65 protein-coding genes (2 of these 65 only partly in view) are annotated in these 53,284 nt (G+C 64.5%); 12 read left to right on the top strand and 53 right to left on the bottom strand.

The genetic code is table 11. The features are described 5' to 3' along the window. The 6 genes from GGD63_RS21135 to GGD63_RS21110 form a co-directional block, all read right to left on the bottom strand. Positions 1-632: the 5' portion of a dihydrodipicolinate synthase family protein gene (locus GGD63_RS21135; protein WP_018647302.1), read on the bottom strand. Its footprint begins 322 nt before the window's first position; 632 of the gene's 954 nt are visible here — the first part of the coding sequence; the start codon lies at positions 630-632; its stop codon lies off the left edge, out of view. A 123-nt stretch (positions 633-755) separates the two neighbouring features. Beyond that, positions 756-1,634 (bottom strand): SDR family oxidoreductase, encoded by an 879-nt coding sequence (locus GGD63_RS21130; protein WP_183245086.1) that lies wholly within the window; start codon positions 1,632-1,634, stop codon positions 756-758. 196 nt (positions 1,635-1,830) lie between these two features. Then, positions 1,831-2,691 carry a MaoC/PaaZ C-terminal domain-containing protein gene (locus GGD63_RS21125; protein WP_183245085.1) on the bottom strand — a complete coding sequence of 287 codons (861 nt, stop codon included), beginning with the start codon at positions 2,689-2,691 and terminating at the stop codon, positions 1,831-1,833. 144 nt (positions 2,692-2,835) lie between these two features. Next, positions 2,836-3,225 carry a Zn-ribbon domain-containing OB-fold protein gene (locus GGD63_RS21120; protein WP_183245084.1) on the bottom strand — a complete coding sequence of 130 codons (390 nt, stop codon included), beginning with the start codon at positions 3,223-3,225 and terminating at the stop codon, positions 2,836-2,838. After that, positions 3,225-4,382 (bottom strand): thiolase domain-containing protein, encoded by a 1,158-nt coding sequence (locus GGD63_RS21115; RefSeq protein ID WP_183245083.1) that lies wholly within the window; start codon positions 4,380-4,382, stop codon positions 3,225-3,227. The genes GGD63_RS21120 and GGD63_RS21115 overlap by 1 nt, the downstream gene beginning before the upstream one ends. A 970-nt stretch (positions 4,383-5,352) precedes the next feature. Further along, positions 5,353-8,844 carry an indolepyruvate ferredoxin oxidoreductase family protein gene (locus GGD63_RS21110; protein ID WP_183245082.1) on the bottom strand — a complete coding sequence of 1,164 codons (3,492 nt, stop codon included), beginning with the start codon at positions 8,842-8,844 and terminating at the stop codon, positions 5,353-5,355. Positions 8,845-9,125: 281 nt separating this feature from the next. Here GGD63_RS21110 and GGD63_RS21105 point away from each other — a divergent pair, with 281 nt between their 5' ends. Continuing rightward, positions 9,126-10,364: a cytochrome c gene (locus tag GGD63_RS21105; protein ID WP_183245081.1), complete on the top strand. Its 1,239-nt coding sequence runs from the start codon at positions 9,126-9,128 to the stop codon at positions 10,362-10,364. Positions 10,365-10,485: 121 nt separating this feature from the next. Here GGD63_RS21105 and GGD63_RS21100 read toward each other — a convergent pair whose 3' ends face one another. Continuing rightward, on the bottom strand, positions 10,486-11,130 hold the full coding sequence (locus GGD63_RS21100) for a trimeric intracellular cation channel family protein (protein WP_183245080.1): 645 nt from the start codon (positions 11,128-11,130) through the stop codon (positions 10,486-10,488). Positions 11,131-11,299: 169 nt separating this feature from the next. Here GGD63_RS21100 and GGD63_RS21095 point away from each other — a divergent pair, with 169 nt between their 5' ends. Next, on the top strand, positions 11,300-11,692 hold the full coding sequence (locus GGD63_RS21095; protein WP_183245079.1) for a hypothetical protein: 393 nt from the start codon (positions 11,300-11,302) through the stop codon (positions 11,690-11,692). A 194-nt stretch (positions 11,693-11,886) separates the two neighbouring features. Here the strand turns inward: GGD63_RS21095 and GGD63_RS21090 are convergent, their stop codons facing one another. From GGD63_RS21090 to GGD63_RS21080, 3 genes are read right to left on the bottom strand one after another with little or no spacing between them, the layout of a single operon-like run. Further along, complete coding sequence (locus GGD63_RS21090) at positions 11,887-12,696, bottom strand: oxaloacetate decarboxylase (protein ID WP_183245078.1); 810 nt, start codon at positions 12,694-12,696, stop codon at positions 11,887-11,889. Positions 12,697-12,747: 51 nt separating this feature from the next. Further along, positions 12,748-13,098 (bottom strand): antibiotic biosynthesis monooxygenase, encoded by a 351-nt coding sequence (locus tag GGD63_RS21085; RefSeq protein ID WP_183245077.1) that lies wholly within the window; start codon positions 13,096-13,098, stop codon positions 12,748-12,750. Between the two features lie 24 nt (positions 13,099-13,122). Beyond that, positions 13,123-13,431, bottom strand: coding sequence for an NIPSNAP family protein (locus tag GGD63_RS21080; RefSeq protein ID WP_018647290.1), 309 nt, complete (start codon positions 13,429-13,431; stop codon positions 13,123-13,125). 146 nt (positions 13,432-13,577) lie between these two features. Between GGD63_RS21080 and GGD63_RS21075 the strand changes: the two genes are divergently transcribed. The 3 genes from GGD63_RS21075 (at position 13,578) to GGD63_RS21065 (ending at position 16,026) form a co-directional block, all read left to right on the top strand. Beyond that, positions 13,578-14,276 (top strand): winged helix-turn-helix domain-containing protein, encoded by a 699-nt coding sequence (locus tag GGD63_RS21075; protein WP_183245076.1) that lies wholly within the window; start codon positions 13,578-13,580, stop codon positions 14,274-14,276. A gap of 196 nt (positions 14,277-14,472) precedes the next feature. Further along, positions 14,473-15,483: an alpha/beta fold hydrolase gene (locus GGD63_RS21070; protein WP_183245075.1), complete on the top strand. Its 1,011-nt coding sequence runs from the start codon at positions 14,473-14,475 to the stop codon at positions 15,481-15,483. Positions 15,484-15,774: 291 nt separating this feature from the next. Beyond that, a complete protein-coding gene (locus tag GGD63_RS21065; RefSeq protein ID WP_183245074.1) occupies positions 15,775-16,026 on the top strand; it encodes a GCG_CRPN prefix-to-repeats domain-containing protein in 252 nt (83 codons plus the stop codon). 160 nt (positions 16,027-16,186) lie between these two features. Here the strand turns inward: GGD63_RS21065 and GGD63_RS21060 are convergent, their stop codons facing one another. Both GGD63_RS21060 and GGD63_RS21055 read right to left on the bottom strand, forming a co-directional pair. Next, entirely contained in the window at positions 16,187-16,462 is a 276-nt protein-coding gene (locus GGD63_RS21060) for a twin-arginine translocation signal domain-containing protein (protein ID WP_183245073.1), read from the bottom strand. A gap of 186 nt (positions 16,463-16,648) precedes the next feature. Next, positions 16,649-16,963 (bottom strand): hypothetical protein, encoded by a 315-nt coding sequence (locus GGD63_RS21055; RefSeq protein ID WP_183245072.1) that lies wholly within the window; start codon positions 16,961-16,963, stop codon positions 16,649-16,651. A gap of 124 nt (positions 16,964-17,087) precedes the next feature. On the opposite strand from GGD63_RS21055, the gene GGD63_RS21050 reads away from it, so the two are divergent. Further along, a complete protein-coding gene (locus GGD63_RS21050) occupies positions 17,088-17,744 on the top strand; it encodes a glutathione S-transferase family protein (RefSeq protein WP_183245071.1) in 657 nt (218 codons plus the stop codon). A gap of 114 nt (positions 17,745-17,858) precedes the next feature. Here GGD63_RS21050 and GGD63_RS21045 read toward each other — a convergent pair whose 3' ends face one another. Both GGD63_RS21045 and GGD63_RS21040 read right to left on the bottom strand, forming a co-directional pair. Then, entirely contained in the window at positions 17,859-18,206 is a 348-nt protein-coding gene (locus tag GGD63_RS21045; RefSeq protein WP_183245070.1) for a hypothetical protein, read from the bottom strand. Positions 18,207-18,663: 457 nt separating this feature from the next. Beyond that, a complete protein-coding gene (locus tag GGD63_RS21040) occupies positions 18,664-20,196 on the bottom strand; it encodes an acyl-CoA carboxylase subunit beta (protein WP_183245069.1) in 1,533 nt (510 codons plus the stop codon). A gap of 148 nt (positions 20,197-20,344) precedes the next feature. Here GGD63_RS21040 and GGD63_RS21035 point away from each other — a divergent pair, with 148 nt between their 5' ends. Next, positions 20,345-20,749, top strand: a complete 405-nt coding sequence (locus tag GGD63_RS21035; RefSeq protein WP_183245068.1) for a DUF4260 domain-containing protein — start codon at positions 20,345-20,347, stop codon at positions 20,747-20,749. 143 nt (positions 20,750-20,892) lie between these two features. After that, positions 20,893-21,489 carry a hypothetical protein gene (locus GGD63_RS21030; protein WP_183245067.1) on the top strand — a complete coding sequence of 199 codons (597 nt, stop codon included), beginning with the start codon at positions 20,893-20,895 and terminating at the stop codon, positions 21,487-21,489. A gap of 314 nt (positions 21,490-21,803) precedes the next feature. On the opposite strand, the gene blaOXA is transcribed toward GGD63_RS21030, so the two are convergent. The 4 genes from blaOXA to GGD63_RS21010 all read right to left on the bottom strand — a co-directional run bounded on the left by blaOXA (position 21,804) and on the right by GGD63_RS21010 (position 25,501). After that, a complete protein-coding gene (gene blaOXA / locus GGD63_RS21025) occupies positions 21,804-22,661 on the bottom strand; it encodes a class D beta-lactamase (protein ID WP_409334083.1) in 858 nt (285 codons plus the stop codon). Between the two features lie 108 nt (positions 22,662-22,769). After that, positions 22,770-23,033, bottom strand: a complete 264-nt coding sequence (locus tag GGD63_RS21020; RefSeq protein ID WP_183245065.1) for an EscU/YscU/HrcU family type III secretion system export apparatus switch protein — start codon at positions 23,031-23,033, stop codon at positions 22,770-22,772. Then, positions 23,030-24,649, bottom strand: a complete 1,620-nt coding sequence (locus GGD63_RS21015; RefSeq protein WP_183245064.1) for a flagellar hook-length control protein FliK — start codon at positions 24,647-24,649, stop codon at positions 23,030-23,032. Before GGD63_RS21015 ends, GGD63_RS21020 begins: the two co-directional genes overlap by 4 nt. A 57-nt stretch (positions 24,650-24,706) precedes the next feature. Further along, positions 24,707-25,501 (bottom strand): ATP12 family chaperone protein, encoded by a 795-nt coding sequence (locus tag GGD63_RS21010; RefSeq protein ID WP_183245063.1) that lies wholly within the window; start codon positions 25,499-25,501, stop codon positions 24,707-24,709. 75 nt (positions 25,502-25,576) lie between these two features. On the opposite strand from GGD63_RS21010, the gene GGD63_RS21005 reads away from it, so the two are divergent. Then, positions 25,577-26,023, top strand: coding sequence for a hypothetical protein (locus tag GGD63_RS21005; protein ID WP_183245062.1), 447 nt, complete (start codon positions 25,577-25,579; stop codon positions 26,021-26,023). A 138-nt stretch (positions 26,024-26,161) separates the two neighbouring features. Here GGD63_RS21005 and GGD63_RS21000 read toward each other — a convergent pair whose 3' ends face one another. From GGD63_RS21000 to GGD63_RS20990, 3 genes are read right to left on the bottom strand one after another with little or no spacing between them, the layout of a single operon-like run. After that, positions 26,162-27,400: an RluA family pseudouridine synthase gene (locus tag GGD63_RS21000; protein WP_183245061.1), complete on the bottom strand. Its 1,239-nt coding sequence runs from the start codon at positions 27,398-27,400 to the stop codon at positions 26,162-26,164. Positions 27,401-27,452: 52 nt separating this feature from the next. After that, complete coding sequence (locus GGD63_RS20995) at positions 27,453-28,790, bottom strand: replication-associated recombination protein A (protein ID WP_183245060.1); 1,338 nt, start codon at positions 28,788-28,790, stop codon at positions 27,453-27,455. Further along, positions 28,787-30,193 (bottom strand): DegQ family serine endoprotease, encoded by a 1,407-nt coding sequence (locus tag GGD63_RS20990; protein ID WP_183245059.1) that lies wholly within the window; start codon positions 30,191-30,193, stop codon positions 28,787-28,789. Before GGD63_RS20990 ends, GGD63_RS20995 begins: the two co-directional genes overlap by 4 nt. A 326-nt stretch (positions 30,194-30,519) precedes the next feature. Between GGD63_RS20990 and GGD63_RS20985 the strand changes: the two genes are divergently transcribed. Further along, positions 30,520-32,133, top strand: a complete 1,614-nt coding sequence (locus tag GGD63_RS20985) for an OprO/OprP family phosphate-selective porin (RefSeq protein ID WP_183245058.1) — start codon at positions 30,520-30,522, stop codon at positions 32,131-32,133. Positions 32,134-32,313: 180 nt separating this feature from the next. Here the strand turns inward: GGD63_RS20985 and GGD63_RS20980 are convergent, their stop codons facing one another. After that, on the bottom strand, positions 32,314-32,688 hold the full coding sequence (locus GGD63_RS20980) for a helix-turn-helix domain-containing protein (RefSeq protein WP_183245057.1): 375 nt from the start codon (positions 32,686-32,688) through the stop codon (positions 32,314-32,316). 133 nt (positions 32,689-32,821) lie between these two features. On the opposite strand from GGD63_RS20980, the gene GGD63_RS20975 reads away from it, so the two are divergent. Continuing rightward, a complete protein-coding gene (locus tag GGD63_RS20975) occupies positions 32,822-33,835 on the top strand; it encodes a zinc-binding alcohol dehydrogenase family protein (protein WP_183245056.1) in 1,014 nt (337 codons plus the stop codon). A 170-nt stretch (positions 33,836-34,005) separates the two neighbouring features. Here GGD63_RS20975 and GGD63_RS20970 read toward each other — a convergent pair whose 3' ends face one another. After that, positions 34,006-34,302, bottom strand: coding sequence for a DUF1330 domain-containing protein (locus tag GGD63_RS20970; protein ID WP_183245055.1), 297 nt, complete (start codon positions 34,300-34,302; stop codon positions 34,006-34,008). Positions 34,303-34,311: 9 nt separating this feature from the next. Then, entirely contained in the window at positions 34,312-35,100 is a 789-nt protein-coding gene (locus tag GGD63_RS20965; protein ID WP_183245054.1) for an SDR family NAD(P)-dependent oxidoreductase, read from the bottom strand. 192 nt (positions 35,101-35,292) lie between these two features. On the opposite strand from GGD63_RS20965, the gene GGD63_RS20960 reads away from it, so the two are divergent. After that, positions 35,293-36,270 (top strand): tripartite tricarboxylate transporter substrate binding protein, encoded by a 978-nt coding sequence (locus GGD63_RS20960; protein ID WP_183245053.1) that lies wholly within the window; start codon positions 35,293-35,295, stop codon positions 36,268-36,270. Positions 36,271-36,350: 80 nt separating this feature from the next. On the opposite strand, the gene rplQ is transcribed toward GGD63_RS20960, so the two are convergent. The 29 genes from rplQ to fusA all read right to left on the bottom strand — a co-directional run. Then, the gene (gene rplQ / locus GGD63_RS20955; protein WP_025036979.1) at positions 36,351-36,767 is read right to left on the bottom strand and encodes a 50S ribosomal protein L17; all 417 of its coding nucleotides are present in this window, start codon (positions 36,765-36,767) and stop codon (positions 36,351-36,353) included. A gap of 194 nt (positions 36,768-36,961) precedes the next feature. Continuing rightward, positions 36,962-37,993 carry a DNA-directed RNA polymerase subunit alpha gene (locus GGD63_RS20950; RefSeq protein ID WP_035685709.1) on the bottom strand — a complete coding sequence of 344 codons (1,032 nt, stop codon included), beginning with the start codon at positions 37,991-37,993 and terminating at the stop codon, positions 36,962-36,964. 112 nt (positions 37,994-38,105) lie between these two features. Beyond that, positions 38,106-38,495: a 30S ribosomal protein S11 gene (gene rpsK / locus GGD63_RS20945; protein WP_007603045.1), complete on the bottom strand. Its 390-nt coding sequence runs from the start codon at positions 38,493-38,495 to the stop codon at positions 38,106-38,108. Positions 38,496-38,617: 122 nt separating this feature from the next. Continuing rightward, positions 38,618-38,986: a 30S ribosomal protein S13 gene (rpsM, locus tag GGD63_RS20940; protein ID WP_018647258.1), complete on the bottom strand. Its 369-nt coding sequence runs from the start codon at positions 38,984-38,986 to the stop codon at positions 38,618-38,620. Positions 38,987-39,172: 186 nt separating this feature from the next. After that, positions 39,173-40,027, bottom strand: a complete 855-nt coding sequence (locus GGD63_RS20935; RefSeq protein WP_183245052.1) for an adenylate kinase — start codon at positions 40,025-40,027, stop codon at positions 39,173-39,175. 276 nt (positions 40,028-40,303) lie between these two features. After that, entirely contained in the window at positions 40,304-41,635 is a 1,332-nt protein-coding gene (secY, locus tag GGD63_RS20930; RefSeq protein ID WP_028152980.1) for a preprotein translocase subunit SecY, read from the bottom strand. 150 nt (positions 41,636-41,785) lie between these two features. Then, the gene (gene rplO, locus GGD63_RS20925) at positions 41,786-42,271 is read right to left on the bottom strand and encodes a 50S ribosomal protein L15 (RefSeq protein ID WP_018322273.1); all 486 of its coding nucleotides are present in this window, start codon (positions 42,269-42,271) and stop codon (positions 41,786-41,788) included. 76 nt (positions 42,272-42,347) lie between these two features. Then, positions 42,348-42,542: a 50S ribosomal protein L30 gene (rpmD, locus tag GGD63_RS20920; RefSeq protein WP_011088137.1), complete on the bottom strand. Its 195-nt coding sequence runs from the start codon at positions 42,540-42,542 to the stop codon at positions 42,348-42,350. Between the two features lie 25 nt (positions 42,543-42,567). After that, a complete protein-coding gene (rpsE, locus tag GGD63_RS20915) occupies positions 42,568-43,164 on the bottom strand; it encodes a 30S ribosomal protein S5 (protein ID WP_157329210.1) in 597 nt (198 codons plus the stop codon). Between the two features lie 47 nt (positions 43,165-43,211). Next, positions 43,212-43,574 carry a 50S ribosomal protein L18 gene (gene rplR / locus GGD63_RS20910; RefSeq protein ID WP_007603036.1) on the bottom strand — a complete coding sequence of 121 codons (363 nt, stop codon included), beginning with the start codon at positions 43,572-43,574 and terminating at the stop codon, positions 43,212-43,214. Positions 43,575-43,585: 11 nt separating this feature from the next. Continuing rightward, entirely contained in the window at positions 43,586-44,119 is a 534-nt protein-coding gene (gene rplF / locus GGD63_RS20905) for a 50S ribosomal protein L6 (RefSeq protein ID WP_183245051.1), read from the bottom strand. A gap of 16 nt (positions 44,120-44,135) precedes the next feature. Next, a complete protein-coding gene (gene rpsH, locus GGD63_RS20900) occupies positions 44,136-44,534 on the bottom strand; it encodes a 30S ribosomal protein S8 (protein ID WP_027554158.1) in 399 nt (132 codons plus the stop codon). 14 nt (positions 44,535-44,548) lie between these two features. Beyond that, positions 44,549-44,854 carry a 30S ribosomal protein S14 gene (gene rpsN, locus GGD63_RS20895; protein ID WP_018647251.1) on the bottom strand — a complete coding sequence of 102 codons (306 nt, stop codon included), beginning with the start codon at positions 44,852-44,854 and terminating at the stop codon, positions 44,549-44,551. A 46-nt stretch (positions 44,855-44,900) separates the two neighbouring features. Further along, positions 44,901-45,458, bottom strand: a complete 558-nt coding sequence (gene rplE, locus GGD63_RS20890; protein WP_018647250.1) for a 50S ribosomal protein L5 — start codon at positions 45,456-45,458, stop codon at positions 44,901-44,903. After that, positions 45,451-45,765 carry a 50S ribosomal protein L24 gene (rplX, locus tag GGD63_RS20885; RefSeq protein WP_011088142.1) on the bottom strand — a complete coding sequence of 105 codons (315 nt, stop codon included), beginning with the start codon at positions 45,763-45,765 and terminating at the stop codon, positions 45,451-45,453. The genes rplE and rplX overlap by 8 nt, the downstream gene beginning before the upstream one ends. Beyond that, a complete protein-coding gene (rplN, locus tag GGD63_RS20880) occupies positions 45,765-46,133 on the bottom strand; it encodes a 50S ribosomal protein L14 (protein ID WP_007603030.1) in 369 nt (122 codons plus the stop codon). Before rplN ends, rplX begins: the two co-directional genes overlap by 1 nt. Before the next feature lie 84 nt (positions 46,134-46,217). Next, entirely contained in the window at positions 46,218-46,466 is a 249-nt protein-coding gene (gene rpsQ, locus GGD63_RS20875) for a 30S ribosomal protein S17 (RefSeq protein WP_183245050.1), read from the bottom strand. Positions 46,467-46,479: 13 nt separating this feature from the next. Beyond that, positions 46,480-46,686: a 50S ribosomal protein L29 gene (rpmC, locus tag GGD63_RS20870; protein WP_011088144.1), complete on the bottom strand. Its 207-nt coding sequence runs from the start codon at positions 46,684-46,686 to the stop codon at positions 46,480-46,482. Between the two features lie 5 nt (positions 46,687-46,691). After that, positions 46,692-47,105 (bottom strand): 50S ribosomal protein L16, encoded by a 414-nt coding sequence (gene rplP / locus GGD63_RS20865; protein WP_008136349.1) that lies wholly within the window; start codon positions 47,103-47,105, stop codon positions 46,692-46,694. Between the two features lie 30 nt (positions 47,106-47,135). Further along, positions 47,136-47,861: a 30S ribosomal protein S3 gene (rpsC, locus tag GGD63_RS20860; protein WP_018647246.1), complete on the bottom strand. Its 726-nt coding sequence runs from the start codon at positions 47,859-47,861 to the stop codon at positions 47,136-47,138. Positions 47,862-47,879: 18 nt separating this feature from the next. Next, a complete protein-coding gene (rplV, locus tag GGD63_RS20855) occupies positions 47,880-48,266 on the bottom strand; it encodes a 50S ribosomal protein L22 (RefSeq protein ID WP_183245049.1) in 387 nt (128 codons plus the stop codon). A 10-nt stretch (positions 48,267-48,276) separates the two neighbouring features. Beyond that, complete coding sequence (gene rpsS, locus GGD63_RS20850; RefSeq protein WP_008136357.1) at positions 48,277-48,555, bottom strand: 30S ribosomal protein S19; 279 nt, start codon at positions 48,553-48,555, stop codon at positions 48,277-48,279. 12 nt (positions 48,556-48,567) lie between these two features. Continuing rightward, positions 48,568-49,401 (bottom strand): 50S ribosomal protein L2, encoded by an 834-nt coding sequence (gene rplB / locus GGD63_RS20845; protein WP_183245048.1) that lies wholly within the window; start codon positions 49,399-49,401, stop codon positions 48,568-48,570. A 12-nt stretch (positions 49,402-49,413) separates the two neighbouring features. Further along, positions 49,414-49,716 carry a 50S ribosomal protein L23 gene (locus tag GGD63_RS20840; protein ID WP_183245047.1) on the bottom strand — a complete coding sequence of 101 codons (303 nt, stop codon included), beginning with the start codon at positions 49,714-49,716 and terminating at the stop codon, positions 49,414-49,416. Further along, positions 49,713-50,333: a 50S ribosomal protein L4 gene (gene rplD / locus GGD63_RS20835; protein WP_018647243.1), complete on the bottom strand. Its 621-nt coding sequence runs from the start codon at positions 50,331-50,333 to the stop codon at positions 49,713-49,715. Before rplD ends, GGD63_RS20840 begins: the two co-directional genes overlap by 4 nt. 1 nt (position 50,334) lies before the next feature. Next, on the bottom strand, positions 50,335-51,048 hold the full coding sequence (rplC, locus tag GGD63_RS20830) for a 50S ribosomal protein L3 (RefSeq protein WP_025036993.1): 714 nt from the start codon (positions 51,046-51,048) through the stop codon (positions 50,335-50,337). A 51-nt stretch (positions 51,049-51,099) separates the two neighbouring features. Then, entirely contained in the window at positions 51,100-51,408 is a 309-nt protein-coding gene (gene rpsJ / locus GGD63_RS20825) for a 30S ribosomal protein S10 (protein WP_002712302.1), read from the bottom strand. 81 nt (positions 51,409-51,489) lie between these two features. Further along, positions 51,490-52,680 (bottom strand): elongation factor Tu, encoded by a 1,191-nt coding sequence (gene tuf / locus GGD63_RS20820; RefSeq protein WP_183245046.1) that lies wholly within the window; start codon positions 52,678-52,680, stop codon positions 51,490-51,492. A 40-nt stretch (positions 52,681-52,720) separates the two neighbouring features. Continuing rightward, positions 52,721-53,284, bottom strand: partial view of an elongation factor G gene (gene fusA, locus GGD63_RS20815; protein WP_183245045.1) — the 3' portion only. The gene runs 1,509 nt beyond the window's last position; the window shows 564 of its 2,073 coding nt (coding positions 1,510-2,073); the start codon falls outside the window, past its right edge — the gene reads right to left on this strand; its stop codon occupies positions 52,721-52,723.

The following is a 53,284-nucleotide window of genomic DNA, read 5'->3' as shown; positions in this document are numbered from 1 at the left end:
GCGCCGCGCTCCATCTCGAAGTCCAGGAAGGTGCCGCCATTGCCGCACAGGATCGAGAGCGGGCGGAGCGAGCCGTCCTTCTGGAAGCCGCGCAGCGTCGAGATCTTCTCCAGGCCCGGCCAGTCCTCGTGCTTGAGCATCACGCAGTTCGGATTGTCCATGACGATCTTGCGGATCACGGCGGGGGTGAACACGACCTGCAAGGTCAGCGGATAATCCTGAAGCACCCAGGGCACATCAGGGCCGATCGCTTCCGCGGCCTGCTTGAAATAGCCGACGATCTGGTCGTCGGTGCGAAGCGACGGCGGCGGCGCAATCATCACGCCGGCCGCGCCCGCATCCATCGAGGCCTTCGCCAGCGAGCGCATGGTGGCAAAGCCCGGCGCAGAGACGCCGACGATCACCTGCATTTTCTTGGCGCGCTTGACGTAGCGCACCGCCACCTGCTCGGCCTCGGCAGCATCGAGCTTCGGCGCCTCGCCGAGGATGCCCAGCACCGTGACGCCGTCGCAGCCGACCTCCTCGTAGAAATCGGTCAGGCGGTCGATCGAGCGCTCGTCGATCCGGCCGTCATCGTGGAACGGTGTCGGCGCGATTGCGAAGGTGCCCTTGGCGTCGGCGGTCAGTTTCATCAGTCCAATATCCCTTTGTTCGTCATTCCGGGGCGATGCGTCAGCATCGAACTCTGGTGCGCAATTGCGCACCTGAGAATCTCTAGGTCCCGGGTTCGCTGCGCGCCCCGGGACGACCATGGCCTAAAACCTCCGCGCCCCCATCTTGATCTGCTCCTCGGAGAAGAAGATCTCCTTGGCGTGATCGACGATGTCCTGGGCGTTCCAGCCCGAGTGCGGCGGTTTCCAGCCTTCCATTTCCATCATCCGCATTTCGCGCACGCCGCGGGGCCCGGACACGCCCAGCACCTTGCCGGTCTGGTCGCCCGACAAGTCGCTGACCATGTATAGCACGGCCGGCGCGATGCCGTCCGGCCCCAGCGCCGCCCCCGGGTTCTCCTTATAGCGGGGCAGGTCTGCGGTCATGCGGGTCAGAGCGCCCGGGGCCAGCGTCCATATCCGAATGTTGTACTTCCGGCCCTCGATCGCGAGCACGTTGGACAGGCCCCAGATGCCGCCCTTAGCCGCGCCGTAATTGGTCTGGCCGAAATTACCGATCAGCCCTGATGTCGAGGAGGTGTTGACGATGACGCCCCCGCCGTTTTCCCGCATCCAGCGAAACACCGGCATGGTGCAACAAAAGGTACCCTTCAAATGGACCTTGATAACCTTGTCCCAGTCGGCCTCGGAGGCCTTGGCGAAGGTCTGGTCGCGCAGGATGCCGGCGTTGTTGACGAGGATGTCAGCGCGGCCGAAGTGCCTGATGGCGTCGTCAAACACCGACTGGCCGCCCTCCATGGTGGAGATGTCGGCGCCGTTGGCGACCGCCTTGCCGCCCTCGGCCTTGATCGCGTCCACCACAAGCTGCGCCATGGATTTGTCGGCGCCGGAGCCATCGCGGGGGCCGCCGAGATCGTTGACGACGACCGAGGCCCCTTCCCGCGCGAACAGCTTTGCGTAGGCCTCACCGAGCCCCCCGCCCGCACCGGTGATCAGCGCAACCTTGCCGTCGAGTAGTCCCATGGTGGCTTCTCCCTGTTTGTTTTTCCTTCTTCGCCTCTCCCCGCGTGCGGGGAGAGGCCTGAAATCAAGCGCAACTTGATTTCAGGGTGAGGGGGAGCCTCCGCAAACTCAACTGTCACCGTCCCCGGGGAGACTCCCCCTCACCCCACCCTCTCCCCGCAAGCGGGGCGAGGGAGCGCACCGCCGGTGCCTGTTGCTAACCCAGCACCGTCTTGCCGTTCTTGATCACGGTGACGCCGCGCGACTTCACCTTGGCTTCGAACGAGATCACGTTGCCGTCCTTCCAGAGGTCCATGGTCACGGTCTCGCCGGGATAGACCGGGGAAGAGAACCGCGCGACGTGCTGGCGGAAGGCGCTTGCATCGTAGTCGGCATAGGTCTGCAGCACGCCGCGACAGGTGATGCCGTAGGTGCACATGCCGTGCAGGATCGGGCGCGGGAAGCCGGCCTTCTTGGCGAACTCGGGATCCGAGTGCAGCGGGTTGCGGTCGCCGCACAGGCGATAGACCAGTGCCTGGTCGGGACGCGTGGTGATGTCGATAGTCTTGTCCGGGCTGCGCGTGGGAATCTTGTGGGGATCAGGCTGGGTCAGGTTCGGCCCGCCGAAACCGCCGTCGCCGCGGGCAAAGCGCGAGGCTACCAGCGTTGCCAGCTTCTCGCCCTTCTCGTTCTTGAGCACGGTCTGGTGGCTGATCACGACGCCCTTGCCCTTGCCCTTGTCGTAGACCTCGAGCACGGAGGAATCGGCGGTGATGTGCGCGGCCACCGGCAGCGGTTGATGAAAGGTGATGTCGCGCTCGCCGTCGACCACCATCACGCGGTTGAGGTTCATCTCGCCCGGACCCGAGCCCCACGCGGCAACGGATGCGAAGGTCGGCACCACCTTGAGCGGCCGCGGCGTCAGCGTGCCCTCGTTGACGAAGGCGAGTTCGTTCTCGTCCATCGGATCGGCGCCGAGGCCGATGCCATAGGCGTAGAGCATGACCTCACGATCAGTGTAGGCGTATTTCTGGCCGGGGTTTTTGAGGGCTTTGAGCTCTTCGTATCTGGCGGACATTTTTCTGGTTTCCTCTGGTTCTCATCCTCATGGTGAGGAGGCGCCCTTGCGCCGTCTCGAACCATGAGGATGCCCGAAACCCTTCTTTGTTGTGGCCATCCTTCGAGACGCTTGCTTCGCAAGCTCCTCAGGATGAGGAACGTCCTAAGCCGGCGTAAAAAACGGCAGCGGGGCGCCGTCGGTCGGCTTGAACACCACCTTCACCTTCTGGCCGATCTTCAGCTTCTCCAGATCGCAATCGACGAAGTTGGTCTGCACCGACGGCCCCTCCTTCAGCGTGACGTAGCCGATGGCGTAAGGACCAGTCGGCGACTTCCGCATCAGGCTCCAGGTGTAGATCGTGCCCTCGCCCGAGGCCTGCTCCCACACCGTCTTGTCGGAGTAGCAGAACGGGCAGATCGAGCGCGGGAAGTAATGCGCTTCGCCGCAGGCGGTGCAGCGCTTGATCATGAACTTGCCCTCTTTCGCCGCATCCCAGAACGCAGCGGTCTCGGGGTTCGTCACCGGGGCCGGATACTTTTTCACTTCGCTCATCACACGCGCTCCAGAATGGCCGTCGAGGCGGCGTGGCGGACGCCGAGAAGGCCGCCGGTGCCGTGGGCGATGGCGAGATCGCAGTTCTTGACCTGCACCTTCGGATGCGCCTCGCCGCGCAGCTGCCTGACGGCCTCGATGATCTTGGTCATGCCGCCGCGGTTGACGGGATGGTTGCTGCAGAGGCCGCCGCCGTCGGTGTTGAACGGCAGCTTGCCGACGCCCGAGATCAGGTTGCCGTCGGTGACGAACTTGCCGCCCTCGCCCTTCTTGCAGAAGCCGAGGTCCTCGAGCTGCATCAACACCGTGATGGTGAAGCTGTCATAGATCGAGGCGTATTTGATGTCCTTCGGCGTGATGCCGGCTTCCTCGAACGCGCGCGGGCCGGACCAGACGCCGGCGGAGTACGTGAGGTCAAGATCCTTGCCGCCGCGCGGGCCCTTCATGGCTTCGCCATGGCCGATCAGGCGCACCAGAGGCTTCTTCAGGCTCTTGGCAATCTCCGGCGTCGTCACGATCAGCGCGCCGCCGCCGTCGGAGACGACGCAGCAATCCATGCGATGCAGGGGATCGGAGATCATCGGCGAATTCAGCACGTCCTCGACGGTGACGACGTCCTTGAGCATCGCATGCGGATTGTATTGCGCATGATGGGAGGCTGCGACCTTGATCCAGGCGAGCTGCTCGCTGGTGGTGCCATAGTCGTGCATGTGGCGCATGGCACACATGCCATAGGCATTGTGCGTGGTTGCGCCGTAAGCGGACTCGAAATCGACCTCAGCGCCGGCCGCGCGCGGTGGCATCGCCCCGGTGCGCGGCTTGCCGGCCAGCGTAACCAGCGCGATCGAGCACTTGCCCGCGGCGATCGCCTCGGCGGCATGGCCGAGATGGATGATGTAGGAACAGCCGCCGGTCTCGGTGGAATCGACGTGGCGGAGTTTTTTGGTGTTCAGGCCGAGATAGTCGACCATCGGCCAGGCGCCGCCGGGCGCGTCGCCCGCGCAGAAATAGCCGTCGACATCGTCCTTGCTGATCCCGGCATCCTCGATCGCGCCCTTGGCGACCTCGGCGTGGAGCTGGGCGGTGGATTTGTCCGGCGCATGCCGGGTCGGGTGTTCGTAGATCCCGGCAATGTAGGCCTTGCCCTTGATGGTCAAAACAGAGGTCTCCGCTCGCGCTTCTTCTTGGCTCTTTTTTCTGAACCGCACCGGCCAGATTGGCAAGCGCGGAAATATTCCGTCGCGCGAGAGGGCAGCGGGTCGGCGCAAGTGGGGCACATCCGAAATCCGGGCCGCGGATAGGAAGCGAACCTGCCTGCCGCGTCGTCATTGCGAGAAGCCCTTGCGACGAAGCAATCCAGAGTCCCTCCGTGGAAAGATTCTGGATTGCTTCGCTACGCTCGCAATGACGGAGTTTGTGGGCACTGATGGCGCTGTTTCAACTCAAAACTCGCTCGCAGACACACCCCCGCATCCTCGCGGCGCATCTCGCCCGAGTTTTGCTCCCGTCTTGCTCCCTCCGGAAAACAGAGGGCGCAGGGAAGACCGGGTGCCGGCTGGCACCCACGGTCCACTGTGCGATAATTGCGCTACGAAGAGCTGCACAGCGGCATACAGGTGAAGCCAAACATCCGGCCTTCCCTGCGCAGTGGCTTTACGGCTTATGTCGCGCTCTCCCCGGGGAGCGATGCACTATTGCCCCCGTCGCCTTGCGAGTGACCCGCGAGACTTGACGCACAGACCCCGGGCGTCAGGACCACACGATTTTGCCGTACGCGAGACCGCGCCCGTCGTGCACGCGGGACAATCCCTCGTGCGACGCAGCCCGCGTCCACCGCCGCTCACCCCGCGTTTCGTGACGATCGCGATACGCCCCTCTGACTGGGATGAGGTGGCGGACGAATACGACAATCCCGAATTTCGGTAAAGCGGAATATTTTTCCGCCGGTGGATTGACCCGTCTCTTGGGTGTTTTGTCCGACGGGCAGCACAACGGATGGTGTCGTAGGGTGGGTTAGCCGAAGGCGTAACCCACCGCTTTGCTCTCAGCGAAGGCAGAAGCGGTGGGTTACGCCTCGCGAACCGCGCTTCGCGCATTCGCAAGGCTAACCCACCCTACGAAACCGCCCTACTCGGCTGCGATCTGCCTCGGCGCCGGCGGCGGGCTCGCCAGATCCGCGGCGAGCTGGGCGTAGCGGGCCTTGGCGTCCTGAACCGCCTTCTCCTTCACCGGGCCGTAGCCGCGGATGCGGTCAGGCAGCGACAGCAATTCCACTGCGGTGTCGATCGTGACCGGCGACAACAGGCCGAGCACGGTGGCGACGTCCTTCTCGTAGCCGGCGATCAGGTCGCGCTCGAGCTTGCGGTCGGCGCTGCGGCCGAAGATGTCGAGCGGGGTGCCGCGCAGGAATTTGAATTTCGCCAGCACGCGGAAGACGTTCAGCATCCACGGGCCGAAGGCGCGCTTCTTGGGGCGGCCAAGCGCATCGACACCGCTCGCCAGGATCGGCGGCGCGAGGTTGAAGCTGAACTTGAAGTCGCCCTCGAACTGGTCGCGGAGCTGCTGCTCGAAGGCGCCGTCAGTGAAGAGGCGCGCGACTTCGTATTCGTCCTTGTAGGCCAGCAGCTTGGCGTAGTTCACGGCGACTGCGCGCGTCAGCGCATCGCCATAGCCGCCCTGCTTGGCGGCATCGCGGACCTGATCGACCAGCTTGCGATAGCGCTTGGCGAGACGGGTGTTCTGGTAGGCGACCAGATGCTTGGCGCGATGCTCGATGACCTCATCGAGCGTCATGGCATCCAGCGTCTTCGGCGCGACCACTTCGTCGGTCCCCTTCAGCATGTCGGCAAGACGCTTGGGATCGGCGGCCGCGAGGCGGCCGAGCCGGAAGGCTTCCTTGTTCATCTTGATCGAGACGCCGTTGACCTCGATGGCCTGCTCGATCGCCTCCGCCGACAGCGGGAACAGCCCCTTCTGATAGGCGTACCCCATCATCATCATGTTGGTGGCGATGCTGTCGCCGAGCAGCTGCTCGGCCGGCCTGGTGAAGTCGAAGAACGCGGAGTCCTTGTGCAGCGCCGTCTCCAGCACCGCATTCAGCTTGCGGGTCTGGAAGTTGAAGTCGCGGTTGAGGATGAAGTCGGCGGTGGGGATGACGTGGCTGTTGATGATGCCGCGGGTGCGGCCGGAATCGCAGAGCGAGATGGTGTCCTTGGCGACCGCGACCACCTCGTCGGCCGCGAGCACGAGATCGGCCGTGCCGGTGACGATGCGCGAGCACGTCACCTCGGCCGGGTGGTCGGACAGGCGGACATGGCTGAGCACCGCTCCGCCCTTTTGCGCCAGGCCCGACATGTCCAGGATCATCGAGGCCTTGCCCTCGATGTGCGCGGCCATGCCGAGCAGCGCGCCGATGGTGAGCACGCCGGTGCCGCCAACGCCGCCGACGGCGATGTTATAGGGCTTGTCGAGCATCGGGCGTGATGCGGGCTCAGGCAGCTCTCCGATCTCAGCGAGCTCGGCCGGCGCGCGGTGGCGCGGCGCACCGCCGTCGATGGTGACGAAGGACGGACAGAACCCCTTAAGGCAGGAATAGTCCTTGTTGCAGGACGACTGGTTGATGGCGCGCTTGCGGCCGAACTCGGTCTCCAGCGGCTCGACCGAGATGCAGTTCGACTGCACCGAACAGTCGCCGCAGCCTTCGCAAACGGCCGGGTTGATCATGACGCGGCGCGCCGGATCCTCCATCAGGCCGCGCTTGCGGCGGCGGCGCTTCTCGGCGGCGCAGGTCTGCACGAACACGATGGCCGAGGTGCCCTTGTATTCGCGGCACATCTTCATGACGTTGTCGAGCTCGTCGCGGTGATACTTCTTCACGCCGGGCGCGATGGTGTCGGCCGGGTAAGCGTCGGGATTTTCCGAGACGAGATAAATCTCGCTGATGCCCTCGGCATGAAGCTGGGCCATGATCTTCTGCGGCGAGAGATCGCCATCGTGGCGCTGGCCGCCGGTCATGGCGACGGCGTCGTTGTAGAGGATCTTGTAGGTGATGTTGGCCTTGGAGGCGACCGCCTGCCGGATGGCGAGGATGCCGGAGTGGAAATAAGTGCCGTCGCCGAGATTGGCGAAGATGTGGTTCTCGTTGGTGAAGGGGGCGATGCCGACCCACGGCACGCCCTCGCCGCCCATATGGGTAAAGGTCTCGGTCGAGCGGTCCATCCACAGCGCCATGAAGTGACAGCCGATGCCGGCGAGCGCGCGGCTGCCTTCGGGGACTTTCGTCGATGTGTTGTGGGGGCAGCCTGAGCAGAAATACGGGGTGCGGGACACGGGTGCGACCGCCTGCATCTGGGTCGCCTGTCGGCCGTTGAACCAGTCGGCCTTGGCGCGGAGCATCGCCGCGATTTCAGGATTGAGATTCAGTCGAAGCAGGCGCTCGGTGAGCGAGGTCGCAAGCGAGGCGACGCTGAGCTCGGCGGCGAAGGTGAGGAAACGCTTGTCGTGCTCGTCCATCTTGCCGACGATGCGGGGGCGGACGTCGTCGCGCCAGTTGAACAGCTCCTGCTTGACCTGGTTCTCGACAATCTCGCGCCGTTCCTCGACGATGAAGATCTCTTCGAGCCCGACCGCGAACTGACGCACGCCTTCCGGCTCCAGCGGCCAGGGCATGCCGATCTTGTAGAGGCGAAGGCCGATCTTGGCGGCAACCTCCTCGGTGATCCCCAGCTCGCGCAGCGCCTGCCGCACGTCCTCGTAGCTCTTGCCCGACGCCATGATGCCGAAGCGGGCGTTCGGGGAATCCATGGTGATGCGGTTGACCCTGTTGGCGCGCGCAAAGGCGATCGCGGCAAAGCCCTTGTAGTCCTGCAGACGACGGTCCTGCTCGAAGCGGTCATCGGGCCAGCGCAGATTGAGGCCACCGGGCGGCAGCTCGAAATCGGTCGGGATGATGAAGGGCTTCATCTCGTCGGTGAGGTCGATCTCGGCGGTGGTCTCCACCGTCTCGGTGATCACCTTCATGCCGACCCAGCAGCCGGAATAGCGCGACATCGCGATGCCGAGCAGGCCCATCTCGATCATCTCGTGGATGCTCGAGGGATAAAGATAGGGCATCAGCGCCGAGATGAAGGCGTGGTCGGACTGATGCGGAACGGTCGAGGATTTTGCGCCATGGTCGTCGCCGGCAAGGCACAGCACGCCGCCGTGCTTGGCCGAGCCCGCGGCATTGCCGTGGCGGAACACATCGCCGCAGCGGTCGACGCCGGGGCCCTTGCCGTACCAGATGCCGACCACGCCGTCATACTTCGCGCCGGGCGAGAGGTTGAGCTGCTGCGAGCCCCAGACCGCGGTCGCGGCGAGGTCCTCGTTCACGCCGGGCTGGAACTTGATGTTGTACTGCTCGAGATGCTTGCGGGCGGCGAACAGCTGCTGGTCGTAGCCGCCGAGCGGCGAGCCGCGATAGCCGGAAATGAAACCCGCGGTGTTGAGGCCGTTGGCGCGGTCGCGCCGGATCTGGGCCATCGGCAGACGGACCAGGGCCTGGATGCCCGTCGTGAAGACGTGTCCGGTACCTTGCGTGTATTTCTGATCGAGACTGATCGGACCCTGGTTGATGCCCATTCTTGTCCTCATCCGCCCTTTTGAGCGTTTGGCTGCCTAAGCCGTTGCCTGCCCGTCGTTTTTAGCTAGGGCGCGCCGACCACCTCTGCCACTCTATGTCGGATATTTAACGCGGCGCATCACAAATCTGGACCAAAGGGAGCGCCGGGTAAAAATCGCAATTTCGTGGCTGCAAAGGCATCGGGCATTTTCAATTTGTGTCACCATACCCCCGCCGTCGCGAAATGAATTGACGCTCCCTTCACGCGGGCGCGGTCGATTGGTCGCAGGAGAGGCTTTCGATGCGGACGATTCTGGCTGGCTTGGCTGTTGCGGGTTTGGCGTTGTGCAGTGCGGTTGCAAGTACGGTCACAAGCACGGCCCGTGCCGCCGAACCGTCGCCGGAGCTGATCGCCTACGGCAAGACGCTGGTCGAGGCCGGCGACTGCGCGGGCTGCCACACCGCCGATCCGGCGAGGCCCTTCGCGGGCGGAAAGCGCATCGACACGCCCTTCGGCGCGATCTATGCGCCGAACCTGACGCCCGACCGCGACACCGGGATCGGCGCCTGGGCAGATGCGGATTTCACCCGGGCCCTGCGCTATGGCATCGCGCCGAACGGATCGAACTATTATCCGGCCTTTCCCTACCCCTACTTCACGCGGATGACGAAGGACGACACGCTGGCGATCCGCGCCTATCTTGGCTCGCTCGCCCCGGTCGTGAGCCGCAACAAGCCGCCGGAGCTGCGCTGGCCGTTCGGCTATCGCGGCCTGATGCGGATCTGGAATGCCATGTATTTCAAGCCCGGCCTGTTCGAGCCGGACCAGAACCAGAGCGCCGCGTGGAATCGCGGGGGCTATCTCGTCACCGGCCTCGGCCATTGCGGCGCCTGCCACACGCCGAAGAACTATTTTGGCGCCGACAAGCAGGCGCAGGCATTCTCGGGCAACGAGGTCGACGGCTGGTACGCGCCTAGGCTCGATGGCGCCGCGCGCACCGGGCTGAAATCCTGGAGCGAGGCGGATATCGCCGAGTATCTGCAAAGCGGACGCAACGCGAGAAGTCATGCCGGCGGTCCGATGGCCGAGGTGATCGTCAAATCCACAGCGAAGATGAGCGATGCCGATGTTCGTAGCATCGCGCTGTATCTGAAGAGCCTGCCGCCGGTACGGCGCGAGACGATCGTGACGCCGCCAGACGATGCCGAGATGAAGGCCGGCCAGGCCGTCTACGCCAAGCTCTGCATCGCCTGCCATGAGGCCGACGGCTCCGGCGCGCCGCGGATCTATCCGCCGCTGCCCGGCAATGCGCTGCTGCAATCGGTCAATCCGTCCTCGACCTTGCGCATCATCCTCGACGGCGCCTACACCGTGACGACACCGCGCGCGCCGAACACCGGCGAGATGCCACCCTATGCCAAGACATTGTCCAACGGCCAGATCGCGGCGGTGACGAACTACATCCGCAATTCCTGGGGCAACGCCGCGCCACTGGTGACGCCATCGCAGGTGGCGAAGGCGCGGAAGGAGATGCCATAGCCCGCCGCCTCCTCGTCATTGCGAGCGCAGCGAAGCAATCCAGAATCCCACCGCGGAGAGACTCTGGATTGCTTCGCTGCGCTCGCAATGACGGCGTGGATGGAGTGAGGCGACGTAACCTCTACCGCTCCTCCTCACCCGTGAACACGAACTTCGGCATCTCCCATTTGTAGCGCACCGCGAGCAGGCGGAAGCTGATGCCGAGCACGAAGGTCAGGATGGTCCAGAGCTCCGCATTGAGCTGCAAACCGAACGCGGTCGCATAGAACAGCCCCGTCACCACCGAGACGCTGGCGTAGAGCTCGGAACGGAACAGCAGCGGCACGTCGTTGCAGAGCACGTCGCGGAGCACGCCGCCGGCACAGCCCGTCACCATGCCGGAGACGATGACGATGGGGAGCGTCGCATCCATCTGCCAGGCAACGTCGCAGCCGGTCATGGTGAAGACGACGAGACCGATGGCATCGAGCACGATGAAGGCGACCTTCAGCCGGTGCACGAGACGCGCGATCAGGATGGTAACGAAGGCGGCGCCGCCGGCGAACGCGAGATAGATGGGATTAGCGACCCAGGCCAGCGGATAATGCCCGAGGAAGAGATCGCGCAGCGTGCCGCCGCCGAGGGCGGTGATGCAGCCGAGGAAGCAGACCCCGAGCCAATCCATGCTGCGGCGCCCGGCAGCGAGTGCGGCCGTCATCCCCTGCGCCGCCAGCGCAACCAGCGACAGGAAGTGCAGCACGCTATCGGTCGGTGGCAGGCTCCACATCGCCCTGTTCCCTCCTCCCCCCGGATGGAACTTAAAGCCCGGGGGCTCCCGACGGAACAGGTTCCCGATTCCCGAGGCGGCGGCAACATGAGACGAAAGCATCAGAGCAGGCGGAACAGAATCTCGCACCTGAGGGTTGTCCCGGCGTCATAACCGAGGAGACCAATCGATGGCTGACGACCGTTTTCCCAACGATCCGTATCGCCCGAACCTCGCCGACGATGAGTATCTTCGCGCGGCGCGCCGGGATACCGACCTTCAGGCCGATCCCGAGCTTGGCGAAGGCCCTGCCTCCAGCGGCAGGATTGCACTGTTTGCCGTGGCCGTCGCCCTTGTGCTCGGCGCCGTGTTCTACGGCCTGAACAACACGAGCACGACGAACCAGGCCAGCAACGCGCCGCCCTCGCAGACCGCTCAGCAGACGGCGCCGGCCAATCCGGCCGCCCCTCCCGGCATGCGTGACGTAACGCCGCGCAGCAACACCGAGCCGGGCACGACCACGGGTGCTGCGCCGACCAAGCCGGCCCCGGATACGCAGAAGCCGTCTGACGGCGCGAAGTAACAACGCGACCGTCATCGCGTAACACACAGCTGTCATCGCCCGCGCAGGCGGGCGATCCAGTACTCCGAGACAGCAGTGATTCACCGATCGGCCGCGGCGTGCTGGATGCCCCGCCTTCGCGGGGCATGACACCCAGAGGATGAGGGAGCGGCGGGACTCACATCCCGCCGCTTTCCGTTTTCGCCGCTCTTCGCTTAGCTGAACATCTTGTTGAGCTCGCCGCCGGGATAGCCGCTGCCAAGCTCTGTGAACGTTCCCTTCTCCGCCATCTCCTTCGCGGCACGCATGAAGCCTCCCCACGCGGCGCGGGCGAGCGAGCCGCCGACGCTGATGCGGCGCACGCCGAGATCTTCGGCTTCTCGCAACGACAGGCCGGAGCCGCCGATCAGCAGGTTGAACGGCTTCGGTGCGACAGCCTTCACCACCGCGGCGATGTCCTCGCGGCTTTTCAGGCCCGGCGCGTAGAGGCAGTCGGCACCGGCGTCCGCGTAGGCGGTGAGCCGGTCGATGACGAGCTTGAGATCAGTCACGCCCCAGAGATAGGCTTCGCAGCGGCCGACCAGCAGCGTTCCGCTGTCGCCGATCGCCTTGTGCGCGGCCTTGATGCGCTCGACCGCCAGCGCGCGGTCGTAGATCGGCTTGTCCTTGTCGCCGGTGGAATCCTCGATCGACAGGCCGGCGACGCCGGTCCGCACACAGCGCTCGACATTGTCGGCGACCTTGTCCGGCTCGACGGCAAAGCCGCCCTCGAAATCGGCGTTCACGGGGATGTCGACCGCCGAGCTCAATGCTGCCAGATGCTGACAGACGTCCTCGACGGTGACGTGGTTGTCGGCCTTGCCGATGGTCCAGGCGAAGCCCGCGCTCGATGACGCGATCGCCTTGAAACCGAGATGCTGCAAGGCTTTCGCGCTGCCGACGTCGACCGGATTGGGCAGGATGAAGCAGCCGCTCTCGTGCATCTTCTTGAACGTCGCGCGCTTGTCAGCGGTCGTCACGTGCATGTTTCTCTCCCTTGTTGGCCGCGCAGACATAGGCACGCATCATCGCGCGCGCTAGTGCGCATCATGTACCGCGCGGCTGTCCTTCGGCGCCTCGTCGCGATCGTTCATGCCGTAGTCGCGGATGACACTGGCAATGCGCAGGCGATAATCGGCGAAGATCTGCGCCCTGCCCCTGGCCTGGGTGCGGCGGTGCTCCATGGTGTTGCGCCAGGCCTGCACGGCCGCCTCATCCCGCCAGAACGATACCGACAGGATCTTGCCCTTCTCGGTCAGGCTCTCGAAACGCTCGACCGAGATGAAGCCGTCGATGGTTTGCAGGAGCGGCTTCAGATCGGCTGCGAGGTCGAAATAGGTCTGGCGGTGTTCCGGCTTGGGCCAGACCTCGAAGATCACGGCGATCATGGGCGTCTCCTCATGGTTGACGGCCTACAATACCACCTTGCGCAGGAAGGTGCGCTCTTCCGCGAGGATGAATTTGTGTTCCTCGGCAAAGTGGAAGTTCGCCATGCCCTCGGCATCCTGGCGCAGCCGCGCGCGATAGGCTTCATAGGCGGCGAGGCTCTCGAAGGTGATCAGCGCGAAGGCGATGTTGTTGGTGCCCTCATGCGGCATGAAATAGCCGATCAGGTCGCCGCCGCATTTCGGAATGATGGTGAGCCAGCGCTTCGAATATTCCTCGAACTGCGCGCGCTTGAAGGGATCGAGCTGGTAGCGGATGAAGACGGTGACGGACATGATGGGCTCCTGATTGGTCGTTGCAGCGAGCAAAGCAACGCCCTCGCCGCTGAAGCTTCCGAATGCTTCGCTTCGCTCGCAATGACGTGTTCGTGGCAACACGCTACGCGCTTGCCCGACCACAATGCTTCGGCTACCATCGAAGCATGAAATCCGGACCCGACATCGCCATGGTCGCCTCGCTGGTCGGCGACCCCGCCCGTGCCAATATGCTCACGGCGCTGATGAACGGCCGCGCGCTCACCGCGAGCGAGCTGGCGCAGGAGGCCGGCATCACGCCGCAGACCGCGAGCTCCCATCTTTCGAAGCTCGAGGCCGGCGGGCTGGTGGAGCCGGAGAAGCAGGGCCGCCACCGCTACTACCGCCTCACCGACGACGACGTCGCCGGCGTGCTCGAAGGCCTTGCGGGCCTTGCGGCGCGCACCGGCCACATGCGCGTGCGCACCGGGCCGAAGGATCCGGCGCTGCGACGCGCGCGGATCTGCTACGACCATCTCGCCGGCGATCTCGGCGTGCAGATGCTCGACTCCTTGCGCGAACGGCATCTGGTCAGGCAGAAGAGGCAGGAGATCGAGCTGACCGCCGAGGGCGAGCGCTTTCTCGCCAAGCACCTGCAGATCTCGCCCGACATGCTCAGCCACCCGCGCCGCCCGGTCTGCAAGGCCTGCCTCGACTGGAGCGAGCGGCGTCACCATCTCGCCGGCACGCTGGGCGCCGCCATGATGCAACGCTTTGCCGAGCTGAAATGGGCCGCGCGCGATCCTACGCCCGGCAGCCGCGTCGTGAATTTCACCCGCACCGGCGAGAAGCAGTTTGCGGCGCTGTTCGGCAATGGGAAGGATTAGTCACGCAGACGTCGTGAAATCACACGTTTGCGTGTGAACTCTTTCCCTTGTCATGGCCGGGCTTGACCCGGCCATCCACGCGTTTATGCGCACTGTCGTTCCGGGATGGTCCGAAGGACCAGACCCGGAACCTCGAGATTCCAGGTTCGGTCCTGCGGACCGCCCCGGAATGACGGCTTCAAACAAGAGACCCCCAATGAACCGCCTCCTCTCCGCCGCGCTCGCGGCCGCCCTGCTCGCTTCCCCACTCACATCCATCCACGCCGCCGAGACGGCACCGCGCGAGCCCTATGGCATCGCGCTGGAAGGCTTTGCCTATCCCTATCCCGTGCACCTGCTCCCCGTCGTCAATGACGGCGAGCAGCTCAGCATGGCCTATATGGACGTTGCTCCCCAGCAGCCGAACGGCCGCACCGTGGTGCTGCTGCACGGGCGCAATTTTCCGTCGAGCTACTGGGCGCCTGTCATCAAGATGCTGAGCGAGGCCGGTTATCGCGTCGTGGTGCCGGACCAGGTCGGCTTCGGCAAATCCTCCAAGCCGGCGGGCGAGCTGCATTTCGACAATCTGGCGCGCAACACCATCGCGCTGCTCGACCACTTAGAGATCAACAAGGCCGAGATCGTCGCGCATTCGCTCGGTGGCATGCTGGGCATGCGCATCGCGCGTACCTATCCGGACCGTGTTGCTCATCTGGTGCTGACCGCGCCGATCGGCCTTGAAGACTACCGCTTCTACGTGCCGCCGACGCCGACAGAGAAGATGATCGAGACCGAGGACAAGCTCACCGCGGACGGTTATCGCAAGCAACTCCAGACCAACTACGCGATCAAGCTGCCACCTGAGGCGATCACGCCGTTCATCGATGCCCGCTTCAACATCAAGGGCAGCCCCGACTATCCGCGCTGGCTGCGCGCCTTCGTCTCTTCCGGCCAGATGATCTATCGCGAGCCGGTCGCGCACGAAATCCCGCTGATTGCGCTGCCGACGCTGTTCATCATGGGCGCCGACGACCACAACGCGCCGGGCCGGCCGCTCGCGCCGGAGGCGCTGCGCGCGAAAATGGGGCAGAACGCAGAGCTTGCGAAGCAGCTCGCCGCGAAGATGCCGAACGCGCGGGCCGAGGTGATCCCCGACACCGGGCATCTCGTCTTCCTGGAGTCGCCGGAGAAGTATCGCGAGCTGGTGCTGGGCTTTCTCGGCCGCTAAAGCGCGATGAGATTTGGATGAATCGTCATCGCGCTTTGGGTTGTTGTTTGCGCATGATCTTTCCGGAAAACCGCTTCGCACTTTTCCGGATCATGCTTTAGCGACAGTCGCGTGTCGCCTGAGGCAGGATGCGGCGAACGTTCATGCCGCATTCAGGTCATGATTGGCAGGTTTGCATCGCGACGTCTCGGCACGTTGCAAGTTTAACGTGTCGAATCGTGTCTTTTGATTCATTGTGCGCCGCAAGCCGCCTGCGCAACAATCTGCCCCAAGGACGAGAAGGAAGATTAAATGAAATATCTCTTCGCCGCCGCGATGCTCGCGAGCGCCGTCGTCGGTTTCAGCGAGGCGGCCAGCGCCGCGCAGGGTTGCGGCCCGGGCTGGTACCGTGGCCCCTATGGCGGCTGCCGCCCGATGCGCGGCGCGGTCGTTGTGCGCCCGGCCCCCGTCGTGGTCGCCCCTGCGCCGGTCGTCGTCGTGCCGCGCGCCCGCGTGTGCCCCTACGGCTTCCGCTGGTACGCCGGCCGCTGCCGTCCGTTCTGACTTCGTCTCCTTGCATTTACAAAGTGGCCGCGCGGCGAAAGCCTGCGCGGCCGTTTCTTGAAGACCTCCAAACAGGCCATCGGCTGTACTTTGCAGGCGCCACGAGTCAGAACGGGGACCGGCATCGCGATCCCCGTCCAGCGCCTGGCTTGCGCGAAGCTTACCAGTGATGGCGATGCCAGCGCCGGTGACGCCAGCCCCAGTGGCGGCGGCGCCAACCCCAATGGCGCCCATGCCAATGCACCTGCTCGGGCTTGAGCTGCGCGGTCTCGTCGCTGGTGGTAACGGCGGGATGAGCGTCGGGATTGCCTTCCGGCATGCGCGACGGACCGCCGACCGGCTGCGGTGACAACGGGGCCGCCTGGGCGGTCGCGGCGAAGGCGGCGGCGCCTGCTGTCGCACCCAGTGCAAGTTTCAAAAAGTTCCGGCGCTCCATGACATGTCCTCTAGGTGATCGAGCAAGTGATGCAGAGGAAGTGTCGCGGTCACGACATGAACCCAAGCTGAATCGCGCATTCAGATTCGTTGTGAAGTGGACAGCTTCGTAGCCCGCATGAGCGGCAGCGACATGCGGGAATGTCTGTCCCGGATATCGCTTCGCTCATCCGGGCTACGATCGCAACTACTTCACAAATTCCTGGGCCAGCACCAGCGTCTCGCGCGAGCGCTTCACGTCGGGCCAATCGCGATTGAAATCGGCGACGAGTTTCTTCAGCGCATCGCCCTTCAGCATGGCAGCTAACTTGGCCTCGTCGTCGAACTGATACATCGCCTGGTGCAGCGAGGGATCGTCGAGGCTCCAGAACCGCCAGGCTTTGCTTACGCCGAACGCCTTCACCGCATCGGGCACGTGCTCGGTCTCGTACCACCTGTCGAAGGCGGCGCGCTTGGCGGCGTCGGTGACGGTGGCGCGGACGACGAAGAAGGCTGCTGGCATTTCGTTCCTCCTATTGTTTGGCCTGAGACTAGCCGAAGTCGCCGGAGACAAAAAAGCTGGCACCGGTGTCGGAACGCGCGTCCTTTGCTCGTCCTTGGTATGAACCAGGACACGGAGACCCCACATGCCCGACCTCACCCTCACCACCTTCGACTGGGTTCCCGAAATGCCGCGCGGTCTCGTGCGCGATCTTCGCGTGCGCTGGGCGCTTGAGGAGGCCACACTGCCCTACCGCGTCGCGAGCACGCCATTCGGCGATCGCGGGCCTACGCATCTCGCGCACCAGCCGTTCGGCCAGGTGCCGTGGCTGACCGATGGCGACCTCTCGATCTTCGAGTCCGGCGCGATCCTGCTCCATCTCGGCGCGCTCAGCGCGAAGTTGATGCCGTCAGATCCGCGCGGCCGCAGCGAGTCGACGAAATGGGTGTTCGCCGCGCTCAATTCCGTCGAGATGGCAAGCCTGCCATGGTCCATGTTCAAATTCACCGGCAGTGACGACGGTTCACCCGCCGCAAAATTCGTCGACGGCTTCCTGAAAATCCGCCTCAAGCACCTCGAGCCGGTGCTGGCCGGCCGCGAATGGTTGGCGGGCTCCTTCTCTGTCGCCGACATCCTGATGGCGGACGTGCTGCGCCCAGTCGATCGTTTCGACGGGCTCGCGGACCATCCGGCCTGCCGCGCCTATCTCGCACGCGCCACGGCCCGGCCGGCCTTCGCCAAGGCCCACGCCGACCAGATGGCGCATTTCGCCGCGGCGGATGCCAAACGTAGGGCGGATTAGCGAAGCGTAATCCGCCAACGCATGTCGCGACAGGGGATGGTGGGTTACGCCGAGCGGACTGCGCTTTGCGCAGCCGCAGGGCTAACCCACCCTACACACCGTGTTAAATCAGCGTCACATGAGTTTCACCGGCGCATCGGCGACGACCCGGAGGTCGATGCTGCCGATCAACGCCAAACGTCGCGCCTCCGCAGCGCTGATGGCCTCGTCCGTCTGCCGCAGCGTGCTGATATTCGAGCCGAGCGAGACGATCCCGCCCAGCACCAGTGCGATCGATCCAAGCGCGGCGGTCTGACCGAAGCCGAACAGGCCGAGGATCGTAACCAACAGCAGTGCGGCACCACTACCGATGGCGATCTTGGACGCCAGGATGTACTTCCGGCATCGCTCGGCGATCTCGGCGAGCCGCTCGATCCGATCTTCGATCTGCGAAATCTCGTCGGTCGGATCGTCTTCGATCATGGGGTCCAGATTGCCGATACTTGGTCTCGAACGAAACTTGATGTCAGCGGTCTAGCTGACAGCAAACCAGGCTGAGTGCATTGCCTCCAGAAAAGACCTGTTGATCTGCACTCCTGAGGCATCCCCAAGCACACTGTCGATTCCACACTCGGGGCACAGGGCGGTGGAATCCTCATCAACCCATTCGACAATCCGATCCGGGGCAAACGTCTGCTTGCAATAGAAGCAGCCGCAAAGCTGGCTGCGTTCGATCTCTGCACGATTATTGATGCACTTCTTGTGTGCAACGCGTAGCGGGTGGCCCTCAGGCAAGTCGAAGACATTGGGCATATGAGGCTGGCCTTCGACTACCTGCTTTCAATGTAGCTTGCGCAGTAGCCCGCATGAGCGCAGCGACATGCGGGACTCCTGAGCAGGAACCCGGATGTCGCTTTCGCTCATCCGGGCTACGCGTTCCTCACAACGGCAAATTGTCGTGCTTCTTCGCCGGCATTTCCGTCCTCTTGTCCTTGAGCATCGCCAGCGCGCGGGCGATGCGCTTGCGGGTCGAGTGCGGCATGATGACGTCGTCGATGTAGCCGCGCTCGGCCGCAATGAAGGGCGACAGGAAGCGATTTTCGTATTCCTTGGTGCGCGCGGCGATCTTGTCGGCGTCGCCGATGTCGCTGCGGAAGATGATTTCCACCGCGCCCTTGGCGCCCATCACCGCGATCTGGGCGGTCGGCCAGGCGTAGTTCATGTCGGCGCCGATTTCTTTCGACGCCATGACGTCGAAGGCGCCGCCATAAGCCTTGCGGGTGATGACGGTGACGAGCGGCACGGTGCACTGCGAATAGGCGAACAGCAATTTCGCGCCGTGCTTGATCAGGCCGCCATATTCTTGCGCGGTTCCGGGCAGGAAGCCCGGCACGTCGACGAAGGTGACGATCGGGATGTTGAAGGCGTCGCAGAAGCGGACGAAGCGCGCCGCCTTGCGCGAGGCGTCAGAGTCGAGCACACCGGCCAGCACCATCGGCTGGTTGGCGACGAAGCCGACGGTGCGGCCGGCGATGCGACCAAAGCCCGTGACGATGTTCTTGGCGAAGGCTTCCGCGATCTCGAAGAAGTCGCCCTCGTCCACGACCTTCAGGATCAGCTCCTTCATGTCGTAGGGCTTGTTCGGATTATCGGGGATCAGCGTGTCGAGGGAATCGTCGAGGCGCTCGATCGAATCGAAGCTCGGCCATTCCGGCACGCCGTCGGTGTTGTTCGAGGGCAGGAAGTCGATCAGGCGCCGCATCTGCAGCAGCGTCTCGACGTCGTTCTCGAAGGCGCCGTCCGCAATCGAGGAGCGCGTCGCGTGCACGGAGGCGCCGCCGAGCTCTTCGGCCGTGACGACCTCGTTGGTGACGGTCTTCACGACGTCGGGGCCGGTGACGAACATGTAGCTGGTGTTCTTCACCATGAAGATGAAGTCGGTCATCGCAGGCGAATAGACGTCGCCGCCGGCGCAGGGGCCCATGATGACGGAGATCTGCGGGATCACGCCGGAGGCCAGCACGTTGCGGCGGAACACGTAGGAATAGCCGGCGAGCGCAGCGACACCTTCCTGGATGCGGGCGCCGCCCGCGTCATAGAGGCCGATGATGGGCGCCCTCGCCTTCATCGCCATGTCCTGCAACTTGGTGATCTTCAGTGCGTGAGTTTCCGAGAGCGAACCGCCGAACACCGTGAAGTCTTTGGCAAAGACAAAAGTCTTGCGGCCGTTGACGGTGCCCCAGCCGGTGACGACGCCGTCGCCGGGCACCTTGGTCTTCTCCATGCCGAACTCGGTGGAGCGGTGCTCGACGAACATGTCGAACTCCTCGAATGATCCCTTGTCGAGCAAGAGCTCGATGCGCTCGCGCGCGGTCAGCTTGCCGCGGGCGTGCTGCGCCTCGATGCGCTTCTCCCCGCCGCCGAGCTTCGCGCCGGCACGACGATCTTCAAGGGCGTCCAGGATATGTTTCATTTGCTCCCGCCAGTTCTTTAGCCTTAAGCGATGCCGGGGGTTCTAACACGGCATTTTGCGGGCCGGGAAGCGGCTTTCAGTCCCGCAGGGCTGCCCTGTCGCAGCGTGAAAGCGCAAGGAATTACAAAGTTTTGCCTGGGAGACGAGCATGACTGAAGGAACGGCCGAGACGGGCGCTGCGACGGGCGGCGTCAACATCCTGCTGCGGCTGGAGGGCCTGACCCTGTTTGTGGGGATGGTGATGCTGTACTGGGCCTGGGATGGGTCGTGGCTGGTCTTCGCCCTGCTCTTCTTCGTCCCCGATCTGAGCTTCCTGGCATACCTGTCCGACGCCAGGTTCGGCGCGATGGTCTACAATACCGCCCACAGCTACATGGCGCCGGTGGGGCTGCTGACGCTGGGCTTCGGCCTCGCCTCGCCCCTCACTCTGTCCATCGCCTTGATCTGGCTCGCCCATATCGGCATCGACCGGGCGCTCGGCTACGGCCTGAAATATTCCGCCGGGTTCGGCTTCACCCATCTGGGGCGGATCGGGCGGCAGAAGGACGCCTGACCCGGCCCGCAAATTGGCGGCCCGGCCGGTTGACCGGGCCGGCCGATTCAGGCTTGCTTCAAGGCTTGCGATCAGGCGCCGAATGTTGCGTGAGCCCAGTCGGTACGGCGGCGGTCCATCACGTCTGGCTGCAAGCATCACCCATGTCCGCGACGGTCGTCCCCCTGCCGCCGAACCCATCGTCCGAAACCATCGACTTCCTGCGGCGCATGGCCAGCATGGTGTCGGGGCGGAACGGCGAGATGCTGCTGCGTGCAGCCCGCATGATCGAGTCGCTGAGCCAGCGCGCAATGTCGGCCGAGCGGTTCTATCATCAGGCGCAGGAAGAGAGCACGCGCAGCACCGAGCTGCGCGAAGCCGCCGAGCTCGCCTCCGATGCCATGGTCGGCCAGATCGAGGCGCTGCGCGCGCAGCTTGCCGAGGTCACCGCGGCAGCCGCAGCCGAGCGCTCCGCATTCGATGCCGAGCGCGGCAAGCTGATCGGCCTGATGCAGCATGCGGAAAGCCATATCGGCAAGCTCACGAGCGAGCTGGAGACACTGCGCGCCTCCGTCGACAGTTTCAACGAGACCGTGGTCTCGGTGCCGATCGAGGCGCTGCGGCTGGCGCGGACGCAGTTCGATTATCTATCCAGCTGCTTTGCGCGGCGCGGCGATCCGATCTCGCAGGCGATGAGCGAGATCGGCGGCTTCGCCATCGATCAGGCGCTGACGGCGAAGAAGACGGCCGACAAGGGCTGAGGCCTCCGCGCGTCAAATTGACGGTGGAGGAGTTTTTGCAGGTCCTGTTCAAGCTGGGCTGAGACCGCCTGCTCCACACGCGCTGCCGTAGGGTGGGCAAAGCGAAAGCGTGCCCACCAACTAGATGATGGTGGGCACGGCGCTACGCGCCTTTGCCCACCCTACGGCTCCTCGGCCATGGGAGACACCGCATACTCCGTCATTGCGAGCGCAGCGCGAAGCAATCCAGAGTCTTTCCGCAGCAGCAGTCTGGATTGCTTCGTCGCAAGAGCTCCTCGCAATGACGGTGGCCGGGCGGCGCCGGCGCGACAGCGCTAGATCGCGCCGATCTCGGCAAGGCAGGCTTGCGTCAGCGGCATGCGCTCGCCGACGAGACGTGGCTCCTTGCAATCCATGTTGAGCGCGAACACGGTGTGCGCCTCGCCCTTCTCGGCCCAGCCAACCATCCAGCCCAGTGACGGCTCGCCGCGCTCGGCGCCCAGGAGGCCGGACTTGGCGCGGATGATGCTGTCGCCGACCTTGGTCACAGGCAGGATGTCGGCGACGAGATCCTGGCTGCGCTTTCCGATCGGCAGCGCGCGGCGGCGCAGACGGTCGATGAAATCGACCTGCTCGACCGGATCGATGCGCAAATTCCCGGTGAGCCAGAACTGGTCGATGCCGCCGCCGATGTCACGATTGCCGTAGTCGACCTCGTCGACATATTTCTGCATCCGCTCCTGCCCGATGCGACGTGCGATCTCCTGATAGACCGGCACCGCACTCACCGCGATGGCGCTGCGCAGCGTGTGGTCCTTGTTCCAGGCCTCGATCGGCCGCTTGACGCCGTCCCAGGGAAACACGTCCTTATCGGGATCAGTGACGACGCCAGTCTCCAGCGCAATCAGCGAGTTCGGAATCTTGAAGGTCGATGCCGGCAGCTTCCCCTCGCCCGAGCGCTCCTTGTCGCTGGCGACGATCAGATAATCCTCGACCTTGTAGCCGACGAAGGTGCCTGATGTACCGAGATCAGCGAAGCGCTTTGCAAGGCTGTCGCGGATCTCGTTGCGCGGCGGCGCGACGTGGGCGAGCGCGCGTGACGGCAGGATCGCGGTTGCGGCGAGAAGGCCAAGGGTGGAACGGCGGGTGAGCAAGACTGATATCCGTTGAACGATGAGGGCACGCGCGACCATGCAGCCGCTACGTGGTGAAACGATGACAGGTTACATCTTGACCATGATCTATTCGGAAAACCGCTGCACACTTTGCGCTAACGCGGCCCTTCGGGTCCGGATCATGCTCTAGCGCCCCCGGCCCGACAGCCGCAGCACGAACACCAGCACTTCGGCGACCGCCTTGTAGAGATCGGGCGGGATTTCCTCGCCAAGCTCGACCTTGGAGAGCGCGCCGGCCAGGATTTCGTTCTCCTCGATCGGGATGTCGTTGGCCCTGGCAATCTCGACGATCTTTTCGCCGATCGTGCCCTTGCCCTTGGCGACGACGACGGGCGCATTGGTACCCTTCTCGTAATGCAGGGCAATTGCAAGCTTGGATGGATCGCTCATGTGGCGCGGTCCAGGAAGTGGCCGGCGCGGGCCGGCGCCGGCTGCGGCGGCGTGCCGTCGCGCACGACGATATCGCCGGGCTTGAGCTCGGCCTTCGTCATCGCCTGCGTGAGCTCACCGATACCGGCGCGGAGCTGCTGCGCGGTCGCCGTCCGCTCCGCCCACATCCGCACGAAGGTCTTGTCGCCGTTCAGCGTGATCAGCGCGTGCACCGGTCCGGCCGGCTCGACATTGAGCGAGAAGCGCGCGCGCCAGGCGCGCTTGGCCGGATCGGCGGATTCGCCACCGCCGTCGCGCGAGATCTCGAACTGCGCCATCGCGGTACCCTGCGGGGTCGCGAACGGGATCTCGAAATTCCACTGTGGTACGGCCGGATCGATGCGGTGACCGCTGGCATCGGTGCGATCGGAGAGTGAAGCGACCTGCAACAACGTCTGCCGCGAGATCGCGGCATCGGTGTCATCGAGCAGGCGATGCACGGTCGCGGCCAGAGGTGTATCGGGCGCGAGCGATGGCGCGGCGACAGCCTGCGGCGCCGGCAGCGCGCCGCGGAACGGCGGTGGTGTGGTTGCGCGCGCGGCAGCCTCGAACACATGACCGTCAGGCACGGCCTTGTTGGAGCCAGGCACGTTACCGAGCATGCGCGGCAGGCTTTGCGTGACGTCTTGCAGCAGGCTCGCGGCAAGACCTGCGGACATGGTTCGCGGCACCAGGGCTTGCGGATTGTCGCCCGCCACCTCCGCCAGCACAGCGGCGGCAAGCGCAGTGCCGCGTAGCAATTGCGTCGGCTGGGCTACTTCGGCATCCGGCGACGGCAACGCCGCCTGTGCCGCCTCGCCCGCCACTTGAAGCGCGGAAGCTGCGGTCTGCGTCGTGGCCACAGCGCTCGTCGGCAGCGCGGCGCCTTGCGCCTGTGGCACGCCGGTCTCGAGCGTTGTCAATGTCTGGCGCAACACCAGCAGCGCGGCCTTCAAGTCCGGCATCGCGCCAGAGGACGGCGTCGTGCCCGCGGCCAATGAAGCCTCGAGAAACAGCCCGGACTTCTGAAAGGCGGATTCGATGTCGCCGCCATCAAGCGCAGTGTTGAGCGGCGTCTGCTGCACCAGCACGTCGAGCACCGCCTGCTTCAGCCCCGCGGGCAGATCGCTGCCGGTGACGACGGCGGCCAGATTGGCAAACAGCGGCGCCTGGCTACCCTGTTTTGTAACCGCCTCGGCCGAAGCCGCGGTGACGGCGACCTGTTCCGATAGCGTCAGCGTGTTGCGTCCCGCGGTCGCGGACGGCGCAAGCGGCGGGCTGTCCACCAGAGAGGCTGCGCGCGACGTCAGCGTGATCTGATCGGCCGCCTCCTCGCCTGCACCCATGACGGCGAGCCGGATGGTGCCGTCGTTCTGCGAGACCGCGAGCTGGAGGTTTTGCCCCGGCGTCAGCGCCACCTCCGACATCACGTCCATCGACAGGTTGGCGATCGCGATCCGCACGAGATTGTCGGCGAGCACGCTGACCACCCTGGCATCGACGACGCTGCCGGCCTGGAGTACGAGATCGGGCGTCGTCGCATCAGCCACAGGGCTGGCGGCACTGACGGGAACGATCGAGCTTATCGGCGTCGGCATCTCAAGGGGGCCCGGGGAATGCTAAACCCACCGTAAGGCCCCCTCGTAAACCTCTCGTTAAGGACCTTGGACCGCGGACGGCTTCACCGCCGCCAGAACCGTCACGGCTGCCTCAAAATCCTTCAGGCGGGCGGCGCGGCGGGCGGCCGCCTCCTCGTCCACGCCCCATTGCTCGGCGTTCCAGTCCTCGTCGACATGGGCGGCGGCCCAGACCTGGTCCGCATCGCGCACGCCATGGGCCAGCGCCAGCGCCAGCAGCGCCGAGCCGGTCAGGGTCGTGACCACATGGAGCGCGGCGACCGACCAGGGATCGCCGGGCAGTGCGGCGCGGGCGGCCATCAGCGCCTCGTCCGGCTGCTTCACGTGCATGACGCCCTCGGACAGGATGAAATGCGCCTGCAGCGTCTGCGCGGCCCAGAACAGCACGGGATCCCAGTGCGCGGCCTCGCGGGCGACCAGCCCCTCGGGGTGGCCGGCGCGATAAAACAGCAGATCGGACTCGAAGTATTTTGCGAGATCGTCGCTGACGAGCTCGACGCGGTCGACGACGCCCTCGACCACGCTGTTGGCGATCCGCGTCAGCGGCATGGTGACAGGGTCGATCGTCTCGCCCTGGGCCACCCATTCGGCGACCACCGCATCGGCCAGCGCGCGCGCGGGGATCACCACCTGGCGGCCGGAAGGCGTGCGGATCGGCTTGCCGTCGAGCGTGATGGCAAAGCCGCCGTCGGTATCGGTTACGCCGGCCGCCTTATAGAAGCGCTTGCGCAGCGGCGTGCGCGCGGACTGGCGCGCCGATTCCCGTGGATCCGGCGGGGGCTGGCTTGCTGCTTCTTCGAACAATTCGCGCATGTGAGTTTTTGGTCCCGGTCGCTGGATGCTAGTCTCTTAAAATAAGACCGGCGGCCGATAAAGCGAGCGGCAGGCATGAGGGAACTTGCGGGCATTGTCGCCCTGTTGGCAGGATTTTGGCTGGCCGCGGCCGAGGCCGGCTTCCGCACCCCTGAATCGCTGGTCCGCAACGTCTATGCCCATTACGGCGAGGGCGCGCCGGAGCTGTCAAAAGGCCTGCCGCGCGATGCCGTGACCGCCCGCCAGTTCTTCGATCTGCCCCTGCGCAAGGCCTGGAGCACGACGAGGATCGAACCCTACGATTTCCTGGTGCAGAGCCCGAGCTGGAAGCTCGGCCCGGTTGCGATCGCGGTCGTCCGCAGGCAATACGACAAGACCTATGTCGCGGCGAATTTCGACAATCACGGTCGCCGGGTGGCGCTGAACTTCGTCCTGGTCAACGGGCCCGAGGGCTGGCTGATTACGGATGTCGAGAGTCCGCATGATAGTCTGCGGATGTTTTTGGAGCAGTTCCGGAATTGAGGGTGGCCAACCACCGCTGTCTCCGCACCGTCATTGCGAGCGAAGCGAAGCAATCCAGAATCTTTCCGCGGAGGCATTCTGGATTGCTTCGTCGCAAGAGCTCCTCGCAATGACGGGGCTGGCAGCGGAGCTCAGCCCCTACTCCTCCGGCGCGTTCTCGATCGGGTCGAACCGGCTTGCATCGAGCCCCAGCAGATTCCACGACTGCTGCATGTGCGGCGGTAGCGGCGCGGTGGCGTCGATCACGCCGCCACGCGGATGCGGAATGACGATGCGGCGCGCGAGCAGATGCAGCCGGTTTTGCAGGCCGCCGGGCAATTCCCAGTTCTCGATGTTGAAATATTTGGGATCGCCGATGATGGGATGGCCGATATGGGCCATGTGGGCGCGCAGCTGATGGGTGCGGCCGGTCACCGGTTTCAGCGACACCCAGGTCAGCTTGTTGCCGGCGGTCTCGACCACGGCGTAATAGGTCACTGCGTGGCTGGCGCCCTCGTCGCCATGCTGGGCGATGCGCATGATGGTGTCGTCCTCGCTCTCTTCCTTGGCGAGGAAGGTCGAGATGCGGCCCTGCTTCGGCTTCGGCAGACCCGGCACCAGCGCCCAATAGACCTTTCGCGCCGATCTCGAACGAAATGCGCCGGTCAGATGCGAGGCGGCAAAGCGCGTCTTGGCGATCAGGAGACAGCCCGAGGTCTCGCGATCAATGCGGTGCACGAGGCGCGGCTTCTGGCCCTTGGCATCGCGCATCACCTCCAGCATCTGGTCGATGTGCCGCGTCATGCCCGAGCCGCCCTGCACGGCAAGGCCCGCCGGCTTGTTCAGCACGAGGACGTCGTCGTCCTCCCAGATCGTCATCTCCTTCAGGGCCTTGAGCGTCTTCTGCGCAGCCTCCGAGAGCTCGCCGACGACCTTCGGTGCATCCAGCTTCAGCGGCGGAATGCGGACGCTCTGCCCTTCCTCTAGCCGGTCCTTGCTGTCGACGCGCTTGCCGTCGACGCGCAGCTCGCCTTTGCGCACGACGCGCTGGATGTGGGAGAACGACAGGCCGGGAAAGCGCGCTTCAAGGAAACGGTCGACGCGCATGTTGTTCTCGTCAGCCGTGACGGTGACGGTCTGCACCTTGGTCGGCAGCAGCGCCTCGACCGGCTTCCCCGGCGCAGGCCTTTCCTGGGCGGGTTTGGGCGGCCGCCGCTCGGCGCGCTCGGGGCCACGCCGCTCGGAACGCTCTCCGGCAAAGCGCGGCGGCTTCGAGCCCGGCTTGCCGCCCGGACGCGGCCCGGCCTTTTTCGCGCTGCGCGCCTGATGCGGACGTGCGTCATCGCGCTCGTCACGCGAACGGGGCTTTGGGTTCATTCTCTTGATGCGGCGGCTCATGGTTGCCTGCGTACCCTAAAAGCGGCCTTCCGTCACGACGAAATGGCCGTTTCTAGCGCGAGCCGCCCCGCTCCTTCCGCAGCTTGGCCCAGTAATCCAAACGCTTCCTGATCTCACGCTCGAAGCCGCGCTCGGGCGGGTCGTAGAAGGTCTGGCGGCCCAGGGCTTCGGGGAAGTAGTCCTGGCCGGAGAAGGCGTCGGGGGCGTCGTGGTCGTATGCGTAACCAGTGCCGTAGCCTTCGGACTTCATCAGCTTGGTCGGGGAATTGAGGATGTGTTTTGGCGGCAGCAGCGAGCCGGCCTGCTTTGCGACCTGCATCGCCGTGCCGAAGGCGGTGTAGACCGCGTTCGATTTCGGCGCGGTGGCGAGATAGACCACGGCTTGCGCGATCGCGAGCTCGCCCTCGGGATGGCCGAGGAAGTCGAAGGCGTCCTTGGCGGCATTGGCGATGACGAGCGCCTGCGGATCGGCAAGCCCGATGTCCTCCACCGCCATGCGCACGACGCGGCGGGCAAGGAACAATGGGTCCTCGCCGGCGTCCAGCATGCGCGCGAGGTAATACAGCGCGGCATCGGGATCGGAGCCGCGCACCGATTTATGCAGCGCCGAGATCAGATTGTAGTGGCCGTCGGCCGACTTGTCGTAGATCGGCGCGCGGCGTTGCAGGATGTCCTGCAATTGCGCGGCGTTGAAAATCTCGTCCGCCCGCGCCGAACGCCAGACCTCTTCGGCGAGCGTCAGTGACGCCCTTCCGTCGCCGTCGGCCATACGCACCAGAACAGCGCGCGCTTCGGCGTCCAGCGGCAACTTCTTGCCCTCGACCGCCTCGGCATGCGCGAACAGCTTTTCGATCGCGGCCGGGTCGAGCGAGCGGAACACCAGCACGCGCGCGCGGGACAAAAGCGCCGCGTTGAGCTCGAAGGACGGGTTTTCGGTGGTGGCGCCGACCATCACCACCGTGCCGTCTTCCATCACGGGCAGAAACGAATCCTGCTGGGCGCGATTGAATCTGTGCACCTCGTCGACGAACAGCAGCGTGCCCTTGCCCATCTCGCGGCGGGCGCGTGCGGCATCGAACGCCTTCTTGAGGTCGGCGACACCGGAGAACACGGCCGAGATCTGCTCGAAATGCAGATCGGTGGCGTCCGCCAGCAGCCGCGCCACCGTGGTCTTGCCGGTGCCCGGCGGGCCCCAGAACACCAGCGAGCCCAGCGTGCGCGTCTCCAGCATGCGCGTCAGCGCGCCGTCGGGGCCGAGGATGTGATCCTGGCCGACGACCTCCGACAGCGTACGCGGACGCAAGCGATCCGGCAGCGGATGCGGAGCCTCGTGGTCGAGCCCCGCCGCGGCAAAGAGCGTTGGCGTCTCCTGTGGTCGCTTCGGACTCATCCGCCCAGCGTAACGTTGATCTGCTGACCGCCGCGCACCAGCGTGATGCGCCAGATCCGCGGGCGCTCGCCCGCAGCCTTTTCGAGGTCGCCGGTCCTGCTGATCTTCTGATTGTTGACGGCCAGGATGATGTCGCCCTTCTGGAAGCCGACACTCGCCGCCGCACTGTCACCGCCGAGATCGGCGATCACGACGCCTTCGGTGTCGGCGTCCAGATGCAGCTCGTCGGCAACCGCCGGCGTGATGGTCGAAACCTTTGCGCCCTGGAACGGCGAACGCGCGGTAATGACCAGCTCGTTGCGCCCGGCGTCGGGCGCGGTCTCCAGCGCCACGGTCAGCTTGACCGGCTTGCCGCCGCGCTGCAGGTCGATCTGCGCGGTGCCGCCCAGCGGACGCGTGGCGAAGCGATAATCGAAGGCGTTGGGATCATCCACGGTCTGGCCGTCGATGCCGGTGATGAGATCGGAGGATTTCAAGCCGGCCTTGGCCGCGGGGCCGTTCGACACCACGCTCGCGACCAGCGCGCCGGTCGGCGAGCGCAGGCCGAGGCTCTCGGCGATCTCGGGCGTCACCGCCTGCAATTTCGCTCCGAGCCAGGGACGCTTCACCGCCTTGCCGCCGCTCTTGGCGGAGGCGACGACGACGCGCACCATGTTGGCGGGAATCGCAAAACCGATTCCCTGCGAGCCGCCGGAGCGCGAGTAGATCGCGGTGTTGATGCCGGCGAGCCGGCCGTTCATGTCGACCAGCGCGCCGCCGGAATTGCCGGGATTGATCGCCGCATCGGTCTGGATGAAGAACTGGTAATCGGTGATGCCCACCTGCGTGCGCGCCAGCGCCGAGATGATGCCGTGGGTCACGGTCTGGCCGACGCCGAAGGGATTGCCGATTGCCAGCACGACGTCACCGACCAGCAGCTCGTCGGAATTTGTGAATTCGAGTGCCGGAAACTTCTCCTTGGAATCCTTCAGACGCAGCACCGCAAGATCGGTGCGGGAATCCTTCAGCACGATCTCGGCCTCGAACTCGCGCTTGTCCGACAGCGACACCTTCACCTGGTCGGCGCCTTCGATGACATGGACGTTGGTGACGACGAGGCCGGACGCATCGACGAGGACGCCGGAGCCGAGTGAGCGCTGCACCTGCTCGGGCTGCTGGCCCGGCACGCCGAAGAAGCGGCGGAAGATCGGGTCGTCCAGCAGGGGGTTGCGGTTCTGCACCACCTTGGCGGCGTAGACGTTGACCACCGCCGGCTGCACCCGTTGCACGATCGGCGCATAGGACAGCCGCAGCTCGGCCGGCGACGACGGGACCCGACGGTCCTGCGCAGCAGTCGGATTGAAGTGGGCCGAAAAGGCTATGCACAATGCCGAGGCGGCGGCAGTCCAGGTCGATCGAAACATTCCTACCTCTTGGAAAAGACGACGGAATATAGGCGTGTTCGCCCCCCAATAGAAGGGCGCCGGGCGGCAATATTCGGCCCCTTCCCCGGTGTGTCCGGCCCGCAAGCACGGCGTGCGAAATGACAATCCGCTCGGGCGATGGATTGGCATGATGCGCGTCATCCCGCATGCTGCCCGGTGGCGGATTCGGTTGCGGCGAATTTGCACCAGTGGGAACCCACGCAACCGAGCGCAGCGTCGCGGGGCAGTCATCGATCACACCTAGGCTCTCCGTTCGCGACTTGGAAAGTGACTTGGGGAAATCAGTCAAACGATGGAGGCGTAACGTGAGCAGAACAAGACTTGCAGCCACGGCGATTGGTTTCGCCGGCGCGCTGGCGGCCTCGCAGGCCCAAGCCCAATCGGCAAGCAGCAGCGAGCAGGAGATCGCGCTCCTGAAGCAGCAGTTGAAGTTGCTCGAGCAGAAGCTCGACAAGCTTCAGAGTCAGACCGCCGCGAACACGGCGGCAACGGCGAAGGCCAGGGCCGAAGCCAAGGCGGAGGCCAAGGCCGAAGCGCGTTCGGAAGCCAAGGCGGTGGTCGCCAACGCCAATGCGGCAATCCCCGTCAAGGGCCCGGCGCCTGCGTCCGGCGTCGTGGTGACGATGCCGAACAACCGGCCGACCATCTGCACGGCCGACCAGGCCAACTGCGTCGCCATCACCAGTCGCGTGCACTACGATATCGGCGGTTATGATTATCGTCCCAACACCGCGGCCACCGTGCCGCAGAAACTGGACAGCGGCGAGAACGTCCGCCGCGCGCGCATCGGCGTCGCCGGCAAATTCCTCAATGACTGGAATTTCGCGCTGATCTACGATTTCGGCGGCTCCTCCGACGGATTTGGCGGCGCGGCACCGGGGTCCCTCCCGGGCGGCGCCGTATCCGGCATCGAGAACGCCTATCTCAGCTATACCGGCCTGAAGCCATTCGGCGGAAAGATGGCGGTCGAGGCCGGCGTCATGGACCTGCCCTACACCATGGACGAGGCCACGAGCTCCAACGACACCCTGTTCATGGAGCGTGCCTCGGCCGGCATCGTCGCCACCAACATCGCTGCGGGCGACTTCCGCTCCGCCGTCGGTACGCGCTGGTACAACGACCAGCTCTGGATCGGCGGTTACGTCACGGGACCTGCAACTGGCGCGATCCACTCGGCATCGAGCGCGGCCCCGGCCGGTACGAGCGAGCAATACGGCGCCGTGGCGCGCATTGCCGGCAACCCGATCAGCGGCAAGGACTACTCGGTGCATATCGGCGCCGACGCAGAGTGGCTGATCCAGCCGCCGCGCAATCTCATCGCCAACACGCAGACGCTGACGCTCAGCGACCGTCCGGAATTGCGCATCGATCCGACCGCCTTGATCTCCACCGGCGCGATCCCCAACGTCTCGGGCGCGCAGGTCTACAGCGTCGAGGCGGCCGCGACCTACGGCCCGTTCATCGTCCAGGGCGAATACTTCTGGTACAACATCGACCGCAACGCCAACACCAGCGTGCCGCTGGTCGGTGCACCGAGCCTGAAATTCCAGGGCGGCTATGCCCAGGCCGGCTACGTGCTGACCGGCGAAGGCCGATCCTACAACGCGGCGAGCGCGGCCTATGGCGGCGTCAAGCCGGCGCATCCATTCTCGCTCGATGGCGGCGGCTGGGGCGCGTGGGAAATCGCGGGACGCTTCTCGACGATTGACCTCAACAACCAGCTCGCGACCGCCAATGGCATCGCCGGCGGCCGTCAGACCGTCTACACGCTCGCGCTCAACTGGTACGTCAACGGCAACGTCCGGTTCATGCTCGACTACCTGCACGGCACAGTGTCGAAGCAGGCCTCGCCGGTCTCGACCGCCGACGTCGGCTCGAAGTACGACGCCATCGCAATGCGCACGCAGTTCGCGTTCTAGACCCTACACCTCTCCCATTGGGAGAGGTCGCGCCGAAGGCGCGGGTGAGGGGTTAGGCTCTATCGAGGATGCCGCGTCCCCTCACCCGAATTGCTCTGGACGATGCTGCGCATCGCCAAGCGCAATTCGACCTCTCCCCGTCGGGGAGAGGTAAGGGCCTGCACCGCCCACCTCGCCTCATCACGCCGCGCGCTTCTTCCTCACGACCACCGGCGGCGGCGCGCAGGACAGCCGCTGCTGATGGCTCTCGCCCCAGGCCTTGAGGATGTCGATGACAGGCTTGAGGCTCTCGCCGAGCTCGGAGAGGCAATACTCCACCCGCGGCGGCACTTCCGCATAGACCTTGCGGATGACGAGCTTGTCCTCCTCCAGCGCGCGCAGCTGTTTCGTGAGCATGCGCTGGGTGATGCCGGGCATGCGGCGGCGCAATTCGCCGAAGCGCTGAGTTCCGCTCTGCAGGTGATAGAGGATCACGCCCTTCCACTTGCCGTCGATCAGGTCCAGCGTCGCCTCGACCGAGCAGCCGGGACGACGGGCAAAATTGCGCCGTTTCATGCGTGTTTTCCCAATAGTATCCAAACAGGGACTATATCCCCGAATTTACAGTACTTGCCAAATGGACGCCAGCGGGACAGTTAGCAGGCCAGGCGCACGTCAACGCTATCGCGCCATCTGATGGAGACACGCCATGAAGGCCGTCGGCTACAAGAAATCGCTTCCGATCGAGGATGCGGAGTCACTGATCGATTTCGAGACCGCAAGGCCCGAGCCCGGGGGACGCGACATCCGCGTCGCCGTGAAGGCGATCTCGGCCAACCCGGTCGACTACAAGGTGCGCAAGCGCGCCGCCCCGCCCGAGGGCGAGACCAAGATTCTCGGCTATGACGCAGCCGGCGTAGTCGATGCCGTCGGGCCCGACGTCACGCTGTTCAAGCCGGGCGACGAGGTGTTCTACGCCGGCTCGATCCTGCGCCAGGGCACCAACGCCGAATTCCATCTGGTCGACGAGCGCATCGTCGGCAACAAGCCGAAGTCGCTCTCGTTCGCGCAGGCAGCCGCCCTTCCCCTCACCTCCATCACCGCGTGGGAATTGCTGTTCGACCGGCTCGGCGCGGTGCCCGGCAAGAGCGTCGATCCGCGCACGCTGCTTATCACGGGCGGCGCCGGCGGCGTCGGCTCGATCCTGATCCAGCTCGCGCGTCGCCTCACCAGGCTCACGGTGCTCGCCACCGCGACGCGGCCGGAATCGCAGAAATGGTGCCTCGATCTCGGTGCGCATGCCGTGATCGACCACGGCAAGCCGATGAAGGAGCAGATCGAGAAATTGAAGCTGCCGCCGGTCGCGCTGGTGGCGAGCCTCACCTTCACCGATCAGCACTACAAGGCGATCGCGGAGTTCATGGCTCCGCAGGGCAGGTTCGGCCTGATCGACGATCCCCCGGAATTCGCCATGAGCACGTTCAAGGGCAAGGCGATCTCGGTGCACTGGGAATCGATGTTCACGCGCTCCTCGTTCCAGACCCCTGACATGATCGCGCAACATCATCTGCTCAACGATGTCGCTGATCTCATTGACAAGGGCGTGTTACGCACGACGCTCGACCAGACCTTTGGCACGATCAGTGCTGCGAATCTCAAGCGCGCGCATGCGCTCCTGGAGAGCGGCAAGTCGCGCGGCAAGATCGTGCTGGAGGGGTGGTAGCAGCCGCGACCTCGGTGCGTAGGGTGGGTTAGCCCTGCGACTGCGCGAAGCGCAGGTCGCACGGCGTAACCCACCTCTTCTGTCTCCGCGGCTTCGAACAGTGGTGGGTTACGCTCTGCAGATGCGCTTCGCGCCTCTGCAGAGCTAACCCACCCTACAGTTTCGGCGCCCTACGCTGGCACCACGCCCTCAACAAATATCAGGCGCCGCTCCAGCGCTGTCCGCCGCAGCTTCAACGCCTCGGCATATTCCGGCGAGGCGTACCATTCCTTCAGCCTCGCCATCGACGGGAATTCAACGATGACGATGGCCTTCGGCGGAAGGTTGCCCTCCGCCAGTTCGGCCTTGCCGCCACGAACGAGATAGCGCCCGCCAAACTGCGCGATCGTCTTCGCGGCGAGTGCACGATAGGCTTCAAATCCCTCGAGGTCGCGCATCTCGACTTCGGAAATCACATAAGCGGTCATAGGCGGCTCTTACGCGATCGTATTGACGATGCCGCCTTCCGCGCGCAGCGCCGCACCGTTGGTGGCGGACGCCTGCTTCGACGCGACGTAAACAACCATGTTCGCGATCTCGTCGACACTGGCGAAACGCTGGATCAGCGAGCTCGGGCGATGCTGCCTGACGAAATTGGCGGCGGCTTCATCCACCGATTGTCCGTTTTGTTTCGCGAGATCCTTCACGAAGGTCTCGACGCCTTCGGACATGGTGGGGCCCGGCAACACGGAATTGACAGTGACGCCGGTGCCGCGGGTGAGCTGCGCCAAACCGCGCGCGACCGAGAGCTGCGCCGTCTTGCTCATGCCGTAGTGGATCATCTCGACGGGAATGTTCAGCCCGGACTCCGAGGAGATGAAGACGATGCGGCCCCAGTTGCGCTTGAGCATGCCCTTCATGTAGGCCCGCGACAGCCGCACGCCGCTCATCACGTTGACCTCGAAGAAGCGGCTCCAGTCTTCGTCGGGGATGTCGAAAAAATCCTTCGGCTCGAAGATGCCGGCATTGTTGATGAGGATGTCGACCTCGGGCAGAGCCGCCACCAGCGCTTTGCAGCCCGCAGCGGTGGAGACGTCGGCGGCGATGCCTCGGACCTTGGCGCCCGTCCCTTCCAGCTTGCGCACGGCCGCATCGACCTTGTCCTGGCTGCGCCCGTTGATCACGACGCTCGCGCCCGAGGCGGCGAGGCCTTTGGCGATGGCATGGCCGATGCCGGCGGTCGAGCCGGTCACGAGGGCAGTCTTTCCGGAAAGATCGATGTTCATGTATTATCTCCATCAGGTCGATGGTGGGGATATCGGACGCGGCGGACCCGGCCGCAATCGGCACTCACCAATCAGTGAGGCGCCCCGCACCTATCCTGCGACAACGTGGGCACGGCCCGCACCGCAGCTGGAACGATTGTTGCTTGGCTGTCCGGGATTCTCTTGCTCTCGTAGAAACGGAAGAACGACGCGATGAAAAGAACGGCTTTGACGGTTGTGCTCGGGGCGGTCGGTTTGATTGCTGGCAATGCGCCCGCACCGGCTCAGGCGGTCTATCCGGAAAAGTCGTTGCAATTGATCGTCCCCTTTCCGCCCGGTGGCGCCTCCGACGTGGTTGCGCGCATCATCGGCAGCGAGTTGGAGACACGGCTTGGCAAGCCCGTGATCATCATGAACCGTCCCGGCGGCGGCACCACGATCGCGGCCAAGGAGGTCGCGCGCTCGGCGCCTGACGGATACACCCTGTTCTTCAGCTCGAACTCGAGCTTCACGCTGCCGGCGGCCGTGAAGGAAAGCGTACCTTACGATGCCGCCAAGGATTTCGAGCCGCTCGGCCAGGTCGGCAAGATCACGCTGGCGCTGGTCACCTACAAGGACAACCCGGTCAAGGACGTGACTGCGCTGGTCGCCGAGGCGAAGGCCAATCCCGACAAGCTGTCGCTCGCGTCCTTTGGCGTCGCAACCGTCTCGCATTTTGCCGGCGAGCTGTTCAAGTCGGCCGCCGGGATCAAGATGGTCCACCTGCCCTACAAGGGCAGCGCGCCGGCGATGAACGACCTGATCGGCAAGCACATCCAGTACCACGTCGACACCGTGATCGCCGTGAAGCCGCAGATCGAGGCCGGCACCGTCAAGGTGCTCGCGGTGTTCTCGGGCAAGCGCACGCCGTTCCTGCCGGACGTGCCGACGCTCGCCGAACTCGGCTATGGCAATATCGACTTCGCGTCATGGGGCGCCGTGGTCACGCCCAAGGGCTTGCCGCCGGCCGTTCACGACAAGCTGTCGGCGACCCTGGAGGAGGCGATCAACAATCCCTCTGTGGCCGAGCGCTTCACCAAGGTCGGCTTCGAGCCGGGCTTCACGCGCTACAGCGATTGGGCGGGAGCGATCGGCAAGGAGACCGCTGAAATGAAGGACATCGCGCAAAAGGCCGGGATCAAGGAAGAATAGCCTCGCGGATCCGCACCATTCCAGAAACAAAAAAACGGCGCCCGAGGGCGCCGTTTTCAATCCATATCCGCAGAAACAGCTTACGCCGCCTCGGCTTCCTTCTCCTGCACCGGGCCGGAGTCCTGGCCCTTGGCGTCGACGTCGCGATCGACGAACTCGATCACGGCCATCGCGGCGTTGTCGCCGTAGCGGAAGCCGGCCTTGATGATGCGGGTGTAACCGCCCTGGCGGTCCTTGTAGCGGGTCGCGAGCGTATCGAAGAGCTTCTTGACCATGTCGACGTCGCGCAGCTCCGAGATCGCCTGGCGGCGCAACGACAGGCCGCCCTTCTTGCCGAGGGTGACGAGCTTCTCGACGATCGGGCGGAGCTCCTTGGCCTTCGGCAGCGTGGTGACGATCTGCTCGTGCTTGATCAGCGCGGCCGCCATGTTGGCGAACATCGCCTTGCGGTGTTCGGCCGTGCGGTTGAGCTTCCGATGAACCTTGCCGTGACGCATGTGTGTAGTCCTTACGTTAAAACTGCCGCGACGGTTCGTCGGACATGTTGCTCAGGTGGGCTGCCTGCGTTCGCCCATGCCGTCATTCCGGGGCGGCTCGCAGAGCCGAACCCGGAATCTCGAGGTTCCGGGTTCGATGCTCCCGGGCCGCGCTTTACGCGGTCCCGTCGCATCGCCCTGGAACGACGAAATGCTTAGTAGTGATCCTCGAAGCGCTTGGCGAGCTCGTCGATGTTCTCCGGCGGCCAGCCCGGCACTTCCATGCCGAGGTGCAGACCCATCTGGGCCAGCACTTCCTTGATCTCGTTCAGCGACTTGCGGCCGAAGTTCGGAGTACGAAGCATTTCGGCTTCCGACTTCTGCACGAGGTCGCCGATGTAGACGATGTTGTCGTTCTTCAAGCAGTTGGCCGAACGCACCGACAGCTCGAGCTCGTCCACCTTCTTGAGGAAGGCCGGGTTGAAGGCGAGGTCCGGGATGATCTCCTGGGCGACTTCCTTGCGCGGCTCCTCGAAGTTGACGAACACGTTGAGCTGGTCCTGCAGGATGCGGGCGGCATAGGCCACCGAGTCATCCGGCGAGATCGCGCCGTTGGTCTCGATCGTCATGGTCAGCTTGTCGTAGTCGAGGATCTGGCCCTCGCGGGTGTTCTCGACCTTGTAGGAGACCTTGCGGACCGGCGAGTACAGGCTGTCGACCGGGATCAGGCCGATCGGCGCGTCCTCGGGACGGTTGCGCTCGGCGGGCACGTAGCCCTTGCCGGTGGAGACCGTGAACTCCATGCGGATCTCGGCGCCCTCGTCGAGCGTGCAGATCTGCAGGTCCGGATTGAGCACGGTGACGTCGCCGACGGTCTGGATGTCGCCGGCGGTAACGACGCCCGGGCCCTGCTTCTTCACGACCATGCGCTTGGGGCCTTCGCCCTGCATCTTGATCGAGATGTCCTTGATGTTCAGCACGATGTCGGTGACGTCCTCACGGACGCCCGCGATCGAGGAGAACTCGTGCAGCACGCCGTCGATGTGCACCGACTGCACCGCCGCGCCCTGGAGCGAGGAGAGCAGGATGCGGCGCAGCGCGTTGCCGAGGGTCTGGCCGAAGCCGCGCTCGAGCGGCTCGGCGACGATGGTCGCGAAACGGGCCGGATCGCTGCCGGGCGTGACCTGGAGCTTGTTCGGCCGAATCAGTTCTTGCCAATTTTTCTGGATCGTCACTGTTTCACCCATACAGGCCAGTCGAACTGCCGTTGCAGACACCGGCGTTGGAGAAAGGCCGCAGGTTGCACCCGCGGCTTCTTAGAAAAATCATCGCGGGCGCCGATGCGCCCGCAATGTCGTATCAAACGCGCCGACGCTTGCGGGGACGGCAACCGTTGTGCGGGATCGTGGTCACGTCGCGAATCGAGGTGACGGTGAAGCCCGCGGCCTGGAGCGCGCGGAGCGCCGACTCGCGGCCCGAACCGGGACCGGCGACCTCGACTTCCAGCGTGCGCATGCCATGCTCCTGCGCCTTCTTCGACACGTCCTCGGCGGCAACCTGCGCGGCGTACGGGGTCGACTTGCGCGAACCCTTGAAGCCCATCGTGCCGGCGGAAGACCAGGCAATCGTGTTGCCCTGCGCGTCGGTGATGGTGATGGTCGTGTTGTTGAACGACGAGTTCACGTGCGCAACGCCTGAGGCGATATTCTTGCGCTCACGGCGGCGAACGCGGGTGGCTTCCTTGCCCATTGAGTCCCTTTCCTGAAGATCTCAAACGCCGCCGTAATGCCAGCGGCTACACCTGTGGAACGAAAAGCGCGTGGCGAACGGGTCATCCCCTTTCGCCACACGCCGCGATGGAATCCGAAAACTTACTTCTTCTTGCCGGCGATGGCCTTGGCCGGACCCTTGCGCGTACGCGCATTGGTGTGGGTCCGCTGACCGCGCACCGGCAGACCGCGACGATGACGCAGGCCGCGATAGCAGCCGAGGTCCATCAAACGCTTGATGTTGATGCCAACCTCACGACGCAGGTCGCCCTCGACGAGATAGTCGCGGTCGATCACTTCGCGGATCTGGAGAACTTCGGCGTCGCTGAGCTGATTGACGCGACGATCCTCGGGGATCTTCACCTTCTCGATGATGTCACCGGCGATCTTCGGGCCGATGCCATGGATGTACTGGAGCGCGATCAGAACGCGCTTGTTGGTGGGAATGTTCACGCCGGCAATACGGGCCACGGCCTTCTCTCCTGTTGCCGATCCCTCGTCAGGAATCGGGCTTAAGTGCTTGCTTTCTCGGGCAGGTGTTCACAAACGCGAACACGACGCCCACCCCCGGTCTTCCTGGGGCCCGGCATCGTCTGAAACTATCCGACTTGGATGCGGGGCTTATTAGGGGATTCCAGGGGCTTTCGTCAACCGCTGCTAGCGCTTGGCTCGCTTTTTCGTGACCTTTTTTGGTCCCTTCTTCGAACCTTTTTTGACGGTCTTCTTGACGGTTTTCTTGGCGGTCTTTTTGACCGTTTTCTTCGCCGCCTTCTTGGTCCCTTTCACGGCCTTCTTGGCCGCCTTTTTGGGGGTTTTGGCCGATTTAGCGGCCTTTTTGGCTGCCTTTGCCGGCTTTTTGGCCGCCTCGGCCTTCTTGGCCGGGGCCGACTTGGCCGCGCTGCGGGCGTGGGTCTTGGGTTCCACCGCGCCGAGCGCCAGGAGCTGGCGATGGATGGCACGGGTGACCTCGTCGATGGCCATCATGCCGTCGATGGTGGAGAGCTTCCGCCGCTCGGAATAGTAGTGAATCAGGGGTTCCGTCTGGCTACGGTAGCTGGCCAGGCGCTTGGTCAGGACCTCCGGGGTGTCGTCGAGCCGGACCTCCTCCCCGCGCTCACGCATCTGGGCGACGCGAGTCTCGACCCGGCTCAGAAGCGCACTCTCGTTGACGCGGAGCTCGATCACCGCATCGAGCTTGAGATGCTTGTGCCTCAGCAGCTCATCCAGCGCCTCGGCCTGCGGCACGGTGCGCGGGAAACCGTCGAGGATGAAACCGTTCTTGGCGTCCGGCTGGTCGATCCGGTCGGAGATGATTCCGACCACGACCTCATCGGGCACGAGCCCGCCGCCGGCCATGACTTCCTTGGCCTTCAGCCCGACCGGCGTCCCCGCCGCAACGGCCGCGCGCAGCATCTCGCCGGTCGAGAGCTGGACGATGCCATAGCGCTGCACCAAGAGCTGCGCCTGGGTCCCCTTGCCCGACCCCGGCGGTCCCAGAAGTATAATTCTCATCGGCGTACGCCCCCCGGATTGGTGAGCGATACGTCGCGCACCTGTGTTTGAAGATCAAGAACAGTGCAAACCACAATCGGCCGTGCACCGCTACCCATATCATAGGGGAGCGATTGCCCGGACGCCAAGAAGGCCTTTGAAATCAGTGATTGCATCGCGGTTGGAGCAGCTTTGCCGATGCGCCGAATGGCACAGCTGGCTGCCTTCAGCGACACCGCGCGTTGCTCGCGCAGCGAATCGGCGGCGCGGTCGCGCCGCCTTCAGGCGACGCCGCGGCTAGCGGCGACGACCGCGCAGCTTCGACTTGCGGATCAGGCCTTCGTACTGATGGGCCAGCAGATAGCCCTGCACCTGCGCCACCGTGTCCATGGTGACGCTGACCACGATCAGCAGCGACGTGCCGCCGAAGTAGAACGGCACCGAGGCGTAGGAGATCAGGATCTCCGGGATCAAGCAGACGATCGCGAGATAGATCGCACCCAACACGGTGATGCGCGACAGCACGTAATCGATATACTCGGCGGTGCGCTCGCCGGGGCGGATGCCCGGAATGAAGCCGCCATGCTTCTTCAGATTGTCCGCGGTCTCGGTCGGGTTGAACACGATCGCGGTGTAGAAGAAGGCGAAGAACACGATCAGCGCCAGATACATGATCAGGAACAGCGGACGACCGTGGCCGAGCTGGGTGGTGATCCACTGGAACCATTCCGGCCCACTGCCGGCGTTGAAATTCGCAACCGTGGTCGGCAGCAAGAGCAGCGAGGACGCGAAGATCGGCGGGATCACGCCCGAGGTGTTGAGCTTGAGCGGCAGATGCGAGGACTGGCCCTCGAACATCTTGTTGCCGACCTGGCGCTTCGGATACTGGATCAGCAGCCGGCGCTGGGCGCGCTCCATGAACACGATGAATGCGATCACGGCGACCGCCATGATGATGACGACCAGGATCAGGCCGGTCGACATCGCGCCCTGACGGCCGAGCTCGAGCATGTTGGCGAGCGCCGCGGGCAGCTCGGCGACGATGCCGGCGAGAATGATGAGCGAGATACCGTTGCCGATGCCGCGGGAGGTGATCTGCTCGCCCAGCCACATCAGGAACATGGTGCCGCCGGTCAGCGTGATCGCGGTGGACAGGCGGAAGAACATGCCGGGGTCGCTGACGACGTTGCCGGCGCCCTCGAGACCTACCGCAATGCCGTAAGACTGGAATGCGGCCAGGATCACGGTGAGATAACGGGTGTACTGGTTCAGCAGCTTGCGGCCCGACTCGCCTTCCTTCTTCAGCGCCTCGAGTTGCGGCGAGACGGTGGTGAGGAGCTGGATGATGATCGAGGCCGAGATGTACGGCATGATGTTCAGCGCAAAGATCGCCATGCGGTGGATGCCGCCGCCGGCGAACATGTTGAACATGCCGAGAATGCCGCCCGCCTGGGAGCGGAACACCTGCTCCCAGATGTTGGGATCGATGCCGGGGAGCGGGATGTAGGTCCCGAGCCGATAAACCAGCAACGCACCCAGGGTGAACCAGATGCGCTTCTTCAGTTCGTCAGCCTTGGCAAACGCACCGAAATTGAGATTGGCTGCCAGTTGTTCCGCTGCTGAGGCCATCTTGGACTTTCTCCCGCCGCCTGTTGCGCCGTCATGCCCGCGGCCGGGCTACTATCTAGCGGACGCCGGACATTATCTGGGGCTCGGCTTCGATAAGTCCACGTCCCGCATGCGTAAAGGCCCGCGAGCCGCGGGCCAATGACGCAGTTGTTACGCCGCCTCGCCTTCTTCCTTGGCAGGGGCGAGGATCTTCACCGAGCCGCCGGCCTTCTCGACCGCCGCGATTGCGGTCTTGGTGGCGCCATGCACTTCGATGTTGAGCTTGGACTTGAGCTCGCCGCGGCCGAGCAGCCGCAGACCGGCCTTGGCGCGGCGCAGCACGCCGCCCTTCACCAGGGCCTCGACGTTCACGACGCTGCCGGCGTCGATCTTCTTGGCATCGACCGCTTCCTGGAGCCGGTCGAGATTGATCTCGGCGAACTCGACGCGGAAGATGTTGTTGAAGCCGCGCTTGGGCAGACGGCGATGCATCGGCATCTGGCCGCCTTCGAAACCCTTGATGCGCACGCCCGAGCGCGCGGTCTGGCCCTTGCCACCGCGGCCGGACTGCTTGCCCTTGCCCGAACCGATGCCGCGGCCGACGCGCATACGCTTCTTGCGCGAGCCGGCGTTGTCGGCGATATCGCTGAGCTTCATCGCCCTTCTCCTTGTGTCTTGCGCACGATCTTCACCGGAAACAGGTAGCCCGCTTTCCGTGATCGCGCGCCGCTTCTTACTTCTCGTCGACGATGCGGACGAGATGGTGAACCTTCTCGATCATGCCACGAACCGCCGGAGTATCCGGCAGTTCGCTGGTGCGGCCGATCTTGTTGAGCTTGAGCCCGATCAGCGTCGAGCGCTGCGAGTGATGGCGGCGGATCGCGCTGCCGGTCTGCTCGAGCTTGATCGTCTTTGCGGCCTTGGCCATGGGAGTCTACTCCGAAAAGCTTCCGTTAGTCGGCAGCCGCCTCGGCATCGCCGCCGATACGGCGGGACTGGAGGGTGGACACCTTGATGTTGCGGCGGGCTGCGACCGAACGCGGCGAATCCTGGTGCTTCAGCGCATCGAAGGTCGCGCGCACCATGTTGTACGGGTTCGACGAGCCGATCGACTTCGCCACCACGTCCTGGACGCCGAGCGTCTCGAACACGGCGCGCATCGGGCCGCCGGCGATGATGCCGGTACCGGCCGGAGCTGCACGCAGGTAGACACGGCCCGCGCCATGACGGCCGGCGATGTCGTGATGGAGCGTGCGGCCCTCGCGCAGCGACACGCGGGTCAGGTTGCGCTTGGCGGACTCGGTTGCCTTGCGGATCGCCTCAGGCACTTCGCGCGCCTTGCCGTGGCCGAAGCCGGCGCGGCCCTTCTGGTCGCCGATCACGACCAGCGCTGCGAAACCGAAGCGCTTGCCGCCCTTGACGACCTTCGCCACGCGGTTGATGTGGACGAGCTTGTCGACGAACTCGCTGTCGCGCTCCTCGCGCTCCTTGCGTTCGCGTCCGCCGCCGCGTTGATCGCGTCCACCACGTTGTTCGCGTTCAGCTGCCATGGTTTTTCCAATCCTTCAGAGGCTTACGCCTCAATCCTCAAATTCCGTTAGAAGCTCAGCCCGCTCTCACGCGCCGCGTCGGCCAGAGCCTTGACGCGCCCGTGATAGAGGTAGCTGCCGCGATCGAACACGACTTCCTTGACGCCCTTCTCGGCGGCGCGCTCGGCCAGCAGCTTGCCGACCGCCTTCGCCGCATCGATGTCGGCGCCGGTCTTGCCGCCGTCGCGCATCGACTTCTCGAGCGAGGAGGCAGAGGCCAGCGTCTCGCCCTTCAGGTCGTCGATGACCTGGGCGTAGATGTGCTTGGACGAGCGGAACACCGACAGACGCGGACGACCACCACCAGAGCGGCGCAGCTTCAGCCGCACACTCCGCTTGCGCCGGGCATTCGTAACCTTGGCTTTGGACATGACCGGCTCCGTTACTTCTTCTTGCCTTCCTTGCGGAAGATGAATTCGCCAACATACTTCACGCCCTTGCCCTTGTAGGGCTCCGGCGGGCGATAGGCGCGGATCTCGGCGGCGACCTGGCCGACGCGCTGGATATCGCTGCCCGACACCGTGATCTCGGTCGGCTTCGGCACGGCGATGGTGATCCCTTCCGGGATCGGATAGATCACGTCGTGGCTGTAGCCGAGCGCGAGCTGCAGGTTCTTGCCCTGCATCGCGGCGCGGTAACCGACGCCGGTGATCTCGAGCTTCTTCTCGAAGCCCTTGGTGACGCCTTCGACCAGATTCGCGACCTGGGCGCGAGCGGTGCCGTACAGCGCCCGCGCGCGATTGGTGTCGGCCCGCGGCTTGACCTTGACCTGGCCGCTCTCGAGCTTCACCTCGACGTCGTCATGGACGACGAACTGAAGCTGGCCCTTCGGCCCCTTCATCTTGACGGTCTGCCCATCGACGGTCGCGGTCACACCCGACGGAACCGCCACAGGCCTTTTGCCAACTCGTGACATGGATGAAAAATCCTTCTCAGAACACCGTGAAGAGGACTTCACCGCCCACATTCGCGTCGCGCGCGCTGTGGTCGGCCATGATCCCCTTCGGCGTCGACAACACCGAAATGCCGAGTCCGTTGTTCACCCGCGGCAGGTTCTTCACCGAGGCGTAAACGCGACGCCCGGGCTTGGAGACACGTTCGATCTCGCGGATGACGGGCTCGCCGTCAAAATACTTCAGCTCGATCTCGATCTCGCTGCGGCCCGAGGAATGCTCGAGCGTGGCGTAACCGCGGATGTAGCCTTCGGTCTTGAGGACCTCGAGCACGTTCTCGCGCATCTTCGAGCCAGGCGTGGAGACCTTGGTCTTGGAGCGCATCTGCGCGTTGCGGATACGGGTGATCAGATCGCTGATTGGATCGTGCGTAGACATCTAAACGACCCTCCTTACCAGCTGGACTTCACGAGGCCCGGGACCATGCCCTTGGAGCCAAGGTCGCGCAGCGCGATACGGGACAGCTTGTTCTTGCGATAGTTCGAGCGCGGGCGGCCCGACAGCTCGCAACGCAGACGGATGCGGGTCGCCGACGAGTTGCGCGGCATTTCGGCCAGCTTCAACGTCGCAGCGAAACGCTCCTCCATCGGCAGCTTCTTGTCGGCGATGATCGCCTTCAACCGCTCGCGCTTGGCGGCGGCGTTCTTCACCATCCGCTTGCGCCGGTTGTTCTTCTCGACTGAACTCTTCTTTGCCATGCTTGGCTCCTGGGTATCCGCGTTTGAGAGGCTTTAGGTCAGCGTCTCACTGCCGGAACGGGAAATTGAAAGCGGTCAACAAGGCCCTCGCCTCTTCGTCGGTCTTGGCCGTGGTGCAGACGGTGATGTCCATACCGCGGGCTTCCGTGACCTTGTCGAAGTCGATCTCGGGGAAAATGATGTGCTCCTTGATGCCGAGCGAGTAGTTGCCGCGGCCGTCAAAGCTCTTCGGGTTCAGGCCGCGGAAGTCACGGACGCGCGGCAGCGCGACCGTCACCAGGCGATCGATGAACTCGTACATGCGGGCCTTGCGCAGCGTGACCTTGCAGCCGATCGGCTGGTTCTCACGCAGCTTGAAGGTCGCAATCGCGATACGCGAATAGGTCACGATCGCCTTCTGGCCGGCGATCTGGGTCAGTTCGGCAGCGGCGGTCTCGGCCTTCTTGCGGTCGTTGACGGAATCGCCGACGCCCATGTTCAGCACGACCTTGTCCAGGCGCGGAACCTGCATGACGTTCTCATAACCGAACTTCTCGGTCAGAGCCGTGCGGATCTTCGCGTCATATTCCGCGCGCAGGCGCGGCGTGTAAGCGGCCTCAGCCATCGATCTCAGCTCCCGAGCTCTTGGCGATGCGGACCTTCTTGCCGTCCGCCAGAATCTTGAATCCGACGCGGGTCGGCTTTCCGTCCTTGCCGACATACGCGATGTTGGACAGTTGGATCGGCGCCTCCTTCGAGATGATGCCGCCCTCCTGGGCCTGCGTCTGCTTCTGGTGACGCTTGACCATGTTGATGCCGCGCACCAGCGCCGTGCCGGCGTCGGGCCGAACCTCGAACACCTCGCCGGTGCGGCCCTTGTCGCGACCGGTCAGCACGACGACCTTGTCGCCCTTGCGGATCTTCGCAGCCATCACAGCACCTCCGGCGCGAGCGAAATGATCTTCATGTGGTTCTTGGCGCGCAGCTCGCGCGGCACGGGCCCGAAGATACGGGTGCCGACCGGCTCGGACTGGTTGTTGATCAGAACGGCGGCGTTGCGGTCGAAGCGGATGACCGAACCGTCGGCGCGGCGGATGTCCTTGCGGACGCGCACCACGACGGCCTTCATCACGTCGCCCTTCTTCACCTTGCCACGCGGAATCGCTTCCTTGATCGAGACGACGATGATGTCGCCGATCGTGGCGTAGCGGCGCTTGGAGCCCCCGAGCACCTTGATACACATGACACGGCGTGCGCCAGAATTGTCGGCCACGTCGAGGTTGGTCTGCATCTGAATCATTGATGCACCTCGTCCTCTTTCTCTTTGCGCCAGCCCAGCCGGCGCTCAACATTTCCCTGAAGTCAGCCGGCTAAAGCCAACAGATCAGGCGCTTTTCTTGTGTTCGCCCCGGACCACGACCCAGCGCTTCAACTTCGAAATCGGCTTCGATTCCTCGATCCACACCACGTCGCCCGGCTTGAACTGGTTGCTCTCGTCGTGCGCGTGATAGTTCTTCGAACGGCGGATCGTCTTCTTGTAGATCGGGTGCGTGAAGCGGCGATCGACGCGCACCACGATGGTCTTGGCCTGCTTGTCGCTGACGACCACGCCCTGCAAAGTACGTTTCGGCATCTTCGTAAGCCTCTTACTTCTTCTTCGCGCGCGTCTGCGCGGCGACGGTCTTGATCCGGGCGATGTCACGGCGGGCCTCGCGCAGGCGCGAGGTGTTCTCGAGCTGCCCGGTGGCGCGCTGGAAGCGCAGGTTGAAGCGCTCCTTCTTCAGGTTCAGGATGGCGTCATCCTGCTGATCGGGGCTCATCGCGCGGATGTCTTCGATCTTCATCTGGGCCATGGCCATTACTCCGCAATGCGCTCGACGAAGCGCGTCTTGATCGGCAGCTTGGCGGCTGCGAGCGTCAGCGCTTCACGCGCCGTCTGGGTGTTGACGCCGTCGATCTCGAACAACACCCGGCCCGGCTTGACGCGCGCCACCCACAGTTCCGGCGAACCCTTGCCGGAGCCCATGCGGACTTCGGCCGGCTTCTTCGACACCGGGACGTCGGGGAACACGCGGATCCAGACGCGGCCGGCGCGCTTCATGTGACGGGTCAGCGCGCGGCGGGCGGCCTCGATCTGGCGCGCGGTGACGCGCTCAGGCTCGGTCGCCTTCAGGCCGAACTGGCCGAATGCCAACGTCGCGCCCGAAGACGCAACGCCGTGGATGCGGCCCTTATGCGCCTTCCGGAACTTCGTTTTCTTTGGTTGCATCATGGCTTTAAGCCCTCAAATTCCTGTGCTGGCTCAGGCTGCAGCCGTATCGCGGCGCTGACGGCCACCACGATCACCACTACCGCCCGTCTCGCCTTCGGCCATTCTCTTGTCCTGGGCCATCGGATCGTGCTCGAGGATCTCGCCCTTGAAGATCCAGACCTTGACGCCGCAGGTGCCGAAGGTCGTGAACGCGGTCGCAACGCCGTAGTCGATGTCGGCGCGCAGCGTGTGCAGCGGCACGCGACCTTCGCGGTACCACTCCATGCGCGCGATTTCCGCACCGCCCAGACGACCCGAGCAGTTGATGCGGATGCCTTCCGCGCCGAGACGCATCGCCGACTGCACGGCGCGCTTCATGGCTCGGCGGAACGCCACGCGGCGCTCGAGCTGCTGCGCGATCGACTCGGCCACCAGCGTCGCATCGAGCTCCGGCTTGCGGATCTCGACGATGTTGATGACGACGTCGGACGAGGTGATGTCCGCAACGCGCTTGCGCAGCTTGTCGATGTCGGCGCCCTTCTTGCCGATCACCACGCCCGGACGAGCCGAGTGGATGGTGACGCGGCACTTCTTGTGCGGACGCTCGATCACGATGCGGGCGACGGCCGCCTGCTTCAGCTCCTTGTGCAGGATCTCGCGGATCTTGACGTCCTCGTGCAGCAGCTTGCCGTATTCCTGCTTGCCGGCGAACCAGCGGGAATCCCAGGTCCGGTTGATGCCGAGACGCAGACCGATCGGATTGATCTTTTGACCCATCGTGTTCTCCTGCGTCCCTTAAGCCGCTGCTTCGGCTTCGACCTGACGAACGATGATCGTCAGCTGCGAAAATGGTTTGTAGACACGGCCCGAACGGCCACGGCCGCGGGCGGCGAAGCGCTTCATCACGAGGCCATTGCCGACGAAGGCCTGCGCCACGACGAGATCGTCGACGTCGAGGTCGTGGTTGTTCTCGGCGTTGGCGATCGCCGATTCCAGGCACTTCTTCACGTCGACCGCGATCCGCTTGCGCGAGAACTGCAGGTCGGCGAGCGCGGCGGAAGCCTTCCGGCCGCGAATGAGCTGGGCGACCAGGTTGAGCTTCTGCGGGCTCACCCGCAGCATCCGGGCGACCGCCTTGGCCTCGTTGTCGGCGAGGCACCGTTCGCGCTTAGGTTTGCTCATCGTTTAATCCTCAAGCCTTCTTGGCTTTCTTGTCGCCGGAGTGGCCATGGAAGGTCCGGGTCGGCGAGAACTCGCCGAACTTGTGACCGACCATTTCCTCGTTGACCGCCACCGGCACGTGCTTCTGACCGTTGTAGACGCCGAAGGTCAGGCCGACGAACTGCGGCAGGATCGTCGAGCGACGGCTCCAGATCTTGATGACGTCGTGACGGCCGGACGCGCGCGCGGCATCTGCCTTCTTGAGCAGAGAACCCTCGACGAACGGGCCTTTCCAGACTGAACGAACCATGTCCGGCGTTCCTTACTTCTTCCGCTTGTGGCGGCTTAGGAGAATGAATTTGTTGGTCGACTTGTTGGTGCGGGTCTTCTTGCCCTTGGTCGGCTTGCCCCACGGGGTGACCGGGTGGCGACCGCCCGAGGTCCGACCTTCACCACCGCCGTGCGGATGGTCGATCGGGTTCATCGCGACACCGCGGTTGTGCGGGCGACGGCCCATCCAACGCTTGCGACCGGCCTTGCCGATCGAGGTGTTCATGTGATCCGGGTTCGACACCGCGCCGATCGTGCCGCGGCAACGGCCGTGCACCAGGCGCTGCTCGCCCGAGTTCAGGCGGATGATCACGTAGTCCTGGTCGCGGCCGACGAGCTGGGCGTAGGTGCCGGCAGAACGGGCGAGCTGGCCGCCCTTCCCGATCTTGACCTCGATGTTGTGGATGATCGTGCCGACCGGCATGTTGCCGAGCGGCATCACGTTGCCCGGCTTCACGTCGACATAGTTGCCGGCGATGATGGTGTCGCCCTCGGCCAGGCGCTGCGGCGCCAGGATGTAGGCCTGCTCGCCGTCCTGATACTTGATCAGTGCGATGAAGCCGGTGCGGTTCGGATCGTATTCCAGCCGCTCGACGGTCGCGGGAACGTCGACCTTCTCACGCTTGAAGTCGACGGTGCGCAGCGTCTGCTTGTGACCGCCGCCGCGGAAGCGCACGGTGATGCGGCCGGTGTTGTTGCGGCCGCCCGAGGACTTCTTGCCCTCGGTGAGCGCCTTCAGCGGCTTGCCCTTGTAGAGGGCCGAACGATCGACCATCACCAGCTGGCGCTGGCCCGGCGTCGTGGGATTGAATGTCTTCAGTGCCATCGTCGTACGACCTTACAGACCGGTGGTGACGTCGATCCGGTGGCCCTCTTCGAGGGTCACGATCGCGCGCTTGCTGTTCGACTGCGAGCCGAGATTACCGCGGAAGGCCTTGACCTTGCCCTTGCGGACCAGCGTGTTGACGCTCTTGACCTTGACGTCGAACAGCTTCTCGATCGCTTCCTTGATCTGCGGCTTGGTCGCCTTCGCGGCCACCTTGAACAACACCTTGTTGTGCTCCGAGGCGATCGTCGCCTTTTCGGTCACGACCGGCGACAGAATCACGTCGTAGTGGCGAGGCTCGATGTTCTTCGTCATTTGAAGCGCGCCTCCAGCGCATCGATGGCGGCCTTGGTCAGAACGAGCTTCTGACGGCGCAGGATGTCATAGACGTTGATGCCCTGGATCGGCAGCACGTCCATGTTCGGGATGTTGCGGGCCGCAGCGGCGAAGCCGTTGTTGAGCTCGGCACCGTCGATGATCAGCGCGTTGGTGAGGCCGAGGCCCGAGAAGTGACCGAGCAGCGCCTTGGTCTTGGCGGCTTCCAGCGCAGCCTTCTCGATCACGACGAGATCACCGTCCTTGGCCTTGGCCGAGAGCGCATGCTTCAGAGCGAGCGCGCGGACCTTCTTCGGCAGGTCGGTGGCGTGCGAACGCACCACCGGACCGAAGGCACGGCCACCGCCACGGAACTGCGGCACGCGGGCCGAGCCGTGACGAGCACCGCCGGTGCCCTTCTGCTTGTACATCTTCTTGCCGGTGCGCCAGATCTCGGCGCGGCCCTTGGCCTTGTGCGTGCCGGCCTGGCGCTTGTTGAGCTGCCACTGCACGCAGCGCGCGATGATGTCCTCGCGCGGCTCGAGACCGAAAATGGCGTCGGACAGCTGGACGGAGCCCGCTTCCTTACCTTCGAGGGTGGTGACCTTCAATTCCATCTCACGCCTCCTGCGCAGCCGGAGCGGCTTCCGCGTCGCCAGCAACCTTGAACTTGCCGGGCTTCGGAGCTTCCTTCGGTAGCGGCTTCTTGACGGCGTCGCGCACGCGGATCCAGCCGCCCTTGGAGCCGGGAACGGCGCCTTCGACGAGGATCAGGCCGCGCTCGACATCGGTCTGGACGACGCGAAGGTTGAGCGTGGTGATGCGATCGACACCCATGTGGCCGGGCATCTTCTTGTTCTTCCAGGTCTTGCCGGGGTCCTGACGACCACCGGTCGAACCGATCGAGCGGTGCGAGATCGACACACCGTGCGTGGCGCGCAAACCGCCGAAGTTCCAGCGCTTCATACCGCCCGCGAAGCCCTTACCGACCGAGGTGCCGGTGACGTCGACGAACTGGCCGACGACGAAGTGATCGGCCTGGATCTCGGCGCCGACCGGGATCATGGCGTCCGCGGTGACGCGGAATTCCTCGACCCGCCGCTTCGGCTCGACCTTGGCGACCGCGAACTGGCCGCGCTCGGCCTTGGGCATGTAAACGGTCTTGCGGCTGCCAGAACCGAGCTGGAGCGCGACGTAACCGTTCTTCTCTTCGGTGCGGTGGCCTACGACCTGGCAATTGCCGAGCTTCAGCACGGTCACGGGGATATGTTCGCCGGCCTCCGTGAAGACCCGCGTCATCCCGACCTTTTGTGCGATCACTCCGGAGCGCATCGGCTTGCTTCCTGTTCTCTTTGTCCGCTTTCGCGAACGGGATCCAAAATCTTAGAGCTTGATCTCGACGTCGACACCGGCGGCCAAGTCGAGCTTCATCAAAGCATCGACGGTCTGCGGGGTCGGATCGACGATGTCGAGCAGGCGCTTGTGAGTGCGCATCTCGAACTGTTCGCGGCTCTTCTTGTCGACGTGGGGCGAACGGTTGACGGTGAACTTCTCGATGCGGGTGGGCAGCGGAATGGGTCCGCGGACCTGCGCGCCGGTGCGCTTCGCCGTGTTCACGATCTCACGGGTCGACGTATCGAGGATACGATGGTCGAACGCCTTGAGACGGATACGAATGTTTTGGCCGTTCATTGCCGTGGTCTCTCTTCAGTGGGTGGCGAATAGCGAATAGCGAATGCTGCCATTCGCTACTCGCCGTCCCTTTTCTCGTAATTACTCGATGATCGAGGCGACGACGCCGGCGCCGACGGTGCGGCCGCCTTCGCGGATCGCGAAGCGGAGCTTCTCTTCCATCGCGATCGGCACGATCAGGTGCACTTCCATCGCGATGTTGTCGCCCGGCATCACCATCTCGGTGCCTTCCGGCAGATGCACGACACCGGTCACGTCGGTGGTGCGGAAGTAGAACTGCGGACGGTAGTTGGTGAAGAACGGGGTGTGGCGGCCGCCCTCTTCCTTGGTGAGGATGTAGGCCTCAGCCTTGAACTTGGTGTGCGGCTTGACCGAGCCCGGCTTGGCCAGAACCTGGCCGCGCTCGACGTCCTCGCGCTTGGTGCCGCGGAGCAGAGCGCCGATGTTGTCGCCGGCCTGGCCCTGATCGAGCAGCTTGCGGAACATTTCGACGCCGGTGACGGTGGTCTTCTGGGTGGCGCGGAGACCGACGATCTCGATTTCCTCGCCGACCTTGACGACGCCGCGCTCGACACGGCCGGTCACGACGGTGCCGCGGCCCGAGATCGAGAACACGTCTTCAACCGGCATCAGGAACGGCTGGTCGATCGGACGCTCCGGCTGCGGGATGTACTCGTCGACGTTCTTCATCAGCTCGAGGATGGCGTCGTGGCCGAGCTTCTTGTCGGAGTCTTCGAGAGCGGCCAGCGCCGAACCCTTGATGATCGGGATCTTGTCGCCGGGGAATTCGTACTTGGAGAGCAGTTCGCGGACTTCGAGCTCGACGAGCTCGAGGAGCTCCGGATCGTCGACCATGTCGCACTTGTTGAGGAACACGACGAGCGCGGGCACGCCGACCTGGCGGGCGAGCAGGATGTGCTCGCGGGTCTGCGGCATCGGGCCGTCAGCGGCCGACACGACCAGGATCGCACCGTCCATCTGGGCGGCGCCGGTGATCATGTTCTTCACGTAGTCGGCGTGGCCGGGGCAGTCGACGTGGGCGTAGTGGCGGTTCTTCGTCTCGTACTCGACGTGCGCGGTCGAGATGGTGATGCCGCGAGCCTTCTCTTCCGGCGCCTTGTCGATCTGGTCGTACGCGGTGAACGTCGCACCGCCGGTCTCGGCGAGGATCTTGGTGATCGCCGCGGTCAGCGACGTCTTGCCATGGTCGACATGACCGATGGTGCCGATGTTGCAGTGCGGCTTGTTACGTTCAAACTTTGCTTTGGCCATTTGACTCTCCGTTCAATCGTCAGCTTGAGACCGACGACAATCAGGCAAACTTCTTCTGGACTTCTGCCGACACGTTGGCCGGCGCTTCTGCGTAGTGATCGAATTGCATGGTGAAGGTCGCGCGACCCTGGCTCATCGAGCGCAGGTTATTCACGTAACCGAACATGTTCATGAGCGGCACCATCGCATTGATGACGTTGGCGTTGCCGCGCATGTCCTGACCCTGGATCTGACCGCGCCGGGAATTCAGGTCGCCGATGACCGAGCCGGTGTAGTCTTCCGGGGTCACCACTTCGACCTTCATGATCGGCTCGAGCAGGACGGACTTGCCCTTCTGCAAGGCTTCGCGGAATGCCGCGCGCGATGCGATTTCGAAGGCGAGCGCCGACGAGTCGACGTCGTGATACTTGCCGTCGACGAGCTGAACCTTGACGTCGACCACGGGGAAGCCCGCGACGACACCAGAGCTCATCACGCTGTTGAGGCCCTTTTCGACGCCAGGGATGTATTCCTTCGGAACCGCACCGCCGACGATCTTGGACTCGAACTCGTAGCCCTTGCCGGGCTCGTTCGGCTCGACAACGATCGACACCTCCGCGAACTG

The organism is Bradyrhizobium sp. cir1 (genome assembly GCF_014198245.1).
Lineage (GTDB): Bacteria > Pseudomonadota > Alphaproteobacteria > Rhizobiales > Xanthobacteraceae > Bradyrhizobium.
Note: the sequence above shows the minus strand (reverse complement) of the source record. Positions and strands in the feature narration are given on the sequence as shown.

Bases quoted from the DNA above. Each gene is read 5' to 3' on its own strand.
- GGD63_RS21130 (WP_183245086.1), bottom strand. From the start codon at position 1,634: ATGGGACTACTCGACGGCAAGGTTGCGCTGATCACCGGTGCGGGCGGG.
- GGD63_RS21125 (WP_183245085.1), bottom strand. From the start codon at position 2,691: ATGTCCGCCAGATACGAAGAGCTCAAAGCCCTCAAAAACCCCGGCCAG.
- GGD63_RS21120 (WP_183245084.1), bottom strand. From the start codon at position 3,225: ATGAGCGAAGTGAAAAAGTATCCGGCCCCGGTGACGAACCCCGAGACC.
- GGD63_RS21110 (WP_183245082.1), bottom strand. From the start codon at position 8,844: ATGGGCATCAACCAGGGTCCGATCAGTCTCGATCAGAAATACACGCAA.
- GGD63_RS21105 (WP_183245081.1), top strand. From the start codon at position 9,126: ATGCGGACGATTCTGGCTGGCTTGGCTGTTGCGGGTTTGGCGTTGTGC.
- GGD63_RS21100 (WP_183245080.1), bottom strand. From the start codon at position 11,130: ATGTGGAGCCTGCCACCGACCGATAGCGTGCTGCACTTCCTGTCGCTG.
- GGD63_RS21095 (WP_183245079.1), top strand. From the start codon at position 11,300: ATGGCTGACGACCGTTTTCCCAACGATCCGTATCGCCCGAACCTCGCC.
- GGD63_RS21090 (WP_183245078.1), bottom strand. From the start codon at position 12,696: ATGCACGTGACGACCGCTGACAAGCGCGCGACGTTCAAGAAGATGCAC.
- GGD63_RS21085 (WP_183245077.1), bottom strand. From the start codon at position 13,098: ATGATCGCCGTGATCTTCGAGGTCTGGCCCAAGCCGGAACACCGCCAG.
- GGD63_RS21080 (WP_018647290.1), bottom strand. From the start codon at position 13,431: ATGTCCGTCACCGTCTTCATCCGCTACCAGCTCGATCCCTTCAAGCGC.
- GGD63_RS21075 (WP_183245076.1), top strand. From the start codon at position 13,578: ATGAAATCCGGACCCGACATCGCCATGGTCGCCTCGCTGGTCGGCGAC.
- GGD63_RS21070 (WP_183245075.1), top strand. From the start codon at position 14,473: ATGAACCGCCTCCTCTCCGCCGCGCTCGCGGCCGCCCTGCTCGCTTCC.
- GGD63_RS21065 (WP_183245074.1), top strand. From the start codon at position 15,775: ATGAAATATCTCTTCGCCGCCGCGATGCTCGCGAGCGCCGTCGTCGGT.
- GGD63_RS21060 (WP_183245073.1), bottom strand. From the start codon at position 16,462: ATGGAGCGCCGGAACTTTTTGAAACTTGCACTGGGTGCGACAGCAGGC.
- GGD63_RS21055 (WP_183245072.1), bottom strand. From the start codon at position 16,963: ATGCCAGCAGCCTTCTTCGTCGTCCGCGCCACCGTCACCGACGCCGCC.
- GGD63_RS21050 (WP_183245071.1), top strand. From the start codon at position 17,088: ATGCCCGACCTCACCCTCACCACCTTCGACTGGGTTCCCGAAATGCCG.
- GGD63_RS21045 (WP_183245070.1), bottom strand. From the start codon at position 18,206: ATGATCGAAGACGATCCGACCGACGAGATTTCGCAGATCGAAGATCGG.
- GGD63_RS21040 (WP_183245069.1), bottom strand. From the start codon at position 20,196: ATGAAACATATCCTGGACGCCCTTGAAGATCGTCGTGCCGGCGCGAAG.
- GGD63_RS21035 (WP_183245068.1), top strand. From the start codon at position 20,345: ATGACTGAAGGAACGGCCGAGACGGGCGCTGCGACGGGCGGCGTCAAC.
- GGD63_RS21030 (WP_183245067.1), top strand. From the start codon at position 20,893: ATGTCCGCGACGGTCGTCCCCCTGCCGCCGAACCCATCGTCCGAAACC.
- blaOXA (WP_409334083.1), bottom strand. From the start codon at position 22,661: ATGGTCGCGCGTGCCCTCATCGTTCAACGGATATCAGTCTTGCTCACC.
- GGD63_RS21020 (WP_183245065.1), bottom strand. From the start codon at position 23,033: ATGAGCGATCCATCCAAGCTTGCAATTGCCCTGCATTACGAGAAGGGT.
- GGD63_RS21015 (WP_183245064.1), bottom strand. From the start codon at position 24,649: ATGCCGACGCCGATAAGCTCGATCGTTCCCGTCAGTGCCGCCAGCCCT.
- GGD63_RS21010 (WP_183245063.1), bottom strand. From the start codon at position 25,501: ATGCGCGAATTGTTCGAAGAAGCAGCAAGCCAGCCCCCGCCGGATCCA.
- GGD63_RS21005 (WP_183245062.1), top strand. From the start codon at position 25,577: ATGAGGGAACTTGCGGGCATTGTCGCCCTGTTGGCAGGATTTTGGCTG.
- GGD63_RS21000 (WP_183245061.1), bottom strand. From the start codon at position 27,400: ATGAGCCGCCGCATCAAGAGAATGAACCCAAAGCCCCGTTCGCGTGAC.
- GGD63_RS20995 (WP_183245060.1), bottom strand. From the start codon at position 28,790: ATGAGTCCGAAGCGACCACAGGAGACGCCAACGCTCTTTGCCGCGGCG.
- GGD63_RS20990 (WP_183245059.1), bottom strand. From the start codon at position 30,193: ATGTTTCGATCGACCTGGACTGCCGCCGCCTCGGCATTGTGCATAGCC.
- GGD63_RS20980 (WP_183245057.1), bottom strand. From the start codon at position 32,688: ATGAAACGGCGCAATTTTGCCCGTCGTCCCGGCTGCTCGGTCGAGGCG.
- GGD63_RS20975 (WP_183245056.1), top strand. From the start codon at position 32,822: ATGAAGGCCGTCGGCTACAAGAAATCGCTTCCGATCGAGGATGCGGAG.
- GGD63_RS20970 (WP_183245055.1), bottom strand. From the start codon at position 34,302: ATGACCGCTTATGTGATTTCCGAAGTCGAGATGCGCGACCTCGAGGGA.
- GGD63_RS20965 (WP_183245054.1), bottom strand. From the start codon at position 35,100: ATGAACATCGATCTTTCCGGAAAGACTGCCCTCGTGACCGGCTCGACC.
- GGD63_RS20960 (WP_183245053.1), top strand. From the start codon at position 35,293: ATGAAAAGAACGGCTTTGACGGTTGTGCTCGGGGCGGTCGGTTTGATT.
- rplQ (WP_025036979.1), bottom strand. From the start codon at position 36,767: ATGCGTCACGGCAAGGTTCATCGGAAGCTCAACCGCACGGCCGAACAC.
- GGD63_RS20950 (WP_035685709.1), bottom strand. From the start codon at position 37,993: ATGGGTGAAACAGTGACGATCCAGAAAAATTGGCAAGAACTGATTCGG.
- rpsK (WP_007603045.1), bottom strand. From the start codon at position 38,495: ATGGGCAAGGAAGCCACCCGCGTTCGCCGCCGTGAGCGCAAGAATATC.
- GGD63_RS20935 (WP_183245052.1), bottom strand. From the start codon at position 40,027: ATGAGAATTATACTTCTGGGACCGCCGGGGTCGGGCAAGGGGACCCAG.
- secY (WP_028152980.1), bottom strand. From the start codon at position 41,635: ATGGCCTCAGCAGCGGAACAACTGGCAGCCAATCTCAATTTCGGTGCG.
- rplO (WP_018322273.1), bottom strand. From the start codon at position 42,271: ATGAAGCTCAGCGATATCGCCGACAACGCCGGCTCGCGCAAGAAGCGT.
- rpmD (WP_011088137.1), bottom strand. From the start codon at position 42,542: ATGGCCAAGGCCGCAAAGACGATCAAGCTCGAGCAGACCGGCAGCGCG.
- rpsE (WP_157329210.1), bottom strand. From the start codon at position 43,164: ATGGCAGCTGAACGCGAACAACGTGGTGGACGCGATCAACGCGGCGGC.
- rplR (WP_007603036.1), bottom strand. From the start codon at position 43,574: ATGTCCAAAGCCAAGGTTACGAATGCCCGGCGCAAGCGGAGTGTGCGG.
- rplF (WP_183245051.1), bottom strand. From the start codon at position 44,119: ATGTCACGAGTTGGCAAAAGGCCTGTGGCGGTTCCGTCGGGTGTGACC.
- rpsH (WP_027554158.1), bottom strand. From the start codon at position 44,534: ATGTCTACGCACGATCCAATCAGCGATCTGATCACCCGTATCCGCAAC.
- rpsN (WP_018647251.1), bottom strand. From the start codon at position 44,854: ATGGCAAAGAAGAGTTCAGTCGAGAAGAACAACCGGCGCAAGCGGATG.
- rplE (WP_018647250.1), bottom strand. From the start codon at position 45,458: ATGGCTGAGGCCGCTTACACGCCGCGCCTGCGCGCGGAATATGACGCG.
- rplX (WP_011088142.1), bottom strand. From the start codon at position 45,765: ATGGCTGCGAAGATCCGCAAGGGCGACAAGGTCGTCGTGCTGACCGGT.
- rplN (WP_007603030.1), bottom strand. From the start codon at position 46,133: ATGATTCAGATGCAGACCAACCTCGACGTGGCCGACAATTCTGGCGCA.
- rpsQ (WP_183245050.1), bottom strand. From the start codon at position 46,466: ATGCCGAAACGTACTTTGCAGGGCGTGGTCGTCAGCGACAAGCAGGCC.
- rpmC (WP_011088144.1), bottom strand. From the start codon at position 46,686: ATGGCCCAGATGAAGATCGAAGACATCCGCGCGATGAGCCCCGATCAG.
- rplP (WP_008136349.1), bottom strand. From the start codon at position 47,105: ATGATGCAACCAAAGAAAACGAAGTTCCGGAAGGCGCATAAGGGCCGC.
- rpsC (WP_018647246.1), bottom strand. From the start codon at position 47,861: ATGGGTCAAAAGATCAATCCGATCGGTCTGCGTCTCGGCATCAACCGG.
- rplV (WP_183245049.1), bottom strand. From the start codon at position 48,266: ATGAGCAAACCTAAGCGCGAACGGTGCCTCGCCGACAACGAGGCCAAG.
- rpsS (WP_008136357.1), bottom strand. From the start codon at position 48,555: ATGGTTCGTTCAGTCTGGAAAGGCCCGTTCGTCGAGGGTTCTCTGCTC.
- rplB (WP_183245048.1), bottom strand. From the start codon at position 49,401: ATGGCACTGAAGACATTCAATCCCACGACGCCGGGCCAGCGCCAGCTG.
- GGD63_RS20840 (WP_183245047.1), bottom strand. From the start codon at position 49,716: ATGACGAAGAACATCGAGCCTCGCCACTACGACGTGATTCTGTCGCCG.
- rplD (WP_018647243.1), bottom strand. From the start codon at position 50,333: ATGGAATTGAAGGTCACCACCCTCGAAGGTAAGGAAGCGGGCTCCGTC.
- rplC (WP_025036993.1), bottom strand. From the start codon at position 51,048: ATGCGCTCCGGAGTGATCGCACAAAAGGTCGGGATGACGCGGGTCTTC.
- rpsJ (WP_002712302.1), bottom strand. From the start codon at position 51,408: ATGAACGGCCAAAACATTCGTATCCGTCTCAAGGCGTTCGACCATCGT.
- tuf (WP_183245046.1), bottom strand. From the start codon at position 52,680: ATGGCCAAAGCAAAGTTTGAACGTAACAAGCCGCACTGCAACATCGGC.